Below are 57,671 nucleotides of genomic sequence, written 5' to 3'. Positions count from 1 at the left end.
TCGGGCCGTCGTCGCAGGTCATGCACCGGCTGGGCGACAAGATCGAGTCGAAGCTGCTGGCCGCGCAGGTGGGCGTCCCGATGGCCGCGTGGAGCGGCGGCCCGGTGGCCGACGTCGCCGAGGCGCGCCGCCACGCCGAGACGATCGGCTACCCCCTGATGGTCAAGGCCACCGCGGGCGGCGGCGGGCGCGGCATCCGGCTCGTCACGTCACCCGACGAGCTCGACGAGGCCTTCACCCGCGCGTCGTCGGAGGCGTCGAAGACCGCCGGTGACGCGACGGTCTTCCTCGAGCGCGCGATCCGCGGCGGCCGCCACGTCGAGGTGCAGGTCGTCGCCGACGCCACCGGCGACGTGTGGACGCTCGGCGTGCGCGACTGCTCGGTGCAGCGGCGCAACCAGAAGGTCATCGAGGAGTCGGCGTCGACGGCGCTGGACGCCGAGCAGGAACAGCTGCTGCGCACCTCGGCGGCCGAACTGGTGCGCGCGGCCGGCTACGTCAACGCGGGCACCGTCGAGTTCCTCTACGAGCCCAAGGAGCGGCTGCTGTCGTTCCTCGAGGTCAACACCCGGCTGCAGGTCGAGCACTGCGTCACCGAGGCGACGACGGGCGTCGACATCGTCAAGCTGCAGCTGCACGTCGCGGGCGGCGGGACGCTGGCCGAGATCGCCCCGTCGGCCCCGCCCCCGCGGGGGCACGCCATCGAGGCCCGGCTCACCGCCGAGGACCCCGAGCGCGGCTTCGCCCCCGCCCCCGGCCGCATCGAGCACCTCGCCCTGCCCAGCGGGCCGGGCGTGCGCGTCGACACCGGCGTCGCGGCGGGCGACGTCATCCCGTCGCAGTTCGACTCCATGATCGCCAAGGTGATCGCGTGGGGCCGCGACCGCGACGAGGCCCGTGCCCGGCTCTCGCGGGCGGTCCGGCAGACCGCCGCGGTGATCGACGGCGGGACCACGAACAAGGCGTTCCTGCTCGACCTGCTCGACCGGCCCGAGGTCGCCTCCGGCGACCTGGACACGACGTGGCTCGACACGATGATGGCGGGCGGCTACACCCCGCCCCGGCGCCTCGACGTCGCACTGCTGGCGACGGCGGTCGAGGCGCACGACGCGCACGTCGAGCGGCAGCAGCAGCGGCTGTTCCTGTCGGCCGAGCGCGGCCGTCCCGAGGTCGGGCACGAGACCTGGTACCAGGTCGACGTCCGTGCGGGCGGCCAGTCCTACCGGCTGCGGGTGGCCCGGTCGCGACCGCGGCGCTACCGCGTCGAGCTCGACCTGCCCGCCGCGCCGGGGCTGCGCGACACCCAGGCCGTCGACGTCGACGTCGAGCGCTCCGGGCGGTTCGAGCGGCGGCTCACCGTCGCCGGGCACACGTACTCGGTGCTCTCGGTCGCGCAGGGGCCCGACTACCTCGTCGAGGTCGACGGGGCCGTGCACCGCATCTCCGGCGGCGAGGCGGGCCTGGTCCGCGCGCCGGCGCCGGCGATGGTCGTCGCGATCCCGGTGTCGGTGGGCGACGTCGTCGCCGAGGGCGACGTGCTCGCGGTCGTCGAGTCGATGAAGCTGGAGACCGCGCTGCGCGCGCCGGTGTCCGGAACGGTCGCGGAGATCCTGGTCGCCGCGAACACCCAGGTCGAGGGCGGCACGAAGCTCGTGCGGCTGGAGCCCGACGAGTCCGGCGACACCGCGGGCGACGCGGTCGACCGCGTCGACCTCGCCGCGTTCGACGACCGCACGGCGACCGCCGACCCGGCCACCCGCGCCGCCGACGCCCTCGCCGCGCTGCGCGCGCTGGTCCTGGGGTTCGACGTCGACGAGCGGGAGGCCCGGCCGCTGCTGGCCCGGCTGGCCGCCGCCCGCGAGGAGCTGCCGGCGGGCGACCCGCGCACCGTCGCGGGCGAGATCGACGTCCTGCAGATCTTCGCCGACCTCGGGGCGCTGTCGCGCAACCGTCGCGCGGCCGACGGCGAGGCCCCCGACGGCTCGACGATCGACGCCGAGGCGGCCCGCAACCCCCAGGAGTTCCTCTACGCCTACCTGCGTTCGCGCGACGCCGACGCCGAAGGGCTGCCCGAGTCGTTCCGGACCCGCCTGCGCCGCGCGCTGGCGCACTACGGCGTGACCGACCTGGAGCCCTCGCCCGATCTCGGCCCGGCGCTCTACCGGATCTTCCTGGCCCACCGCCGCGCCCGCGCGCAGGCCGCCGTGCTCTCCGAACTGCTGCAGTGGCGGCTGCACCATCCCGACGCGCTGCCCGCCGACGCCCGCGACCGCTACCGGCAGATGCTCGACAACCTCGTCACGGCCACGCAGCTGCGCTTCCCGGTCGTCGGCGACGTCGCGAGGCAGGTGCGCTACCGCTGCTTCGACGCGCCGCGGATCACCGAGGCCCGCCGCGCGGTGCAGGAGGAGGTCGCGCGGCGGCTCGTCACGCTGCCCGCCGAGGGGCCCGAGCGGGCGGCCGCGATCGAGGAGATCGTCGCCGCCGGCGAGCCGATCCTCGAGGTGTTCACCGAGCAGCAGCACGCGGCGATGCTCGAGGTGATGACGCGCCGCTACTACCGGATCCGGCCCGTCGCCCCGGTCGAGGTCGCCCACCACGACGGCCGGCCGCTGCTCACGACGTCCTACACCGCCGGCGGGCACGCGTACACCGTCCTCGCGACGGTCGCCAGCGGCCGCGCCGGCGTCGACGACCCGGGCGCCGACGCACCCGCCGCCGTCTCCACCGACCTGCACCGGATGATCGGCACGCTGCCGCCCGGCAACATCGCGCTCATCGACCTCTACGTCACCTCCGACGACTCCGCGGGCGCCGAACCCGACGCCCGCGCCGAGCGGATCGCGGCGAAGGTCGGGCAGATCCCGGCGGCGGTCGGCCGCGTCGCCGTCGCGGTGCGCCGGGCCGACGGCGACGGCAACGGGACGACGATGTGGTTCACCTTCCGGGCCGGGCCCGACGGCGCCCCCGTCGAGGACCGCACCCTGCGCGGGCTGCACCCGATGGTCGCCGAGCGGCTCGGCGTGTGGCGGCTGTCCGGGTTCGAGCTGACCCGGCTGCCGTCCGCCGTCGACGTGCACCTGTTCCGCGCCCAGGGCCGCACGCTGCCCGAGGACCAGCGGCTCATCGCGTTGGCCGACGTCCGGGCGCTGACCCTCGACCGCGACGAGTCCGGCACGATCAGCGGACTGCCCGAGCTGGAGCGCACCCTCGACGCGTGCCTGGACAGCATGCGGGCGGCACGGGCGGCGGACCCGCGGTCGGCCAAGCTCGACTGGAACCGGGTGCTGCTCTACGTGTGGCCCGTCGTCGACGTGCCGCTGCAGGACCTCGACGCCGTCGTCCGCACGCTCGCGCCGCGTACCGACGGGCTGGGCCTGGAGCAGGTGCTCGTCCAGTTCCGCACGAGCATCCCCGGTGAGGAGGGCACCCGCGAGCTCATGCTGCGCATGTCCCGCCCGCCCGGCGCGGGGCTGACGCTGCGCGTCACCGAGCCGCCGACGCTGCCACTGCGCGAGCTCGACGCCTACACCCAGAAGGTCATCCGGGCGCGCCGGCGCGGCGCCGTCTACCCCTACGAGCTGGTGCCCCTGGTCTCGCGCAACCCGGACCCGGTCGGCTCGCCCGGGCGTTTCGTCGAGTACGATCTCGACGAGTCGGGCACGGCCGTGCCCGTCGACCGCGCCCCGGGCGGCAACACCGCCAACCTGGTCCTCGGCGTCGTCACGACGGCGACCGAGCGCTACCCCGAGGGCATGACGCGCGTCGTCGTCATCGGCGACCCGACGAAGGCCCTCGGCGCGCTGGCCGAGCCCGAGTGCGCCAGGGTCGTCGCCGCGATCGACCTGGCACGCCGGCTCGACGCGCCGGTCGAGTGGTTCGCCGTCTCGGCGGGCGCGAAGATCGCGATGGACTCCGGCGTCGAGAACATGGACTGGATCTCCCGGGCGCTGCGGGCGATCGTCGAGTTCACCCAGGACGGCGGGGAGATCAACGTCGTCGTCACCGGCATCAACGTCGGCGCCCAGCCGTACTGGAACGCCGAGGCCACGATGCTCATGCACACCAAGGGCATCCTCGTCATGACGCCCGACTCCGCCATGGTGCTCACCGGCAAGCAGTCGCTCGACTACTCCGGCGGGGTCTCGGCCGAGGACAACTTCGGCATCGGCGGCTACGACCGGATCATGGGCCCCAACGGGCAGGCGCAGTACTGGGCGCCCGACCTCTCCGGGGCGGTCGACGTGCTGCTCGCCCACTACGCGCACACCTACACCGCGCCGGGCGAGCGGTTCCCGCGCCCGGCGCCCACCTCCGACCCGGTGGACCGCGACATCAGCGACTCCCCGCACGTCGGCGCGGGCTGCGAGTTCACCCGCCTCGGCGAGGTGTTCGCCCCGGCCACCAACCGCGAACGCAAGAAGCCCTTCGACATCCGCTCGCTGCTGCGCGGCGTCGCGGACGCCGACCACCCGACGCTCGAACGCTGGGCCGACATGCACGACGCCGAGTCCGTCGTCGTGCTCGACGCCCACCTCGGCGGGCAGCCCGTCGCGCTGCTGGGGATCGAGTCACGGCCGCTGGCGCGGCGCGGGCTCTCACCCGTCGACGGCCCGTCGCAGTGGACGGCCGGGACGCTGTTCCCGCGGTCGTCGAAGAAGATGGCCCGCGCGATCAACGCCGCCAGCGGCAACCGACCCGTCGTGGTGCTGGCCAACCTGTCGGGCTTCGACGGCTCCCCCGAGTCGCTGCGTGGCCTGCAGCTGGAGTACGGCGCGGAGATCGGGCGGGCCGTCGTCAACTTCGACGGGCCGATCGTGTTCTGCGTCGTGTCGCGCTACCACGGCGGCGCGTTCGTCGTCTTCTCGAAGACGTTGAACGACAACATGGAGGTCGCCGCGATCGAGGGCTCCTACGCCTCGGTGCTCGGCGGCGCCCCCGCGGCCGCCGTGGTCTTCTCCGGCGAGGTCAACCGGCGCACCGCGGCCGACCCGGCCGTCGCCGCACTCGAGGCGGCGCTGGCGGAGGCCGTCGAGACGGGGGTGCAGACGGAGGTGGCGCGGCTGCGCTCGGAGCTGGCGCAGACGCGGGCCCAGGTCCGGTCGGTGCAGCTGGGGCAGGTGGCCGAGGAGTTCGACGCGAAGCACAGCATCGAGCGCGCCCAGCAGGTCGGGTCGGTCGACCGGATCGTCCCGCCCGCGCAGCTGCGCCCCTACCTCGCCGACGCCGTCCAGCGCGGAATGGCGAAGGCCCTGCGCTCGTGACCCGGTGAGTGGCGAGGTCCGGCGGGGTGGGCCTGCCCGCACTGCAGGAACGGCACTTTCCCGCAGTCCAGTTGCGGGAAAGTGCCGTTCCTGCAACGCCGGGGGGCGGGCCGGGCCTCAGCTCAGCCGCAGAGGCCCTTGTTCGCCAGGATGCGGGCGACGGCGCGGTCGTTGGCCTGCGCGGTCAACGTCCCGTCGGCCAGCGCCCGCTGCAGCGCGTCGAGGGTCGGCGTCACCGGCCCGACGTCGGACGACAGCGCCATGTCCGCCCCCGCCGCGAGCGCCTTGACCGTCGCCTGCGGCAGCGCGAACTCCCCGGAGATCGCCTTCATGGCACCGAGGTCGTCGGTGACGACCATCCCGTCGAAGCCGTAGTCGGTGCGCAGCAGGTCGTAGACGGCGGGGGTGAGCGAAGACGGCAGGTCGGTCGTCAGGCCGGGGACGTCGAGGTGCCCGACCATGACCGCGGCCCCCGTGGCGTGCAACGGCTTCCCGGGCCCGACGAGGTTCGCGTAGGGCAGCAGGTCGTCGGTGCGCAGCTGCGCGAGCGGCGGGACGCTCACCCGGCCGAGGTGCGAGTCGCCGGTGGAGTGGCCGTGCCCGGGGAAGTGCTTGAGCACCGCGGTGATCCCGCCGTCGTGCAGCCCCTCGGCGAACGCCTGCGCGTACCGGGTGACGACGGCGGGATCGTTCGAGAACGAGCGGTCGCCGATGACGGCGTTCGCCGGCTGGTCGCTGACGTCGGCGTCCGGGGCGAAGTCCATCGTCACGCCGCGGGCCACGAGCGCCGCCGCCCGCGTCTTGGCGATGGCACGCACCTGGTCGGGCGTCTTCGTCTTCGCCATGACGCGGGCGCTGGGCATCGAGCCGTCGAGCGCGTCGATGCGCTGGACTCGACCGCCCTCGTCGTCGACCGCGACGGCGACCTTCGTCGGTGACGCCGCCTGCACCGCGGCGAGCTTCCCGTTCTGCAGCAGGGCGGTCGGGTTGCCGCCGACGAAGATCCCGCCGACGTGCGAGCTCTTCACGAGCGCGACGGCCGCGGCCGGGTCGGACGGATCGACGCCGACCATGAGCCGTTGTGCCAACCGGTCGCGGGTGGACATCGCGTCGACGAGCCCGGTGCAGCTCGGCGCGGCCGGTTCGGCGGCCGCCGTCGTGGGGGCCGCCGCGGCCGGTGTGCCACCGGGCTGGGCGGCGCCGGTCGCCGGCACGGCCTGCGACGTCAGCGCCGGGCCGCCCGCTCCCGCCGCGACCCCGATGCCACCGAGCAGGGCACCGCCGACGAGTCCGACGAGGATCGGGACGACGGCACGCGTACGGCGGGGGCGGAGCGTTCGGCGCGGGGACATCACCTCGATGGTCCCAGGCGCCGCGGCCGTGGGGCATCCGGCCCACTCCCGTGGGCGTGTCCGGTCACGACAGCGGCGGGACCCGCTCCCCCTCCCGGACGGGGCCCGGCGGGGTCCCGTCGCCGAAGGGGCGCCCGCCCAGCTGTTCCCGGTCGTGCGGGTCGAGCCAGTTGCGCAGGTCGGGCCCCAGCGGCACGACGCCCGACGGGTTCACCTGGTGGTGCACGCCGTAGTAGTGCTGCTTGATCTGGGCGAAGTCGATCGTGTCGCCGAAGCCGGGCGTCTGGAACAGGTCGCGGGCGTAGGCCCACAGCACCGGCATCTCGGAGAGTTTCGACCGGTTGCACTTGAAGTGGCCGTGGTAGACGGCGTCGAACCGCGCGAGCGTCACCCACAGTCGCACGTCGGCCTCGGTGATGGTGTCGCCCATCAGGTAGCGACGGGTCGCGAGCCGGTCGGCCAGCAGGTCCAGCCGTCGGAACAGCGCGGTGTAGGCCTTGTCGTAGGCCTCCTGGCTGGTGGCGAACCCGCACTTGTAGACGCCGTTGTTGACGTCGTGGAACACGCCCTCGTTGATCTCGTCGATCTCGGCGCGCAGGGCCTCGGGGTAGAGGTCGGGGGCGCCGTCACGGTGGAACGCCGTCCACTGGGTGGAGAAGTCGAGCGTCATGTTCGCGTAGTCGTTGCTGACGACCTTGCCGCTCGCGATCTCCACCATCGCCGGCACCGTGACGCCCGCGGAGTAGTCGGGGTCGGCGGCGCGGTAGGCCTCGCCGAGGTACTCGATGCCCAGCACCGGGTCCTTGTCGCCGGGGTCGTTGTGGAACCGCCAGCTGCGCTCGTCGTGCAGCGGCCCGGCGATCCCCAGCGAGAACGCGTCCTCCAGGCCGAGGAGCCTGCGCACGATCACCGTCCGGTTCGCCCACGGGCACGCCCGCGCGACGACGAGCCGGTAGCGGCCGGCCTCCACGGGCCACGGCGACGAACCGTCCGCGGTGATTCTCTCCTGCACGCCCAGCGGTGCCCGGACGAACGCGCCCTGCTCCGCCTGATCGGTGGTCATGCCCCGAATCTAGGCCGGTGATCCGGACCACGCCGGTCCGAGCGCGCGGCTGTGGTCGAATCGGCGACGTGCCCGTCACCCTCACCGAACTCGTCCGTCCCGGCATGCGCGTCGGGCTCGCCGACGGCTGCAGCTCACCGCGCCCGCTGCACGCCGAGCTGTCGCGGGCCGCCGCGGCGGTCGGCGACGTGTCGCTGCTGCTGGGCTGGCTGCCGGCGCCCGCGCCCGAGCTCGACCCGGCCGCCTTCGCCGACGCCGTGACCGTCGCGGGCGGGCCGACGCTGCGGCCGTGGATCGACTCCGGCGTCGTCCGGTTCGTGCCGAGCCGGCTCTCGGCGGTGCCGTCGCTCGTCTCGGGCGTGCTGCGTCCCGACCTGCTGGTCGCGACGCTGGTGCGCGACCCCGACGGCTACCGGATGGCCGGTGACGCGGGCTGGGCGCGGCGGCTGGTCGAGGCGGGGGTGCCCGTCGCGGCGCTGGTCTCGCACACGGCCCCGCACGCCGACAGCGGGCCCCCGCTGCCCGACGCCGCGATCACCGTCGTCGCGGAGTCCGACGACCCGGCCGCCGGTCCCGCCGAGGTCTCGACGCCCGACCCCACCCCCGACGACGTCGCCATCGCCGAGCACGTCGCGGCACTGGTGCCCGAGGGCGCCCGCGTCCAGGTCGGACCGGGCCGGCTGGCCGCGGCGATGGTGTCGGCGCTGCGCGCGCCCGTCCGGATCGACTCCGGCCTGCTGCCCGAACCCGTCGTCGACCTCGACGCCAAGGGGCTGCTGCTCGACGATCCGGTGTGCGCCTACCTGATCGGCTCGCGGCGGCTCTACGACTGGGCCGACGGCCGTCGGCTGCTGCACCCCGTGGAGGTCACCCACGACGTCGGGCGGCTGTCGGCGGCCGACCTCCCGCCGCTGGTGGCGCTCAACGCGGCGCTGGAGATCGACGTCGACGGCCAGGTCAACGTCGAGGGCATCGGCGCGCGCACGACCGGACTGATCGGCGGGCATCCCGACTTCGCCGCGGCCGGTGCGCGCTGCGTCGGCGGCCTCTCGGTCATCGCGCTGGCCAGCCGCCACCGCGACCGTCCGACGCTGGTCTCCCGGCTGTCCCGGCCCGTCACGACGGCCTCGCACGACGTCGAGGTCGTCGTCACCGAACGGGGTGTCGCCGACCTGCGCGGGCTGGACCGGCCCGCCCGTCGCGCCGCCCTCGTCGAGCTGTGGGGCTGCGACCCGCTGTGAGCGCGCCACGGGCCACGGCCGCCGACGCCACTCACGAGGGCGCGGCGACGGGCAGGGTCACGCCCGTGAGCCGCTCGGCCTCGGCCCACAGCCGGGACGCGACGGCGAGGTCGCGCCCGTGCCGCGGCAGCCGGGCCGGGGCGGTCTCCCCGACGAGTCCGAAGGCACCGTCGGGACCCCAGTAGCCGCCGTTTCGCGCACCCGGATCGGCGATCGCGTACAGCAGCGGCTCGGCCCCGACGACGACGTCCTGCGACGGCACGAACGGCGGCACGCCGGCCATCGGCGAGGTGCGGCCGCCCCCGAGCGTCGGACCGGCCGTCTGCAGGTTCGTGCGGGTGAAGCCCGGGTGCGCGCAGGTGCTGCGCAGGTCCCAGCCGCGGCGGCGGGCGATGTCGGCGAGCTGCTGGGCCATGAGCATGTCGGCGAGCTTGGACTGCGCGTAGGACCGCATCGGGCTCCACCTGCGCCGGGTCCACTGCAGGTCGTCGAACCGGATGCGGCCGAGCCAGGCGGCGCTGCTGCTCATCGTCGCGACGCGGGGCGCGTCGGCCCGCAGCAGCAGCGGGAGCAGCCGCACGGTCAGGGCGAAGGGGCCGAGGAAGTTGCTGCCGAACTGCAGCTCGAACCCGTCGGCGGTGGTGAACCGCCGCGGCGGGGCCATCACCCCGGCGTTGTTGACCAGGACGTGCAGCGGCTCGCCGTCGTCGACGAGCCCCTGGGCGAACTCCGCGACCGAGGCCAGGTCGGCGAGGTCGAGCCTGCGGACCTCGAGCTCGGCGCCGGGGCGTCCGCGCAGGATGTCGGCGCGCGCGGCCTCGCCCTTGTCGGTGTTGCGCACGGCCATGACGACGCGGGCGCCCGCGGCCGCGAGCCGGGCGGTGGCCTCGCGGCCGGTCCCGCTGTTGGCCCCGGTGACGACGATGCGCCTGCCGCGCTGGTCGGGGACGGCGTACATGGGCGACCTCTTTTCAGACCGTCGGTCTCTTAGTCCGTCCGACGTTAACGGACCGCCGGTCCGAAAACAAGGCACCGTCGGTCTGTAATCTGTGACGCATGACGTTCCAGCGGGCCCGCAGCCCGGAGCAGCGCGCGGAGCGCAGGCGGTCGATCCTCGACACCGCCTCGGTGATGCTCGCCGAGATGCCGGTCGCGGACGTGACGCTCAACGAGCTGGCCCGCCGCGTCGGGCTCGCGAAGTCGAACGTGTTGCGCTACTTCGACTCCCGCGAGGCCGTCCTGCTCGAGCTGCTGCACGCCGCCCTGCAGGAGTGGCTCGACGCGCTGCGCTCGGACCTGCCCGCCGCCGTCGACTCGACCGGCCCCGCCGAGCGCGCCGAGCAGCTCGCGACGGCGCTGGGCGCGTCGCTGCGGGGACGACCGGTCCTGTGCGACCTCCTCGCGGCCCAGGCGTCGGTGCTGGAGCACAACGTCTCCCCCGACGTCGCGGCCCGGTTCAAGCGCACGTCGCTCGGTGACCTCGGCACGCTGGCCGACGTCGTGGCGGGCGTGCTACCCGAGCTGGGCGAGGACGCGGTCGCGTTCGCCGCGGCCGCGCTGATGGCGGCGGGCGCCGTCTGGTCGCACAGCTGCCCGTCGCAGGCCATGCGTGCGGCGTACGAGGCCGACCCGTCGCTCGCGGTGCTGGCCCTGCCGCTCGACGAGACGCTGCGGACGCTCTTCGCGGTCCTGCTGGCGGGCCTGCTCGACCGGCGCGCGCGGGGCCTGCCTGCGGGCGTCCCCGAGCCGTGGCACGTCGTCCGGGCGCACGATTCCACCCACCGGCACGACTCCGCCCACCGGCACGACGGCACTCACCGGCGCAACGGCACGAAGACCCAGTAGCGCATCGCGAGGAAGCGCAGCAGCCCACCGAGCACGCTCGCGGCGGCCACCGCGGCCGCCTCCTCCCACGCGGCCGCGGCGGGATCGACCCAGTCGAGCAGGAGCAGCACGCCGGAGCTGTAGAACGCGTAGAAGACGACGGTGCACACGTCCTGCACCGACGCCCGCCACCGTGGCGCGACCACCCCGTCGAAGGTGAACCGCCGGTTCATCTCGGTGGTGAGCGCGGTGCTCACCAGCAGCGCGACGATGTTGGCGGGCACCGGCGGCAGCCAGGTCCGCATTGCGAGGTAGAACAGGGCGTTGAGCCCGGTCCCGGTGGCACCGACGACGGCGAAGCGCACCAGCCGGCGCAGCTCCGGGTGCCGCTCACGCAGCCCGTCGAGGCGCCGCAGCGCGGCCGGCGACGGCGTCGGCGGGTGCAGGCGCAGCCCGCGCCTGCCCTGCTCGACCGCACCGTTCGCCATGCCGCGCCCCCCACCACCGTCACACCGGGCTCCGTCCTTGATCCCAGTGTTCCCGCTCGGGATGGATCTGCGCTCGCGACGAGCTGTGGATCGCCTGTGAGAAGCGCCGCTCAGACCTGGAAGAACACGGTCTCGTCGTTGCCGCGCAACGTGATGTCGAAACGCAGCTCTGCCGGCGCCGTCGCCGTTGCGACGAGGGTCGCACGCCGGTCGGCCGGGACGGTGGCCAGCACCGGGTCGGCCGCGTTCGCGGCCTCCTCGTCCGGGAAGTAGATCCGGGTGACGACGCGGTCGAGCAGGCCGCGCGCGAACACGCTGACGTCGACGTGCGGGGCCTGCCCGTCGACCGCGCCGGGCTTGAGGGTCCGGATCTCCCAGTGCCCGTCGCCGTCGGTCGGGCAGCGGCCGAACCCGCGGAAGGTGCTGCGCTCCGCCGAGTCCGGGTGGTCGAAGTTGCCCTCGGGGTCGGCCTGCCAGGTCTCGACGAGCGCGTCCGGCACGACCTCGCCCGCCCCGTCGCGCACGACGCCCCCGATCCGGATCGCACCGTCGGTCCCCTCGGCCACGACGTCGCCGCCGTCGGGCCAGGGCAGGCCCAGGCTCAGGAACGGCCCGACGGTCTGCGACGGGGTCAGGCCGAGCGGACGGCGCCCGGACACGGACTGCTCGGACACGGGCTGCCCGGACACGGACTGCTCAGTCATCGTGCGGCTCCTCGAACGGGGTCTGCTCGCGGCCGCGCAGGACGATGTCCCACCGGAAGGCCAGCGCCCACTCGGCACGGGTCGCGTCGAGGTCGAAACGCGAGATCATCCGCTCGCGCGCCTTCGGGTCGGGCACCGAGTTGAAGATCGGGTCCTGGTCGAACAGCGGGTCGTCCGGGAAGTACATCTGCGTGACGAGGCGCTGCGTGAAGGCCGTCCCGAACAGCGAGAAGTGGATGTGCGCGGGACGCCAGGCGTTGTGGTGGTTGCCCCACGGGTAGGCGCCGGGTCGGATCGTCGTGAACGAGTAGTTGCCCGACGAGTCCGTCACGACCCGGCCGCCGCCGGTGAAGTTGGGGTCCAGCGGCGCGGGCCAGTTGTCCCGGGCGTGGGCGTAGCGGCCCGCCGCGTTGGCCTGCCACACCTCGACGAGGGTGTCGGGCACCGGGCGGCCGTCGGAGTCGAGGACCCGGCCGGAGACGATGATCCGCTGGCCGATGGGTTCGCCCGCGTGCTGGGCCGTCAGATCGTGGTCCGACGGCCCGATCCGCTCGGCCCCCAGCAGCGGCCCGGTGACCTCGGTGAGCCGGTGCGGCAGCACGATCGGCGGCTGCGACGGCGCGCGCAGCCCGGTGCTGCGGTACGCGGCGTAGTCCAGCGGCGGGTGGGTGCCGTCGGGCGGCGGGGTGAACGGCGCGGGGCGGGCTCGGGTCACGCGATACCTCCGTGCGGCAGTCCGGTGTAGTTCTCCGCCAGGCTCGTCGCCGCGGCGCGCGACGAGACGGTGTAGCGCAGCTGCGACAGCTGCAGGGCGCGGCCGAACGCGTCGCCGCGTTCGGTGCCGGGGTCGAAGCGGTGCAGCATCTCGGTCATGTACGACGAGAAGTGCTCCGCGCGCCACACCCGGCGCAGGCAGGTGGCCGAGTACTCGTCGAGGCCGCGGTCGGAACCGCGGTGGAAGAAGTGCTCGAGGGCGTCGGCGAGGACCGCCACGTCGGCGACGGCCAGGTTCATGCCCTTGGCGCCGGTCGGCGGGACGATGTGCGCGGCGTCGCCCGCGAGGAAGAGCCTGCCGTGCCGCATCGGCTCGGCCACCATGCTGCGCATCCCGGTGATCGACGGCTTCTCCAGGAACGGCCCCTCGTTGAGCGCCATCCCGCCGAGCCGGGTACCCAGCTCGTCCCAGATCCGTGCGTCCGACCACGCCGCGACGTCCTCGTCGGCCGGGACCTGCAGGTAGAGCCGCGTCACCTGCGGGCTGCGCATCGAGTAGAGCGCGAACCCGCGGTCGGCGGCGGCGTAGACGAGCTCCTCGTGCGTGGGCGCGGCCTCGGCGAGGACCCCGAGCCAGCCGAATGGGTAGGCCCGCTCGACGACGGTCGGCGCGAACGCCTGCCGGCTGGGGCCGTGGAAGCCGTCGCAGCCGGCGACGACGTCGCACTCGATCTCGCGGGTGATCCCGGCGACGTCGGTGAAGGAGACCGAGGGGCGGTCCGTCGTCAGCCCGTGCAGGGCGACGTCCGCGGCCTCGAACTCGATCGTCCCGCCGTCGCGCAGCCGCGCGGCGATGAGGTCCTTGACGACCTCCTGCTGCCCGTAGACGACGATGCCGCGCCCGACGAGGTCGGCGAAGTCGATGTGGTGCAGGGTGTCGTCGAACAGCAGCGAGATGCCCTCGTGCGGCATGCCGTGGGCGTCCATGCGAGCGCCCACGCCCTCGGCGCGCAGCAGCTCGACGGTCGGGTGCTCGAGGACACCTGCCCGGACCCGGTGCTCGACGTAGGAGCGGCTGCGCGCCTCGACGACGACCGAGTCGACGCCGCGCCGGGCCAGCAGGTGCGAGAGCAGCAATCCCGCAGGCCCGGCGCCGACGATCGCGACCTGGGTGCGCATGAGGGGCAGCGTCGCCGGTCGGCGCCCCCGGACTCGACCCGACTTCCGCCCACCGGAAGGATGGCCGGTATGTCGACGGTGACCGCGCGGGTGCTCGACCTCCTCGCCGCGTTCTCCGCCGACCGCCCGCGGCTCACGCTCACCGAGCTCGCGACGCGGGCGGGGCTCCCGCTGAGCACCGCGCACCGGCTCGTCGGCGAGCTGACCGCGTGGGGCGCGCTCGAACGCGGGGACGACGGCCGCTACCACGTGGGACTGCGGCTGTGGGAGGTCGGCGCCCTGGCGCCGCGCTCACTGGGCCTGCGCGAGACCGCCATGCCGTTCCTGGAGGACCTCTACGAGGTGACGCGACAGAACGTCCAGCTCGCGGTGCTCGACGGCACCGAGGTCGTCTACGTCGAACGCCTGGCGGGCCGTGCCTCGGTGCACGTCCTCACCCGTGTCGGGCTGCGGCTGCCGTTGCACGCCACCGGCGTCGGGCTGGTCCTGCTCGCACACGCCGACCCGGAGCTGCGTGAACGGGTGCTGGCCGGGCCGCTGCGCCGCTACACGGAGAAGACCGTCTGCGACCCCGAGGAGCTGCGCCACATGCTCGCCGACGTCCGCACCACCGGCGTCGCCATCAGCGACCGGCAGATCGAGCTGATCTCGCTGTCGGTCGCCGCGCCCGTGTCCGGTCCGGACGGGAAGGTCGTCGCCGCGCTGTCGGTCGTCGTCCCGGCAGAGGGCACGAACCCGCACTCGTACGTCCCGGTCGTGCGCGCGACCGCGCGGGCGATCTCTCGCGCCCTGGCGGAGAACGACGTGACCGTGGGTAAGTAAGCACACGATCGAGAGTCACACTGTGTGCCGACATTGGGCATTTATGTCCGATTCTCTCGTGAGATCAGTGACCTGGACCACATCTCAGAATCGTTCGTAACCCCATCGTGTGGGTCTCGTTGGAGTGATCGACACGGTGGTCGACTCGCCACCGTCCGTAACCCCCGCCGGAGGAACCCGACCCGACACCGGACTCCCCCGTTCGTCCACAGTGGACGACGGTCGGATGCCGGGCCGGCCCGGTGACGCACACGAGGAGAACGTCCGATGCAGCTCAGCACCACCGCCCGCCGCGCCGTCGCCGGGGCAGCCCTGGCCCTGCCGATCGTCGTCGCGGTCCCGGGTGTCGCGTTCGCGGGTGACGACGACAACTACGGGGGCCCGGGCGGTCACGGCCACCACCACGGCGGCAACGGCGGCGACTGCGGCGACCAGACCGCGGTCCAGGGCGGCAGCCTCGTCGACGTCGTCGCGGGCGTGAACCCGGCGGCCAACGTCGGCAACATCCTCAACCTGTTCGGGGCCCAGGCGCAGAACGCCCAGGCCGGCAGCAACACCAACGGCGGCATCCAGCAGGCCGGCTGCGGCACCGGCGGCCAGCACGCGTTCCAGGCGGGGGACCTCGTCGGGGCCGTGCTCGGCGTCGACCCGGCCGCGAACGTCGGCAACATCGGCAACGTCGGCGGCACGCAGCTGCAGAACGCGCAGGCCGGCAGCAACACCAACGGCGGCATCCAGCAGGCCGGTGGCGACGAGCGCGGGCGGCACGAGAGCGGCCGGCACCACCGTGGCGGCGGCGACCAGGTCGCGGCCCAGGGCCCGAGCCTCATCGGCATCACCGCGGGCGTCGCCCCTGCCCTCAACGTCGGCAACATCGGCAACATCGGCGGCACGCAGGTCCAGAACGCCCAGACCGCGAGCAACACCAACTCCGGCGTCCAGCAGTCCGGTGGCGACGAGCGCGGGCGCCACGAGAGCGGCCGCCACCACCGCGGCGGCGACGCCGACCAGGTCGCGGCCCAGGGCCCGAGCCTCATCGGCGTCACCGCGGGGGTCGCGCCGGCGCTCAACGTCGGCAACATCCTCAACCTGTTCGGCACGCAGGCCCAGAACGCCCAGACCGCGAGCGAGACCAACTCCGGGGTGCAGCAGGCGCACTGATCCCACCCCACCACGGCGCGTCGGCGGGGGCCGCCGCCCGTCCACCGGACCCGGTCCACCTTCGGGGTGGGCCGGGTCCGGCCGTGTCAGGCCCTGGTCAGGCGGTGCCGCCGCGCGGGGCCACCGCGCGCAGCAGCAGGTGCATCGCCGTGTCGACCGACCGCTCCCGGATGTCGGCCCGCGACCCCCGCAGACGTGGATCGCGGGCGATGACGACGCCGTCGGCCGTCGTCACGCAGAAGCAGACGTAGCCGACCGGCTTGGCCTCGGTGCCGCCGCCGGGGCCCGCGACACCGGTGATCCCCACCCCGACATCGGCGCCGAACCGCCGGCGGGCACCGTCGGCAAGCGCCCTGGCGACCTCGGGCGACACCGCCCCGTGCGTCTCGATCATGTCGGCGGGCACGTCGAGCAGCGCCGTCTTCGCCTCGTTCGAGTACGCGACGACGCCACCGGCCACGTAGGCCGACGACCCGGCCCGGTCGACGAGCCTGCCCGCGAGCAGGCCACCCGTGCAGGACTCCCCCGTCGCGACGGTCAGCCCACGCTCCAGCAGGGCCTGCGCGAGCAGCTCGTCGACCGTGGCGCCGACGTCGGAGACCAGGCGGCCGGCGTGCCGCGCGACGATCTCCCGGGCCACCTCCTCGGCGACCGCCTCCGCCCCGGGCCGCGGTCGCAGGTCGACCTCCAGCTCCGAGTGCCGCAGGCACGTCCCGATCTCGACGCCCGACACGTCGGTCGACGCCTCGATCTCGCGCAGCGTCGCCGCGATCTCCGACTCCGGCAGCCCGAAGAAGCGCAGCAGGCGAGGGTGGGCCGGTGGCACGGTCGCCAGCAGGGCCGCAAACGCCGGCGCCTCCAGCGCGCTGGGCCACATGCCCTGCAGCTCGCGCGGCGGCCCCGGCAGCACGACGACCAGTGGCCCACCCGGCCGGTCGACGACCAGCCCCGGCGCGGTCCCCACCGGCGGCAGCGGCGTCGAGCCCTGCGGGATCGTCGCCTGCTTGCGGGTGGCCTCGTCGAGGGCGGGGCCGGCGAACCCGGCGCGGGCGCCCCAGTCGGCGAGGATGACGTCGATCTGCGCACGCACGTCCTCGTCGACGACCATGTCCAGGCCCGCGAACCCGGCCACGACCTCGGCCGTCAGGTCGTCGGCCGTCGGGCCGAGCCCGCCGCTGGTGACGATCAGCGCCACGCCCGCGCCGGCGAGGAAGTCGAGCGCCCGGACCAGGTCCTCGGGGCGGTCGCCCGCCGACACGACGTGCGCGACCTCGAAGCCCAGGTCGGCGAGCCTGCGCGCGAGCCACGGACCGTTGGCGTCGCTGATCGCGCCCGTCAGCAGCTCGCTGCCCGTCACGACGATGCCGGCACGCGGCCGGTCGGGACCTTCACCCATGAGTTGCTCCTATGTCAAGCGGCGACCGGTTGGGGACCGGTCGTTGTGCTTGTGGTGGTGTGCAGGAGGTTGAACACGACGCGGGCGAGGCGTCGTTTGAGGGCGCGCAGGGCTTCCATCTTCGTGTTCCCCATCTCGAGCCGTCGCTGGTAGTAGGTGCGGCCGGGAGTGTCGGGCAGGCGGGCCTGGGTGACCGCGATCCGGTGTAGCGCAGCGTTGAGCTGCCGGTTCCCGCCGCGGGCGAGGCGGTGACGGTTCGTGCGCCCCGACGATGCCGGTATCGGCGCCACGCCGGCGTGCATGGCGAAACAGGCCTCGGACCGAAACCGGGACATGTTCGCCACCTCACCAATGATTTTTGCCGCGGTCAGTCCGGCCACCCCGGGCACGGCCTGCAGCTGCGGCGCGACCTGCTCGACCAGCCGTGACAGCTCCCGCTCCAGCGCGTTGACCCGCACCGTGACCGCGCGGATGTCGGCCAGCAGCTCGGCGGCGATCCGCGCCACCATCTGCGACTGCGGCGCCGGAGGGTGCTGGCCCAGCCAGGCCAGCAACCGGTCCAGCACGCGCAGCCGGTCCAGGCCGCGGGAGGGAATGTCGAGGTCGGGGTCGAGCTCGTGCAGGTGCCAGCGCACCCGGTTCTGCATCCGGGTCCGCTCGGCGACGAGGTCCTCACGATGGTCGACCAGCAGCTTCAACTCCCGCGAGGTCCGGTCGTGCTCGGCGGCGGGCAGGTCGGGCTCGCGCAGCGCGGCGCGGGCGATGGCCAGCGCGTCGATCGGGTCGGACTTGCCCCGGGTGCGGGCAGCGGCCCGGGCTCCGGCCATCAGCTTGGGCGGGACCCGCACCACCCGCTCACCCGCGGACAGCAGCGCCCGTTCCAGCCGGGTCGAGACGTGGCGGCAGTCCTCGATCGCCCACATCCGCCCGCCCGGGTGGTGTGCCCGGGCCCAGCGCACCAAGGCGGCATGGCCGCGATCGCGGGCGGGTACGGTCTTCTGCCCGATCTCGCGGCCGATCTCGTCGACCGCGACCGTCGTGTGGGTGTCCTTGTGGACGTCGACTCCCAGCACCACCATGGGTGGCGTCACCTCTTCTCATCTCGGAGGGACGGCTGGGCCGGCCGGCGGACACGTCTCAGTGGGGGCGCGGCCACGCTCCTATCAAGTCACGCCGGTCGGCCCTGACCAGCGGTGATCGGCACAACGCATGCACTCCAACCCCACACAGGGGCGGCACCGACCGTAGGAGCCAGATCACCACCGGCCAGGATCCCAACCACCGCAACAGCGGCAATCCCACCCTGACACTGACGTGACCGTAATCGGGGCGCGCCGCGCGGTGATCGTCCACGCGGGTGGTCCCCGCGTGTCGGTGCGCACGCCCGCACAGGGTGTGGCCACCACACCTGTGCGGGGGTGGGTGCGCCCCTAGAGTTGCGGGCGTGACGATCAGTGTTGCTCTTGCCGAGGACAACGCGCTGCTGCGCCACGGACTGGTCAGGCTCATCGACGTCGACGACGACCTGACGCTCGTGGGGTCCGCCGCCGACCTGCCCGCCCTGCGTGCGATCGTCGACGAGCACCGCCCGCAGGTGATCGTCACCGACATCCGGATGCCCCCGACGAACACCGACGAGGGCATCGCGTTCGCCGCCGAGCTGCGCAAGACCAGTCCCGACACCGCGGTGCTGCTGCTGAGCCAGTACGCCGAGGCGAGCTACGCGCTCAAGCTGCTCGCCGAGGGCACCGCCCGGCGCGGGTACCTGCTCAAGGAGCGGGTCGCCGACGGGGCCGAGCTCAACGAGGCGATCCACCGGGTCGCCGAGGGCGGGTCCGTCATCGACCCGACCGTCATCGAGGGCCTCGTCGCCGCGCAGCGCGCCAAGCCCTCCGAGCTCGACGCGCTGACCCCCCGCGAGCTCGAGGTGCTCGGGGAGATGGCGCAGGGCAAGTCCAACGCCTCCATCGCCGCCGCGCTGGTGCTCTCGGAGCGGGCCGTGGAGAAGCACACCAACTCGATCTTCTCCAAGCTCGGCCTCTCCGAGGAGCGCGACCTCAACCGCCGGGTCAGCGCCGTCCTGGTCTACCTGCAGAACTCCTAGGGGGTGCCTGACGGGTCGCCGCCGACGGGATCGGTGATCCGCGCGGTTCGTGGCACGGCGGAGCCGGGTCGGCGTTCGCCTCGTCTCCCCGGTCCCGCCTGTCAGACGCCCCCACGTCGGTCCGTTGGTTCACAGCCCGAACAGCGTGCCGCCCAGCAGGGTGAGCGACATCGTCGCGATCCCGATCGCCACCGTCCGCAGGATCGTGCGCCGTACGCTGGTCCCGCCGAGCGAGGCGACGACGGCCGAGGTCAGGCACAGTGCGAGCACGACCGCGACGAAGGTGATCGCACCGCGCAGCGCCGCGGGCGTCAACAGGATGACCAGCAGCGGCACCGCGGACCCGATCATGAACGCCACCCCGGCGAGCACCGCCGTCGACCAGGGCGTGGCGTCGCCGCCGCCGAGGGCGATCCCGTGCTCGGCGTCGGCGTGCGCGGCCAGCGCGTCGTGGTCGCTCAGCTCGCGTGCGACGGCGCGGGCCAGCTCGGGCGAGAGGCCCTTGGCCTCGTAGAGCCCCGCGAGCTCGGTGAGCTCCTCGTCGGGCAGCAGGTCCAGCTGCCGCCGCTCGGCCTCGAGGGTCGCAAGCCGGGCGTCGCGCTCGTCGGCGGCCTCGGAGAACTTCATCCCGCCGAGCGCGAGGCCCCCGCCGACCATCGCCGCCAGCGAGGCGACCAGGACGGTGCCTGCGCCGAACCCCGCACCGACGAGTCCCTCGACGACGCCGGCCGTCGCGATGATGCCGTCGTTCGCGTCGACGACGTGCGCCCGGACCCGCGCCCGGTCGAGGGGAAACGTGCGCCCGCCACCCACGATCATGCGTCACGCTAACCCGGCGACGGGCGACCACCAGCCGAATCGCTCCGCCACCAGCTGGTTGCGTCACGCAACTCGGAGCTAGGATGGCGGGCGCGACTCCACCGCTCGCGAACGACGGGACCCCCGCGGAACGCCGATGCTGAAGAACGACTACGAGAACCAGAACTGCTCGGTGGCACGGGCGCTGGAGTCGGTGGGCGAACGCTGGAGCCTGCTGATCGTCCGCCAGCTGTTGCGCAGGCCGTACCGGTTCGCCGAGCTGCAGAAGCTCCTCGGCGTCGCCAAGAACATCCTGGCGGCGCGGCTGGACAAGCTCGTCGCGCTCGGCATCGTCGAGAAGCGCCCGCTGGACGACGCCCGCGACTGGAACGAGTACTCCCTCACGCGCAAGGGTTACGACCTCACGCCGGTGATCACCGCGCTGATGGCCTGGGGCGACAAGTACGAGGCCCCCAACGGCCCACCGACGATCTTCATCCACGAGTGCGGCCACGACGCCGGACACAAGGTGGTGTGCCAGCACTGTGGCGAGCCGCCGCGGCGCGGACGTCTGGTCGCCGGTCCCGGAGCCGACGAGCGCACGCCCCTGTCCTGAGCGGTGCCGGTACCGCGGCGGGCCCGACCTTTGACTCTCATGGTTTCACTATGAAACTCTGGCCGCGACGTGCCGCCCACCGAGGAGAGGTGCCCGTGCCGGACGACGAGGCCTACCCGCATCTGTTCACGCCCCTCGACCTGGGGTTCACGACGCTGCCGAACCGCGTCGTGATGGGGTCGATGCACACCGGCCTGGAGGACGACCCGGCCGCCGCGCCCCGGCTCGCCGCGTACTTCGCCGAACGCGCCCGCGCGGGGGTGGCCCTGATGGTCACCGGCGGCTACGCGCCCCACGCCAACGGGGTGCTGACCGAGGGCGGGTCGCTCCTCGACGACGCCTCGCAACTGCCCGCGCACCGCATCGTCACCGACGCCGTCCACGAGGCCGGCGGCCGGATCGCCCTGCAGGTGCTGCACGCCGGCCGCTACTCCAAGCAGCCCGACCTCGTCGCGCCCTCGGCGATCCGCGCCCGGATCAACCGCTTCGTGCCCCGGCCGCTCGACGAGGAGGGCATCCGGGAGCTGATCGACTCCTACGCCCGCTGCGCCGCGCTGGCCCGCGAGGGCGGCTACGACGGCATCGAGATCATGGGCTCCGAGGGCTACCTGATCAACACGTTCCTCGCGCCCGCCACCAACACCCGCTCCGACGACTGGGGCGGCAGCCCGGAGAACCGCCGCCGGTTCGCGCTGGAGGTGATGCGGGCCTCGCGCGCCGCGGTGGGCGACGACTTCGTCATCATCTTCCGGCTCTCGATGGCCGACCTCGTGCCCGACGGCCAGACGTGGGACGAGATCGTCACCCTCGCCCGCGGCATCGAGGACGCGGGCGCAACGCTGCTCAACACCGGGATCGGCTGGCACGAGGCCCAGATCCCGACGATCGCGACGTCGGTACCGCGGGCGGCGTTCACGAACGTCACCGCGTCGCTGCGCCCGCACGTCGGCATCCCGGTGATCACCTCGAACCGCATCAGCATGCCCGACGTCGCCGAGCGGGTGCTGGCCGCCGGGCACGCCGACCTCGTCTCGATGGCCCGGCCGTTCCTGGCCGATCCCGAGTGGATCCGCAAGGCGAGGGCGGGCACCCCCGACGACATCAACACCTGCATCGGCTGCAACCAGGCCTGCCTCGACCACATCTTCGCCGACAAGCCCATGAGCTGCCTGGTCAACCCGCGCGCCGGGCACGAGACCGAGCTGGTCGTGCTGCCCGCCCCGACCGCCAAGCGCGTCGCCGTCGTCGGCGCGGGCCCGGCCGGCCTGTCCGCGGCGGTCACCGCGGCCGAGCGGGGCCACCACGTCGAGCTCTTCGAGTCGGCGGACGCGATCGGCGGCCAGTTCGCGATCGCGAGCCGCATCCCGGGCAAGGAGGAGTTCTCCGAGACGATCCGCTACTACCGCCGGCGGCTCGCGCAGCTGGGCGTGACGGTCCACCTCGGCACCCGCGCCGACGTGCGGCGGATCGTGCGGGGCGGGTTCCACGAGGTCGTGCTGGCCACCGGCGTCGAACCCCGGACCCCCGACATCCCCGGCATCGACCACCCGATGGTCGTCAGCTACGCCGAGGCGGTGCTGGGCTCTCCCGTCGGCAAGCGGGTCGCGGTGATCGGCGCGGGCGGCATCGGCGTCGACGTCAGCGAGTTCCTCACCCACGTCGGTTCCCCGAGCCTGGACGTCGAGACCTGGCGACGCGAGTGGGGCGTCGCCGAGCCGGGCGAGGTCCGCGGGTCGCTGCGCCCGCCGGCACCGGAGCCCTCGCCGCGGCGGGTCTACCTGCTGCAGCGCTCGCCGGGACGGATCGGCACCCGCCTCGGCCTGACGACGGGCTGGGTGCACCGGGCGGCCCTCGCGGCCAAGGGCGTCGAGCAGCTGTCCGGGGTGACCTACCGGCGAATCGACGACGACGGTGTCCACATCACCGACGCCGACGGGGCCGAACGGGTCCTCGAGGTCGACTCCGTCGTGGTGTGCGCGGGCCAGGAACCGGTGCGCGAGCTGCTCGACCAGCTGCGCGACACGGGCCTCGCGGTCCACGTGATCGGCGGCGCGGACGTCGCCGCCGAGCTCGACGCGAAGCGCGCCATCGACCAGGGCACCCGGCTGGCCGCCGCGCTCTGACGACCACCCGCCCCGCTCGGACGTCACGGCGACGGAGACCCCGAGGGCCGGCCGGAAGTCCGGCCGACCCTCGGGGTCGGGTCGAGCGGGGCCTGCGGGTCAGCCGCGGGGCCTGCCGCAGGTGGTGCAGGCCGCGGCGTCGGGCGCCAGCGTCGTGCCGCAGGTGACACAGGAGACCGGGGCCGGGACGTCGACCACCGCGGTGGCCGCCGAGGACGCGTCGACGGGCGCCGGGACGACGGGCGCCGGGGCGGCCGCGACCGCGGACGCCGGGCGGTAGACCGTGCCGTCCTGCTGCCAACCCTGCGCCTGCGGGACCACCGGGATGCCCGCGGCCGGGCTGACCGGGGTCGCGACGGGCGCCGCGGGCGGCGGGCCGTCGGGACGGGCCGCCGGGCCGTGCTGCGGGAACCCGTTGCCGCCGGTACCGATCCGGCCGGAGTCCGCGCCGTTCGGCCCGACCTGCTGCTGCCCGAACTGCGGCTGCCCGAACTGCGGCTCACCGAACTGCTGGAAGGGCTGGGCGGGCTGCTGCCCGTACTGCTGGGCGAACTGCTGGCCGTAGTGCTGCGCGGGCTGCTGCCGGCCGTACTGCTGCGCGGGGGACTGCTGGGCGGGGGACTGCTGGGCGAACGGCTGGGCGAACTGCTGCGCGCCGTAGCCGGCGGGCGGGACCGGCCCACCCGCGCCGACCGGGGTCGCCGAACCACCGTTGCGGCGCTTGCGCGACACCAGGACCACCGCGAGCACGCCGCCGATCACGACGACGGCCCCGCCGCCGATGAGCGACCACATCAGGACCGGGGACATGCCCTCGGGCGCGGGTGGCGCGACGGGCGTGTCACCGAAGCGGTCCCGGGCCTTGGCCGCCAGCGTCTTGAACTGGGTGGCCTGCGCGTACTGCGGGTGGACCTGCAGGAGCTTGTCGAAACCGGCGATGGCGTCGGTGTAGTGGCCCGCGTAGTAGGCGTCGAGGGCGGTCCGGAAGGCCTTGTCGTCGGCCCCCAGCTCGTTACGGACACCGTTGCGCGACAACAGCTCCGACAGCCCCTGCGAGGGCGCGATGAAGTTGAACGCCTGCGACTCGGCGGCCGGCTTGAAGCTGTTCACGCCGACGACCCGGCCGTCGAGCGCGATCGTCGGGCCGCCGCTCATCCCCGGCGAGAGGGCGGCGCTGGTCTCGTAGACCGGGACCGTGCCGAGGGTCTTCTTCGAGCTGACCTGACCGTCCTTGTTCGACGGCTCCAGGCTGGGGTCGGTGACGGCGTCGGCGCTGGCCGGGTAGCCGATCGAGAGGACCGGGGTGCCGATCTGGACGTCGGCGTCGGTGGCGAGCTCGACCGTCGGCAGGTCGGTGGTCTCGATCTTCAGCAGGGCGACGTCGCCCTGGTCGATCGGCCGGAAGTCGACGACGCGGGCGGGCAGGGCGTTGACCGCGGCGCCGGCACCGCTGGTGGCCCCGGAGATCACGGCGACCTGGGCGTCGATCGGCGACCCCTTGGCGGTGCCCTCGACGGTCCAGTTGGCCATGCCGAACTCGTAGACGGTCGCGAGGTCCAGGCTCGGGATCGCCGCGACGACCTGCTGGGAGGCGGCCATGACGAAGTCGGACTTCACGCCGTTCGGGCTGGTGGTGTCGACGCAGTGCCCCGCCGTCGCGACGTAGCCGTTCGGGTTGACGCCGAAGCCGGTGCAGGTCGCGGTGAGCTGGAAGGGCTGGCCGTTGTTGAAGAAGGTGCCGGTCTCGTCGGCGACGTAGCCGGTGAACGTGCTGCTCAGGTACGTGATGGCCGGACGGACCTGGGAGGCGGCCTTCTCGGTGGGGGTGGCCTGCTGGGGTGAGCCGGCCGCGGGTGGGGGTGGCGCCGGGGTCTCGGCCAGCGCAGGACCGGCGCCGAGCAGCGCCGCCGCGAGCACGGCGGCGCCGACCGCCGCGACACGGGAGAGGGTGCGAGAAGCCATGATCGGGGTCCTTCCTCGGCCGAGTGACGCCTCGCGCGGCGCTCGGGGACTGTCGTCCTGACACCGGGAACGATGCCGTCCGGCGGGGCTCCGACCGAGGTGGTCTCCAGGCCAACCGCGGGTGTGCCGAACCGCACGCCCTGGTGTGGCTGGCTACACCACGGGACGTCCGCCCGGCCTGTGGTCCGCCGCGACGTCGACGAGCGCGAGGGCGACCCGACGGAGGTTCCTCATGGAACCGGGTCGGCGTGGCTCATCGCGGTTGCTGCTCGACGAGGCGCCGGCGGAGCAGCGCGATCGACTCCTCCGGGATCTCCTTTGCACGGGCCCAGCCGGCGGCGGTTCCGTAGCGCCGTTGCAGTTCGTCGAGGAGCCCGACGATCGTGTGCTCCTCGCAGTCGTAGATCTCGGCACTCAGCCGGGCCATGTTGGCGGCGTAGCGTGGCCATCCGCGCAGGCGGGTCCTGATCGCCTCCATGTTCCTACGCGTGACGAGGAAGTCGGCGGTGGTGTCCTCGACGGTGACGCCGCACAAGAGCTCGACGAGCAGGATCGTCATCCCAGTGCGGTCCTTGCCTGCGGCGCAGTGCACCAGTGTCGGGTGACGCACCGTGTGGGCGACGGCCTCGACGGCGACCGGCAGGTTCTGGTCGTGCTCGAGGTGGTCGATGTACGAGTCGAGCAGCACCCGCCCGGGTGGGCCCTTGGGCCCGTCGACGTCGACGAGGGGGATGTTGAGGTAGCCCACCGGCAGGTTCGCGAGCGGTCCGCGGCCCTGCTGGACGGCCTCCGGGCCGGTGCGCAGGTCGATCAGATAGCGCAGACCCAGCTTGTCGACCAGCACCTCGGCCTCGGCCTCGGTGATGTCCTGCACGCTGTCCGAGCGGAACAACACCCCTGAGCGCAGCGTCCGGCCGTCGACGGTCCGCAGCCCGCCGACGTCGCGGAAGTTCGTGAACGTCGGCAGATCGGTTCGGAACGGGTCGGCGTTCGTCACGGTGCCTCCAGGAGGGTCGCGTTGGCCATGCCACCGCTCTCGCACATGGTCATCACCGCCCGGCGCACCCCGGGACGCGCAAGGTTGTCGACGACGGCGGCCAGCAACCGGCCGCCGGACGCGCCGACGGGATGGCCGTAGGCGATCGCACCGCCGTCGACGTTGACCCGGTCGAGCTCGACACCCAGCTCCTGGGCCCAGGCCAACACGACGCTCGCGAAGGCCTCGTTGACCTCGTAGAGGTCGATGTCGCCGGTATCGAGGTGGTGGCGGTCGAGGAGCTTGCGTGTCGCCGGAACGACCCCCGTGAGCATGATCAGCGGATCGTCCCCGACCACGGCGTAGCCGGTGACGACCGCCAGCGGGGTGAGCCCCAGCCCGGCAGCCGTCTCCTCGGCCATCACCAGCGTCGCGGCGGCGCCATCGGTGAGTGGGGAGGCGTTGCCCGCCGTGATGCGCCAGCCGATCTCGGGAAACCGCGCGGCCATGGTGTCGTCGCGGAACGACGGGCGTAGCGACGCGAGGGCCTCGGCTGTGGTGGTCGGCCGAATCCCCTCGTCGCGGCTCACCTCACGCCCGTCCGAACGCTGCACGGAGACGATGCGGGCCGCCGTCCGGCCCTCCTGGGCGGCCCGGGTGGCGAGCCGGTGTGACCGCAGTGCAAACGCGTCGAGCTCGTCGCGCTCGATCTTCCAGCGCGCCGCGATCAACTCGGCGGAGATGCCTTGGCCGACGAGTGTGTCACCGAAACGGGCCCGGAACCGGGGCCCCTGGTCGTCGCGTCCCATCCGGTTGGTGCGCATCGGGACGGTGCTCATCATCTCGACGCCGCAGGCGACCGCGATGTCGTAGGCGCCTGCGGCCACGCCCTGCGCGGCGAAGTGGAGGGCCTGCTGGAACGACCCGCACTTGCGGTCGATCGACACCCCGGGCACCTCGACGGGCAGGCCGGCCGCGAGCAGCGCGTGGCGGGCGATGTTGCCCGACTGCTCGGCGACGGGGAGTGTGCAGCCGGCGATGACGTCGTCGATCCTGGCGGGGTCCACGCCGGTCCGCTGCAGCAGTGCCTGCAGGACATGGGCCAGCAGGTCGACAGGATGCTCGCCGGCGAGCGCCCCGCCGCTGCGTCCCTTCCCGAACGGGCTGCGGACGACCTCGACCACGACCGGTCGGCGCCCACTCATGCGCTCCTCCGCAGTCGCGCAGCGGTCTGCGAGCCCTGCTCGGCGCGCCGGTGCGCGGCAGCGGCGAGCAGGACGGGCAGCGGCTCTGCGGCGACGATCCGCCGCACGCCGGCGCGGATCGCCGCGCCGACCCCGTCCGCGGTCTCGACCACGCTGCCGCGCACCGCCACCGCGCCCGTCCCGGCGTCGGCGACCGCGGCCGCCACCTCTCCCGCCTCGACAACCCCGAGCTCGTCGAGGTCGAGGACCTCGGCGCTCGTGTCGGTGACGACCTCGATCCCGGCCTGTTCGGCAACCCACGACTGGAGCCTGCGAAGGCGGTCGTCACCGTCGGCGTCGATCCGGCGCAGCGGCAGGAGCCCGTCGAAGACCGTGCCGGTCCCGCCGTCGATCGTGACGTCGCGGCCGGTGAGCCGTTCGACCGTCCCGGCGCCGCAGCCGACCACGGCGGGGCGGCCCAGACCCCGGCAGACCACCGCGGCGTGGCTCGTCGAGCCGCCGGTCTCCGTGCACACCGCCGTCGCAGCGATCATCGCGTGCACGTCCTCGGGGCTGGTGGTGCGCGCGACGAACACCACCGGTTCGCCGTCGGCGGCCCGGCGGACCACCTCGTCGGCGTCGGCGAGCGCGGTCCCGACCCCGACGCCGGGGGACGCGGGCTCCCCCGTGGCGAGGACGGCGGCGCCCGCCCGGTCGGTCGGGTCGAGGCGGGGCTCCAGCAGTCGGCGCACCTGTTCCGCGCTGACCCGGGCGACCGCGTCGGCCGGGGTGATCAACCCCTCGTCGGCCAGGTCGACGGCCAGCCGCACCGCGGCCTGCGGGCTGCGCTTGGCGTCGCGGGTCTGCAGCAGGTAGAGCCGTCCGCGTTCGACGGTGAACTCGATGTCCTGCACGTCTGCGTGGGCGGTCTCGAGCAGGCGGGCGGCCGCGAGAAGCTCGTCGTGCACCGCTGGGTGCCGCTCGGCGAGCTGGGCGAGGGGGAGCGGGTCGTGCGCCCCGGACACCACGTCCTCGCCCTGGCCGCCCGGCAGGTACTCGCCGTACGGCTGCGGATCCCCGGTCAGCGGGTTGCGGCTGAACAGCACGCCGGTGCCGGAGCCGTGGCCCATGTTCCCGAACACCATGGCCTGCACGGTCACGGCGGTGCCGAGGTCGTCGGGGATCCCGCTGTGACGTCGGTAGGCCGTGGCGCGCCGTGAGTGCCACGAGCCCAGGACCGCGCACACCGCCTCGCGCAGCTGCTCCCACGGGTCCTCGGGTACTGATCGGCCGAGCTGGGCCGCCACCTGCCGGCGGAGCTCCTGCGCGGGCAGCGACTCGTCGTCGAGGTCGGCCTTCAGCACGACGGCGGCGAACCCGGCGACGAACCGGCGGTGGGTGTCGGCGGCGTACTCGGCGCTGCCCGCCTCTGCGGCGAGCGCCTGCTCGACGCGCTCGTCGAAGCCCAGGTTGAGGACGGTGTCCATCATCCCTGGCATGCTGATCGGGGCACCGGAGCGCACGGAGACGAGCAGCGGCCGCTCGGCGCCCCCGAACCGACGCCCGGTCTCGGCCTCGAGGTGGGCTATCCCGGTGCGCAGCGCCTCCTCGACCGGCTCGGACAGCTCACCACCGGCCGCGTGGTACTCCCGGCACACCCGGGTGGGCAGGACGAACGCCGGTGGACCGGGCAGGCCCAGCCGGCGCATCTGCGCGAGGCTCCAGGCCTTTCCGCCGATCTCGTCGCGGCCGGGTACCTCGCTGCCGTCCAGCAGCACACACCACGAACTCATCTCACTCCTGCCCGATCTCATTCCTGCCGGGTGCGGCCGAGGATCCGCAGCAGGTCCTCGTGCAGCTCGTGCCACACCGTGTGGTAGCTGTCGACGCGCACGCCGCTGACGTAGTCGTGCTCGCCGCCGAGTGCCCGGTCGTAGGCAGCGGCGAGGCGGTCGGCATAGACCTTGAGCCGAGGTACCGCGCCCGCAAGCACGGCCAGGATCGGCTCGGTGCGCTCGTGCAGGTCCCCGAGCTCGTCGAGGACGGCGTTGTCGTAGGCGGGGTCGCTGTGGTCGTTGGGCACGGTCGACCCTGCCTGGGGCACCGACTGCCAGCGCGTGAGCAGCGCGAGCAGCTTGCGGTTGATCACCTCGAAGCGATCGGCAGCGGAGGTGACGGTGGTGTCCTCGCGGACCTGCGCGTAGGCCTGCGGGTAGGCGGCGTCGAGACGCGCCCGCCCCGCCGGGGTCGGCATGAAGGTCCCACGGGCACCGGCCACGTCACCGGTGGCGAGCGCGTCGTCGAGCGCGGCTCGGACCTCTGGTTCGTCGAGTCCCAGCACGGCGGCGATCTGCTCGGCGGTGCCCGCCTTCTTCACCACGAGGCCGTGCAGGACCAGCTCGGTCGTCTGCATGAGATCAGTCCTTCCCGTCGGATCCGGCGGGCGAGAGTTGGTCACGGACCGCCCGACGCAGGATCTTGCCTGCCGAGCTCTTCGGCAGGTCGTCGCTGAAGATCACCGAACGGGGTCGCTTGTAGCCGGCGAGGCGCTCCCGGGCCCAGCCGAGCAGGGTGTCGGCGGTGATCGGCTCGCGGGTGGCGACCACGGCGTGCACCACCTCGCCCCACCTCTCGTCGGGGAGGCCGATCACGGCGGCCTCGCGGACCGCGGGGTGGCCCAACAGGCAGTCCTCGACCTCACGGGGGTAGACGTTGAACCCGCCGCTGATGATCACGTCGTTCTTGCGGTCGAGCAGGTAGAGGAAGCCGTCGTCGTCGAACGTCCCGACGTCGCCGGTGTGCAGCCAGCCGTGGCGCAGCGTGTGCGCCGTCTCCTCCGGACGGTTCCAGTACCCGCTCATCAGGATCTGGCCGCGGACGACGACCTCCCCGCTGGTGCCGACCGGGACCTCACGGTCGTCCTCGTCGACGACGCGCACCTCGATCATGCTGTACGGCCGCCCCGCCGAGCCGACGCGGTCGTGCTCGTCGGGCCGCAGCAAGGTGATCGTCATCGGGGCCTCTGACTGGCCGTAGGTCTGCGCGAGCACCTTTCCGAACACCTGCTCGGCACGCTCGACCGTCGTCGGGGCGATCGGTGAGGCGCCGTAGCAGAGGTGGCGAAGTCGTGGGGTCCGCACCTCGGTGACCCCTGGGTGGTCGAGCACCATCGCGAGCATCGTCGGGACCAGGAAGGTCGCCGTCGGCCGGCTGCGCTGCAACTCCTCGAGGTACTCCCCCGGCGTGAACGAGGGGAGGACGACGTTGTGCGCTCCGCGGATCAGGTGCGGCAGGAAGAAGGAGCCGCTGGCGTGGGTGACCGGCGCCGCGTGCAGCATCACGTCGCCGGGGCCGATGTCAGGTACGAGGTCGAGCAGGTAGTTCGTGACCTCGGCGTGCTCGGAGCGCATGGACAGCGTGACGGCCTTGGGGCGGCCGGTGGTGCCGCCGGTGTAGCCGAGCCGGTAGGGCGACTCCGCGGCGCGGGGCACGTCGCATGGGCCGTCGGGACCGTCCGCGATCATCGCCGCGAGGTCGTCGAGACCGATGTTCAGCTCGGCCGCGGCGGAGGTCGACCGGTCGCTGATCAGCGCGCGGCTGCCGGAGTCGGCGATGCGGTACTCGTGGTCCTCCATGGTGTCGCGCACGTTCATCGACACTCGTACCAGTCCCGACTTGGCCAGCGCGTAGTAGGCGACGAGCCCGTCGATGCCGTTGGGCAGGAGCACCGCGACCCGGTCGCCTTCTCGCAGGCCCCGGGCCATCAGCGCGTTGCCCAGCCGGTCGGTGGCCTCGTCGAACTCCGTGAAGCTCATCGACCGGTCCCCGCAGGTGATTGCGGGCGCGTCCCCGAACCGGGCCGCCGCACGCCTGATCAGATCACCGATCTCCACTGCAGAACTCCTCGATCACGTGTGAGGCCCGCGGCGGCGTTGCCGCCGCCGCCGGCGGTCCTGCGTCCTGGCGTCCTGATGGCCGGTCAGGCCCGCAGGACTTCGATGTCGGCGCCGCTGAGCCCGGCGCCCTTGCCGGCGAGCAGCCGGGAACGCCGCTGGGTGTGCCGGTAGAGCTCCTCGGCGCGTTCGTCGCCGGGGTGGTCCTTGATCCAGCGGTCGTCGAGGAACCGGTAGGGCTCCTGCGCCGGGAGCGGCCTGAGCGCCGCGGCGCGCCGGTTGGCGTCGTCGAGCGTGAGCCGGCCCTCCGTGGTCGTCCAGGTGGAGCTCTTCGCCGGCAGCGAGGTGCTGCCGCTTCGGATCGGGCCGACACCGCGGGTGAACTCGTCGTCGGCGAGCACCGAGTACGGAATCGTCGACCACATGTCCCCGGGGGCACCGGAGTGCTTGCTCATCGTGTAGTCGTTGCCCTGCTGGGAGGTCAGCGAGATGTAGCCGACGAGCTCGGCGATCAGGTCACGGCCGTACTCGTCGTTCATCAGCGGCTTGAACCGCTGCGCCCGGTCCTCGACCAGCATCCAGTCGGACTGGTCGTAGATCCCGGCGATGTGGAACAGGTCCTTCGGAACGGCGTAGTAGACCAGCAGCCCCGAGTCGACCAGCTGCTCGCGTGTCCATCCCGCCATGACGTTCCACAGGTCCGACGTCGCCTTGGCCAGGACCTCTCGCTCGTGCTCGAGGAAGTCCGCGAGGGTGGCGGGGTTGTCCATCGCCACCGGCACGTAGCCGTCGGAGAGGTAGTCGGAGGTGTAGAGCCCGATCGCGGTGACGTTGTCGTGGCTGTAGGACGGCGTCGCCTCGAAGCTCGCCCAGTCGTCGACGATGGAGAAGTGGGTGTCCTTGAGGATCACCGGCATCGTGTAGTTGTTGAACGCGACCTCGGCGGCCACCCCGTCCAGCCACGGGTAGTCGCCCTCGGCCAGGTCCACGACGTCGCGCACCAGCATCTCGCCGGACTCGCCGATCTTGTACGGGCCGCTGTTGTTGATCCCCAACCGGCACTCGCAGTGCGACAGGAAGGCGTACTGCGACAGCTGGGCGAGGAACCGCCCGGCCGCGGTGTGCAGCCGGTCGCCCGGCTTCACCCCGAACGCGTCGGCGTGGAACACCTGGACCACCCGCTCCGGCAGGACCTGGGCGCGGTGCCCGGCGTCGCTGGGCAGGATGTGGGCGTGGTGGCGGTGGTAGGAGAGGTTGAGCCGCTTGGTGAAGTCCAGGACGTAGGCGACGTCGTCGAGGGCGTCCGTGGGCCTGAGCATGCCCATGTCGATGAGGATCTGCCGCCCGCCGAGGTAGAACTGCGGGATGATCCCGTTCTGGATGATCCCGGAGGCGGAGGACACCTCGCGCGCACGGTCGCCGAGTTCCTCGGCGGTCATGGTCTGCTCCAGCGTGCGGAACAGTGACGGGTACCGGTACCACGCGTTGAGGTAGGACATCGCGATGTACGGGTTGACCGGGAAGAGCTTCGACTCCTGCACCGTGCGGGCCGTGCACTGCCAGTGGAAGGCGTCGCTGTTCTTGCGGATCCAGGCGTTGAGGTCGAGCAGTTCCGCATAGGTGTGGTCACTCGGCATCGGAGGTTCCCTCCAGCTTGACGATGCGGGCCCGCGCGCTCGGGTCGTTCTCGGTCGCGTAGACGTCGACGGGCGGCTTGGTGTACTCGACCTTGATCCGGTCGCCGTCGTGCAGCCCGTCGAGCCGGGCGTCCATCAGGCACGGCACGCCGTACTCGCGGGTGAGGATCCCCAGGTGCGAGCGGACGGTGCCGCCCATGCACACCACGCCGGTGAAGCTCTGCAGGATCGGCGCGGTCAACGTCCCGCCGGAGTCGTCGATGATCGCGATGGTGTCGTCGGGGACCCCGTTGGTGAGCATGTCCAGCACGACGTCCACCGTGCTGACCAGACGGGCCGTGCCGACCACGTCCGCGGGGACACGGAACACGTTGGCGCCCGTGCCGACGATGCGGTTGCCGTCCTCGTCGGTCTGCGCGGTGCCGGTGTCCTGGATTCCGGAAGGGGCCCGGTACTTCTCCGGTGCCTCCTCCAGCGAGATCTGCGCCGACATCTCGAACCGGTAGCCGGTGTCGAGGAACTCCTGCTCCACCGCGGTGAAGTCGTCGACGGTGAGCTCCAGGTCGGGGTCGGCCACCGCCTCCTCCCAGCTCTTGCCCGAGGCGGCGAGCCGCTCGGCGACCCGGGCCCGGATCCGGGAGTGGAACGCCTCCACGGTCGGCGTCATGGCCTTCTTCGCCCATTTCTCGGTCAGGGCGTGCGCGTCACTGCTCATGGCCCTCCTCTTCAGGCATCGTTGACATGTGGGAGACGGGTGCGGGTGCCGCGGGCCGGCGCGCGCTCAGTCGGTGCGGCTGCGCCGCAGGGTGAGGTCGAGGTCGCCGCGACGGACCCTGACGTACGTGGGCCGGCGCATGGTCAGCGCCGTCTCGATCAGCTGCCGGGACGCGACCGCGTCGCGGAAGACGTAGGTCGGCGAGACCTTTCCCGCCGCCCGCGTCGCCTCGAAGTCCTCCCGCGGCACGAGGTAGCGGCACAGCAGCTCCTCGTCGCTCATGCGGGCGTCGCCGAACTGGATCCGCAGCTCCTTCAGCGACGGCTGCGGGGGCTCCCAGGCCAGGTACTCCTTCGCCCGCGGGGACGACAGGACCCGGTCCCGCACGTCGGGGTCGATCGGTGCGGGTGGGGTACCGAGGTGCCCCAGCGTGTAGATGATCACTTCGTCCGGCACCATCGAGTACCGGTCGCCGGTGACGATGTTCAGTACCGCCTGGATGCCCATGAGCTGCGAGAACGGAGTGGCGGAGATCGGGTGTCCCAGCTCCTCCCGGACCCGGACGACCTCCTCGAGCACCTCGGTCAGCCGGTCCTCCATCCCGTACTGGGCGAGCTGGGCCTTCAGGGTGCCGGTCATGCCGCCCGGGAGCTGATGGTGGTAGGCGAACGTGGAGAACTCGTTCGGGGTGCCCGTCGCCCAACCCTCCTGCGCCGCCACCCGGGCGAAGTGCAGGGCCACCGGGTCCAGCCGGGCGGTGTCGAGGCCGTGGTCGTGGCCGAGCCAGCGGAGGTTCTCGACCATGGCCTCGGTCGACGGCAACGACGGGCCGTTCGCGAGGGGTCGGGAGGCCGTGTGCAGGATGCGGACGCCGCTGCGCAGCCCCGTCAGATAGTTCAGCGGGGCGACCCCGACGGTGTTGTGGCAATGCAGCTCGACGGGTACGTCACCGGCGGCGTCGACGAGCGCCGGAATCAGCGTCGCGCCCCGTTCCGGCGCGAGGATGCCCGGAGCGTCCTCGACGTAGATCGCCGAGACGATGCCCCATGACACCATCTCCCGGACGCGGGCCGCGAACCACTCGTCGGTGTGCACCGGGCTGATCCCGAACATAATCGCCGGGACGACCTCGGCGCCCGCGTCGTGGACCGTCTGGCACAACCGCCGCATCTGGTCCATGTTGTACAGACAGTCGTAAATCCAGAACGACTGGATGCCGTGGCGCGTCAGTGTCCGGATCCACAGGTCCATCAGCGAGTCCGGCGTCAGCCCGAACTTCGCGATGCAGTTGCTGCGGCTTCCGGCGCGCAGCTGCGCGTTCGGCAGCCATGTGCGCCAGAGGTCGAGACCCTCCCACGGGTCCTCGCGCGAGTAGCGCATCATGCACTCGAACATCGAGCTTCCGGTCACGTCGACGGTCCGGAACCCCGTGCGGTCGATGTCCTCGGCGACGGCGGCGGCCATACCGGCACGGATCCGCATGCCCCACAGGCTCTGCTGCCCGTCGCGCAGCGTCTGGTCGACGAACTCGACGTGCGTCATGGGGTGGCGGCCCTTTCCGCTCGCGCGGTGCGAGCTCGGTCGGCGGTCCAGAGGGGGAGGAACGACTCCTCGACCCAGCGGGTGGTGATGCGGTGGCCCCGGACGTCGGGATGGCGAACCAACTCCCGATGCAGGGGCAGCGTGGTGTCCACCCCGGCGACGTCGAACGCGTCGAGCGCGCGCGCCGCGAGGTCCAGGGCCTCGTCGCGGGTGTCGCCCCGGCAGATGAGCTTGCCGAGCAACGAGTCGTAGTGCGGCGGGACGCGGTAGCCGGCGAAGCAGTGGCTGTCCACGCGGACGTCCGTCCCGACGGGGGGCCGCCACACGCGCAGCTCGCCCGGCGACGGGACGAAGCCGCGGTCCGGGGACTCGGCGTTGATCCGGAACTCGATCGCGTGCCCCGAGACCCGGACGTCGCCCTGGGCGAAGGACAGTGGCTTCCCGGCAGCGATGCGCAGCTGCTCGCGGACGATGTCGACGCCGGTCACCATCTCGGTCACCGGGTGCTCGACCTGGACACGAGTGTTGACCTCCAGGAAGGAGAAGGTGTCTCGGTCGACGTCGACGAGGAACTCGACGGTGCCGGCGCCGACGTAGTCAAGCGCCGAGATCAGCGCGACCGCCGCCTCCCCGATCCGGCGACGCAGCTCCTCGGGTACCGCACTCGCCGGGGCCTCCTCCACCAGCTTCTGATACCGCCGTTGGTAGGAGCAGTCCCGGTCGCCGAGGTGCACCGTGGTGCCGAGCGCGTCGGCGAGCACCTGCACCTCGACGTGGCGGGCGTGCTCGACGTAGTGCTCGATGTAGAGCCGCCCGTCGCCGAACGCGCTCTGCGCCTCGGCCCGGGCCCGTACGACGGCGTCGGCGAGCTGGGCGGGGGCGTCGACCCGACGCATGCCGCGGCCGCCGCCACCTGCCGCTGCCTTGAGCAGGACGGGGTAGCCGACCCGGGCGGCGAGGTCCGCGGCCTCCTCGACGGTGTCGATCGCGTCCGAGCCCGCTCCCAGCGGGATGTCGAGGCCACGGGCCAACTCGCGGGCGGCGATCTTGTCCCCGCCACGGCGGATGGACTCCGCGCTCGGGCCCACGAAGGTGATGCCGTGCCGGGCGCACTGCTCGACGAGCTCGGGTTGCTCGGACAGGAATCCGTAGCCGGGATGGACGGCGTCGCAGCCGGTGAGCAGGGCCGCCGAGATCACCGCGCCGACGTCGAGGTAGCTCGCGGTCGCACTCGCCGGTCCGATCTGCACGACCTCGTCGGCCACACGGGCGGGCAGGCTGTCGAGGTCGGCCTCGGAGGCGGCCAGCACGCTGGTCACGCCCTCGTCGAAGCACGCCCGCACGACCCGCATGGCGATCTCGCCCCGGTTGGCGACGAGCACTCGCTGCACCACGTCAGCTCCCGTCCGCCCGGATGCGGAACAGCGGAGTTCCCGTGTCGACCTGCTCGCCGTTCTCCGCACAGATCTCGACGACGGTCCCGGCGACCGGAGCCGGGAGCGTGTTCATCAGCTTCATGACCTCGACGATGCACAGCGCGGTGCCCTCTTCCACGTGCCCGCCGATGTCGGTGAACGGCGGCGCCCCGGGGCTCGGGGCCCGCCAGAAGAGCCCCGGCGAGGGGGCGACGACGGTGGTGGCGTCCTCGGCGGTGGCTGTCATCGGAGCAGACGGGGCGACGTCGGTAGTCCTCGCGGGGGTCTCTTCGGGCGCAGTGACATGGGATGTCGCCTGAACCTTTGAATCCGCCCCTCGCGCGACGAGGTGGACCTCGACGTCGTCGGCGACCAGGTGAATCTCGTCCCAATCTCCCTGTTCAAAGGCATCTAGGACGCGCTTTAGGCCATCCTGACCGACCGGCATCCGGCAACCCTCCATACGACGTGAGGAACAACGGCCGTGACTGTAGACACAGCAGACATCCCATGTCTAGGTTTGTCTCTCGTCACAGGCTGGCCCACCGGACATGTCCGAGGACCCGCCACCGTCCAGACCACACCTCAGGAGTCAAGGTGAGCAGACTGCAAGGCAAAGTCGCCGTGGTCACCGGCGCCAGCTCGGGCATCGGCCGGGCCGTCACCGAACGGTTCCTCACCGAGGGAGCACAGGTCGTCGCGGTCGGCCGCAGCGTCGACAAGCTCGAGAACCTGGCCAAGGAGCTCGATGCGGGGGCGGCCCTCGCCACGCACTCGTCCGACCTCTCCGACGACGGCCAGGCCGGCGCGGCGATCCGGGCCGCCACCGAGAAGTTCGGCGGGCTCGACATCCTGGTCAACAACGCCGGCGTCGGATACTCCTACCGCGACGTACGCCCGGGCAGCATGGACACCCTCGGCGACGCCACCGTCGAGGACTGGGACCACGTCATGAACATCAACCTGGGCTCGGTGGTCAACTGCTCGCGGCACGCCATCCCCGCGATGCTGCAACGCGGCGGCGGGTCGATCGTGAACGTGGCGAGCATCCTCGGGTTCGTCGGCAACCGCGACGCCCACGCCTACACCACCGCCAAGGGCGCGATCGTCAACCTCACCCGGTCGCTCTCGACCGCATACGCTCGCCACAACATCCGGGCCAACACGGTCGCCCCCGGCTACATCGAGACGCCGATGGTCGCCGAGTTCGTCGACTACCTCAACAGCGAGGAGTACCGCTACCAGTGGAACCCCAGCGGCCGGATGGGGAATCCCGAGGAGATCGCCAACGGCGTGCTCTTCCTCGCCTCCGATGAGGCGTCCTACTGCAACGGATCCGTGCTCACAATCGACGGCGGCGTCCTCGCCGCTGCACCCTGACCGGCCGGCCCGCCGGGGCACACCGCCCTGGCGGGTCCGCTCGAAAAGTGGGGACAGGCCACCCGACCTGGTAATACTGGATCCTCCACGCCGAGTGAAGGGCTGTCGTGTCTGCCGCCGACCGTGCCATCCAGAAGATCCGCGACCTGATCGTCGAGGGCCAGCTCGGCCCCGGCTACCGGCTGCCTGCGGAGTCCGAACTGGCTGCGAAGCTGCAGGTCTCCCGCAACGCCCTGCGGGAGGCGGTCCGTGCCCTGTGCGAGGCACGTGTGCTGGAGATCCGCCGCGGCGACGGGACCTTCGTCTCCAACCTCCAGCCCGAGACCCTGCTCGGTGGTCTGGGCTTCGCGCTCGACCTCATGCACGACGGCACCCTCCTCGAGATCTTCGAGGTCCGCAGGCTCCTGGAACCGGCGGCGACGGGCCTCGCCGCGCAACGGGCCACCGACGAGGACATCACGATCCTCACCAAGAGCCTCCACCGCCTCAACGACGCCCGTGACGACGAAGAGCTCATCGCCTTCGACCTGGAGTTCCACCGCCAGGTCGTATCCATCACCGGGAACGCCACCCTCTGCACGCTGATGGATGCAATAGGAAAGCGGGCGATCAACGCGCGAGTCGCCCGCGGCGTCATCCAGCAGGGCACCAAGAACTTCACCTTCGAACAGCACAGCCGCATCGTCGAAGCGATCATCGCCCGGGACCCGTTCCTGGCCAGCGCAGCGTCCACGGTCCACGTGAGCGCGTCCGAGTCCTGGCTGCGGCATGCGCTCGACCCGGCGCGGACGAAGGACGGGCCGGCCGACGTCTTCACGCAGCAGCGCCTCCACGCCATGCAGCAGTCCGCCGACCGCCCCGACGGACCGGACGACGGCCGCAGCTGACTCTCGAGCCCGCACCCCCGCGGGCGCGAGCGGAGCGGCTCGCGCGCCGGGTTTCCCCGGGCTGCGGCTCAGCCGCCCGCGAGCGCGACGGCGGGCGGGGTCCGCGCGGCGCGCTTCGCCGGGGCGAGCGAGAGCAGCAGGGCCCCCGCCAGCACCGCGGGGACCACGACGAGCAGCAGCCGCCACGGCACCGCGAGGTCGCCCGCGACGCCCGTCGCGGTGGCCAGCTGCCACCACAGCACGCGCGCGGCGCCGAGCCCGAGCGGGACGCCGACGACGAGCGCCGGCACGACGGTCGCCGCGGCCATCACCGCCAGCGTCGAGCGCACCTGGCCGGGGGTCGCCCCGAGGACCGACAGCACCGCGACCTCGCGGGCGTGCCGGCGGCCCGCGGTGAGCAGCGCGTGCACCATCCCCGCGCCGGCGACGACGGCCAGCACGAGCGCGAGGATCTCCGGCAGCGTGACGAGGTCGCCGAGGTTGCGTACCGCGTCGGGCACCTGGCGCGGGAAGACCTCCAGGTTCTGCGCCAGCTCCGCGTAGAGCGCGTCGGCGGCGCCGGGCGCGGCGACGACCGCCGCGTCGAACAGCGGCTGGCCGGGCACGAGCTCGCGCATCACGGTCGGCGCGACGAGCAGGCCGTCGCCGACGGCCCCGTTGTTCTGCGAGGTGAGGACGGCGACCCCGACGATCCGCAGCGTCGAGGTGCCGCCGTGGACCCGGCGGATGTCGAGCGTGTCCCCGACGTTGACGCCCAGGGTCGACGCGGCGCGCGGACCGACGGCGACCTCGTCGTGCCCGACGGGTAGCCGTCCTCCCGCGAGAGCGACCGGCAGGCTGCCCTTGCGCACCTCGCGACTCGTCGTCTCGATCGGCGTCCCGTCGGCGAGGGTGGCCGTACCGCTGGCGCCGACGTCGAGCGCGGCGACCCGCGGATCGGCCACCAGCCGGCCGACGTCGGCCTCGCGGGCGTCGACGATCGTCATGTCCGCGCCCTGCCCGTACCGCGCCGGGGTGTCGACGAGCCGCTCCAGGCTGGCGCCCAGCGCGACGGCCGCGACGACCCCCGCGATGGCGAGCGAGGCGGCGACGGCCGTCGTGCCCGCGGGCAGCCCCCGCCTGCCCACGCGACCGTGCAGCGCGAGCCGGGTGCCCAGGAGCGCGGCGGGCCAGCGGCGCAGCAGCCGCGTGCCGCCCGGGCGGGGCCGGGTGACGGTCGGCTGCTGGGCCCGGCCGGCGACCGCGGCCGTGACGGCCACCGTCATCAGGAACACGACGCCGATGCCCAGCCCGCCGATGATCACCAGCTCCCACTGGGGGCGGAACCCCGGCGCGGGCTCGAACCTGGCCTGGCTGCCGAGCGGCTCCAGCCAGCCCGCGGCGAGGATGACGGCCCCACCGACGATCCCGGCGACCACGCCCGCCCCCGCCGCGGCGAGCACCCGGGCGGCCGTGCGTTCCACGACGTCCATGCCCAACGCCGACTCGACGCGCTGCGTGGCGCGCCGCGCGGAGTGGTGGCGCAACAGGCTCTGCCCGAGTACCTGCAGCCCGCCGAGGCCGAGCACGATCACGAACACCACCAGCCCACCGACGAGCACCTGCTCGGCCGCCCGCACCGCCGGGTCGACGGCCGCCCCCGGCAGCTCGACGCTGTGCGGGACGTACTGGGCCACCACCGACGGCGAGATCTGGTCGACGACGGCGGCGGTCCGCGCGAACGCGGCCCCGAAGCGTTGCGCCGCATCGGGTTCGGGCGCGAACCGGGCGTAGATGGCGTACCCGACGATGTCGGGCAGGAACTTCGCCGCGAACGCGGGGCCCGCCTGCACGGCCGCGAGCGCCCCGCCCCACGTCGGCATCCGACCGATGCCGACGACCGTCACCTGCGTGGTCGGGCCCGCGGGCGGGCCGAAGCCGACGTCGAACATCGAGACCTGCTGCAGGGTCAGCATCCGCAGGGTGATCCGCGAGCCCACACCGAGCCCGCTGTCGGCGGCGATGGACTCGCTGAGCAGGACCTCGTCGGGCGCCTCACGGGCGGGCATCCGCCCGGCGACGACGACGGGCCGCACCAGGTCGTCGTGCTGGGTCGTCGGCGCCCCGATCGAGACGAAGCGCAGCGCCGGACCGTCGATCTGGGCGATCCACGCCTGGTCGGTACGGACCTCGGCGACGCCGGGCAGCGACGGCACGGCCGCGGCCAGCTGTGGCTGGTCGGCGGCGACGAGCACCCGGGCGTCGTCGAGCGCGACGGCCTCGACCAGCCGCGGGTAGGCCGTCGCGGTCCGCTCGGCCAGCGCGATCGCCCCGGTGGCGATGCCGCCGACCAACCCGAACACCAGTGCCATGAGCAGCAGCGCCCGCCAGCCGGTGCGCAGCTCGGCGCGTGCGACGGCGCGGACGGCGCCGAACCCACCGCCGCCCACGTCAGCCTCCGGGGGGCGGCACGGACCCGACGGCGGCCCGACGCTGCTCGCGCACGTCGGTCGGCAGCGTGACGGGGCCGGTCACCGTCGTGACGGGCAGCGGCGCGCCGCTCAGCGGGACCCGGCCGCTGACGGTCGTCCCCCGGCCAGGGGCGGAGCTCAGCTCCAGCGTCCCGCCGATCGCACCGAGCCGGTCGGCCATGTTCTGCATGCCCGCGCCCGCGGCCATGTTGTCGACGTCGCAGCCCGGACCGGTGTCGGTCACGGCGAACCGCAGCTCGGCGTCGGGCCCGTCCGCGTCCTCCTCCAGCGTGACGACGACCGACGACTCCGGCGCGTGCTTCGCCGCGTTCTGCAGAGCCTCCAGGCAGCAGAAGTAGACGGCGGCCTCGAGCTGCTCGGAGTGCCGGGACAGCCCGGCGGCCTGCACGGACACGTCGAGCGGGTTGCGCTTGGCCGCGGCGCGCAGCGCCTCGCCCAGCCCGGAGTCGCGCAGCAGCGGCGGGTAGATGCCGTGCGCGAGGTCGCGCAGCGCCTGGATCGACTCCCGGACACCGCGGTCGAGCTCGTCGAGCATCTCGAGGTTCGGGTCGACGGTCCCCTCGGGCCGGGCCGCGGACTGCGACAGCCCGTCGCGCACCAGCCGCAGCCCGACGGCGAGCGCGACGAGGTGCTGCTGGGCGCCGTCGTGCAGGTCGCGTTCGATGCGCCGGCGCTCGGCGTCGGCGGTGCGGACGAGCCGGCCGCGGGAGGCCTGCAGGTCGGCGTTGCTGCGCCGCAGGTCGGCCAGCGTGGCCTGCAACGCCTCGTCGAGGTCGCGGTTGCGCAGCACGATCGCGAGCCTGCGGGCCACCTCGGCCAGTGCCCGCTCGTCGACGGTGGTGAAGCGGTCGGCGTCGGCGGGCCGTTCGACGACGACGAGCGCCAGCACCCGGCCGCCGTGCACGGCGGGCGCGAGCCGCAGCTGGGGCTGCCCGCCGGCCTCGTCCTGTTCGGCAACCAGCCGCGGCAGCCACAGCCGCAGCCACCCCGGCCCGGCGACGCCCGCGCGTTCGAGCGTGGCCAGCTCGGCGGCGTCGAGCGGCGCGGGCGGCGGGGACTCCTCGTACGGCTCGGGGACGACGAGCGTGCGGTGCAGCCCGGGTTCGTCGGGCACCAACGTCCAGATCTGTACCGACGACAACCGCCAGTCACGGCGCATGGTCTCGGCGAGCCGGCGCAGCAGGTCGTCGACCGGGGTGCCGCGGCCCGCGCGCTCGGCGAACTCGGCGAGCAGCTCGTCGGGCGACCGCCGGGTGCCCAGCAACGACATCCGCGCCGAGCGGCCGGCCCGCCTGCCGAGCGGCCCCGCGAGCGTCGCGACGAGCAGCATGCCGAGCATCGCGGCGTCGACCAGGTCGTGCTGGGCCGGCGAGGGGAAGCGGCCGAGCACGAGCAGGGTGAGGATCAGCCCGGCGTCGACGGCGACGGCGAGCCCCGCGAAGTCCGACGCGGCGACCAGCACGGTGGTGCTCGCCCGGCGCACCCGGCCGCTGAACCCCGCCACGACGGCCACGACGAGCGGGGCGACGGCGATCAGCGCCGACACCCACAGTGGCGGACCGCCGCCGAGCAGTCCGACGCAGACTGCCACCGACGCGACACCGACCGCGACGATCAGACCCGACAGCAGCAGCGACCGGCGGGCCCGCCGCCCCGGCGCCGCCGACGCCGCCCGGATCACCGCTGCTCCCCGGTGGTCGCGATCTCCCCGAGCAGCACGCCGTCGCGCATCCGCACGATGCGCTGCGCGCCCGCGGCCACGTCGGCGCTGTGGGTGACCATGAGGATCGTCTGGCCGACGCGGTGCATGCGGGTGAACAGGTCGTGCACCTCGGCCGCGCCGTCGGAGTCCAGCGCACCGGTCGGCTCGTCGGCCAGCAGCAGTGTCGGCCGGTTGGCCAGGGCCCGCGCGATCGCGACCCGCTGCCGCTGCCCGCCGGACAGGTTCGCCGGGCTCTCCCCCGCCTTCTCCAGCAGGCCCAGCGTGTCGAGCAGGTCGCGGGCCCGTTCGGTCGCCTCGGCGGGTTTCGCGCCCGCGACGAGCGCGGCCAGCGCGACGTTCTCCAGCGCGGACATGTGGTCGATCAGGTGGAAGAACTGGAACACCAGCCCGACGTGGCGGCGGCGCAGCCGGGCGAGCCGCGTCGCGGACAGCTCCTCGGTGCGGATGCCGGCGATGCTCACCGAGCCCTCGTCGGCGCGGTCGAGGCCGGCGAGCAGGTGCAGCAACGTCGACTTCCCGCTGCCGGACGGGCCCATCAGTGCGACGAACTCGCCGCGCCCGACGGTCAGGTCCACCCCGCGCAGCGCGCGCACCGGGGCCGTCTCGGCCTCGTAGGTCTTGCGCAGCCCGCGGACCACCAGCTCCGGCGGCGCCGGGTCGGGGGTCGCCGCGGCGGCGACGGACTCGTCGGGCACGGGCGCTACGACCTCGCGCGTCGTCGCGTCGTACATCGCGTTCACCGGTCCCACCGACAGTCCCCGACGTGCCCCCGGCGGGCACACCGGGATCGTCGCACCGTTCCACGGCCCGACGACGACAACGTCGGATCGGACACCGAAAGCGTTACCGGACGCCCGATCCGACGGCCCGCGCCGGCAGGGGTCACGCCGGCTTCCCCTCCCGCAGGTAGCGCTCCGACTCCTGCTTGTGCATCCGTTCGTCGTGCCCGATCTGGCGCAACAGGTCGGCGACCGAGGGGTGTGCGCCGTACTGCTCGGCGAAGACCGAGCCGTGGGCGCACGTCTCGAACTCGGGGTGCTCGGCGACGAACAGCGCGTACTCGTGCTCGGCGTGGTCCTCGAAGTCGGCGTTGAGCCGGTAGCTCCAGCGCGGCGCGACGACGAACAGCAGCCACGCGGTGTGGTAGTACCCGACCGCCATCAGCCACGGCAGGAAGCGGTACCGGAAGGCGCCGAGCCGGCGGCCGCCCCGGGCGACCAGCTCCGCGGTGATCAACAGGTGCCACTGCTCGTTGTCCTGCTGCTCGCGGTTCTCCTCGATCCGTTCGCGGATGCGGTGCGCCACACCGGCGTCGCGGTGCCGACGGGTGAGCGCGCGGTAGGCGGCGTTCTCCCAGATCTGGTACGGGATGCGCGCGACGATCTCGAGCACCTGGAACTTCTCGAACGTCCGGCGCCTGCCGTACAGCAGGTCCATCGTGACGAACAGCAGTCTCGCGACGAGCCCGTAGCGGCGCCGCGGGGCCGCCAGCGTGACCTCCTGCTCACGGCGCAACGCCCTGCGGCCCAACCGCGGTGTGGCCGCCGCGGTGTACCCGGCGGGGTGGGCGCCCGGTCCCGCGCCGGGCGGCGGTGCCGCGGCCGGCGGACCCTGCACGGTGCGGGCCACGTGGCGCGGCGACGGGAACTGCGGCCGGAACTCGACGGTCGGCAGGTCGTCGGCCGGGGTGCGGGGGGCCGGGACGGCGCCGGGCCGCAGGCCGGGGTGGGTGGCCTCGGGAAGGGTCGGGACGCTCATGGCGGCCTCCTCGTCGACTCGTCCGGTCGGCGCTGCTGCCGTCCGGTGACGGGGACGAACCTGCCGGTCGCGGGGAGTCGCTCGCGATCATGCTGCCCGGCGGGGCCGGGCGGGGGGCTCCTCGCCAGCGGGGGTGCGGCCACCCACACCACGACCCGGTGCGCGTCGGGTCGGCGTCGCGCGGAAAGGGCCTCCGACCTCCGTGTCCGTGCGGCGTCGACCGTCGCGGCGGGGGCCGTGTTGTGTGCCTTCCGGCGGGCGCCGTAGGGTTGGCGGGCGGTTGAGACCACAGTCGCGCCCTGTCCGCAGACGCCATCGAGGGAGCGCCGTGCGCATGAGCGGTGAGTCGGGCGACTCCGCCGAAGAAGTCGGCGAGTCCTCCGCCGAGGTGATCCGTTTCGACGCCGTCGACCACGGCGACGGAGCGGTGGTTCTCCAGGTCAGTGGAGAGGTCGACACGCTGACCGCTCCGATGCTGTCCGAACGCATCGCCGCGACGCTCCCGTCCGCGAACCTGCTGGTCCTCGACCTGTCGTCGGTCACGTTCCTCGGGTCGGCCGGGCTGGCGGCGCTCGTGGCCGCGAAGGACGACGTGCAGCAGCAGGGCCGCCGCCTGACGCTGGTGTGCGGGTCGCGGATCGTCACGCGCGCGCTGGAGGCGACCGGCCTGCTCGGTCTCTTCGACACCGCCGACGGTGTGCCGGAAGCGCTGAGCCCCACCGCCTGAGCCCGTCCACGCCGTACCCGAGGGCCGCGACCGCCCCGCCATCCGGGTGAACACGCCCATTCGGGGCGATCGACATCGGCCCGCCCCCGGCGGGTCGGAACGGCGTCGACCGGCGCGGATGCCAGAGTAGGTCGATGGCCAGCGCGCTCTCCGACCGAGCGGGCCCGGACATGTCCGGGCTCGCGGGCGCCCCGGCTGCGACGATCGCCGCCCGCGTGCGCGACGGCGACGCGACCGCTGCCGACGTCGCCGACGCCCACCTGACCCGCGCCGCCGACGTCGACCGCCGGGTCGGGGCGTTCCACGCCACCGGGTTCGCCGGCATCGACCCCGATCGGGTGCGCGCCGAGGCCACCGGCATCGACGCCCGGCCCGACCGCTTCGCGCTGCCGCTGGCAGGCGTGCCCGTCGCGGTCGAGGACGACGTCGCGCTCGCCGGGCTGGTCACCGGGCACGGCTGCGGCGCGTCCGGCGAGCCGGCCCGCCGCGACGACACCCTGGTCCGCCGGCTGCGTGCCGCCGGCGCCATCGTCCTGGGCCGGACCCGGACGGCCGAGCTCGGAGTGTGCGGGTTCACCCGGAAGGCCCCCGGCGCGGGTGGGCCCGTCGACATCGCGCTGCCGCCGTCGAACCCCTGCGGGGCGGGCGCCGCGGCCGTCGCCGCCGGCATGGCTGCGCTGGCGCTGGGCCGCGACGGCGGCGGATCGGTGCGGCTCGCCGCGGCCTACTGCGGGCTCGTCGGGCTCAAGCCGGGCCCCGGCGTGCTCCCCCTCCCCGGCGCCGCGTCGCAGCGGTGGTTCGGGCTGGCCGAGACCGGACTGCTCGCGCGCACCCCGGCCGACGCCGCCCTGATGTTCGAGGCGTTGTCCGGCACCACGATCGGCGACCTGGACGCCGTCGGCATCCCGCGCCGGGTCGCGGTCTCGGTGCGCAGCCCCGCAGGCCGTGGACGGCTCGACCCGGACCACCACGACGCCGTCCGCAAGGCCGCCCGACGGTTCGCGGAGCTGGGCGTCGCGACGGTCGACACCGACCCGCCCTACCCGTCGGGCCTGGCGCGCGAATGGTCACGGCGCTGGCGCGCAGGGGTCGCGCAGGAGGCAGCGGACGTGGGCCTGGACGCCGACGTTCTCGGCAGGCGCACGTCGGGTGTCGTGCGGCGGGGCCGGCGCGAGCTGCGCCGCGACCGGATCGGCTCCGGCGTGGCCACGGCATGGCGCGACCGGATGGCCGGCTGGCTCGACGGCGGTCGCTACGACGTCCTCGTCCTTCCCGCCGTCGGCTCCACGACCGCGACGATGCGCGGCACGCGGCCCGTCCCGGTCCCGTACACACAGGCCTGGAACCTCGCCGGGCTGCCCGCACTGGTCGTCCCGGTCCGTTGGGGCGCAACGCGGGTGCCGGTGCAGCTGGTCGGGCGCCCCGGCAGCGAACCGCTCCTGCTCGCGACGGCTGCCTGCCTCCTGTGAGCGCCGATGGTCGCTGTAGCGACCATCGCCACTCGCGACCGGCAGCGACCCGCCGCCGCGAAATCGGCTGTGACGCGCTTCACGTCGCTCCTCCGTCCGGATGCGAACGGTACGACCATCAGGAGGCATGAGCACCGAGTACTCGCTGCAGAACTCCTGGCACCGGGCGCGGCGGCGGATGGACTGCATGGAGGCGACCTACGACCCCGGGACGATCCGGCACCTGACGGCCCTGGGCGTCGGGCCCGGCATGCGCTGCCTGGAGGTCGGCGCGGGCGGTGGGTCGATCGCCCGCTGGCTGGCCGACCGGGTCGGTCCCGGAGGGGAGGTCGCAGCCGTCGACATCGACGTCCGGTTCCTCTCCGACCTGCCACCGCCGGTGTCGGTGCACGAGTGCGACGTGCGGGTCGACCCGCTGCCGGGCGACGGGTTCGACCTCGTGCACGTCCGGTTCCTGCTGGCCCACCTCGCCGAACGCGACGAGGTGCTCGACCGGTTCGTCGCGGCACTGCGACCGGGCGGATGGTTGCTCGTCGAGGAGTGCGACTCGGTGAGCACCGCCGCGATGGTCCCGGGCACTCCGCACGAGACGATGATGCGCCATGCCGAACGGGTTCTCCGGCAGCTGATCGACGTCGACATGGGACGCGCGCTGCCCGGGATGCTGACGTCCCGCGGGCTCGACGGGATCGGCGTCGACTGCCACGTGCCGTTCGCGGAGGGGGGCGGTCCGGAGGCGGAGTGGATGCTGCTGACCGTCGGGCAGTTGCACGAGGCCACCGGCGGCCTCGCCGACGAGGAGACGTTCGCCCGCTGGGAGGCGGCGCTGCGCGAGCCGCGGACGTGGGTGCCCGGCGGCGCGATCGTCTCGGCGTGGGGCCGCCGCGCCGGATGACGCCCGTGGGGGGTGTCACCGGCGTGGAGGGTGATCCCCACTCCCGCTAGACGAGTAAGTCCGAACCCGGTCAGTGGTCGTAGGCGATCAAGGATCGGGTGATGGGCTGTCCGGTGGCGCGGTTGTGCCAGATCGCGGCGGTCAGGGCGAGCAGGCGCTGCCCGATCCGGGCGCTGACGCCGTCGATGCTGCGTCCGCCGTGCAGCTCGAGATCGAGTTGGCCCTTGAGGGTGTCGTTGACCGACTCGATGAGCTGGCGGATCGGTTTGAGCAGGTGTTCGCCCGGGCGTGGGGTGCGGTTGCGGTAGGAGGGCCGCAGCAGCACCACGCCACGCTCGGCCAGGTAGGTGTCGAGTTCGCGGGAGACGTAGCCCTTGTCGGCGATGATGGTCAGGCCGGGCCGGTCGGTGGTGAGGGTGGGGTCGTGGTCGAGCACGGCCATCAGGACCTGGCGTTCGTCGAGCTTCGGGTCGGCCAATGCCCAGGTGATCGGCAGTCCGGCCGGGGTGCAGACCAGGTGCAGGCGCAGCCCCCAGAACCACCGCGAGTGCGACGGGCAGTAGCTGTAGCCGGCCCACCCGGCCAGGTTCGAGCGTTTCGCGGTGGGCCGGGAACGGGCGCACTCGACCGGGGTGGAGTCCACGACCCAGACGGGGTCGGCCCACAGGTCGGTGTCGCCGGCCAGCTCGCGGATGACCCGCTTGATCAGTGACACCGCCGAGCGCAGCCGCTTGTTGTAGCCGGACTGGCCCGGCAGGTACGGGAACGCGGCTGGTAGCGCCCGGGGCACGAACCGTAGCCAACGGGCCTCGGAGCGGACTCCCAGCAGCACCTGCGCCACGGCCAGGGTGAGCAGCTCGGCGTCGGAGAGCTTCGGTGGCCTGCCCGGGCGGGTGCGTTTGCCCAGCCAGTCGTCGATCTTGACGTAGAGTGCGGTCAGGAGGGTGTTGAGGTCGGTCGTCACAAACTGATCTTCAACACCCTCCTGTCACGTCCCGGGCCCGGCACGCCGTTAGGACTTACTCGTCTAGATGAGCGCGATCCGGCCGGTGCCGGCGGACACGCGGCCGACGACCGCCGCGGTCAGCCCCTTCTCCCGCAGCGCCGCGACGGCGTCGGCGGCCGCGGCGGGCTCCGCGCCGAACAGCAGGCCGCCGGAGGTCTGGGCGTCGGCGAGCAGCAGCCGGTCGTGTTCGGAGCGCTCCCCCACGTCGACCACGTCGACGGTCCATTCGCGGTTGCGCCGCGTCCCACCGGGCACGACGCCGGACTCCAGCAGCGTCCGGGCGCCGTCGACGACGGGTACGGAGTCGACCTCGACGACCGCGTCCACACCGGACGCCGCCACCATCTTCTTGAGGTGCCCCAGCAGCCCGAACCCGGTGACGTCGGTGCAGCCCGTCGCCCCGGCGGCGAGTGCCGCGGCCGAGGCCTCGGCGTTGGGCGAGGTCATCGACGCGACGGCGGCCGCGACCACCTCGGCGGGCGCGGTCCCGCCCTTCACCGCCGACGACACGATCCCGACCCCGAGCGGTTTGGTGAGCACGAGCGCGTCGCCGTCGCGCAGGCCGGTGTTGGTGAGCACCCGGTCGGGATGCACCTCCCCGACCACGGCGAGGCCGTACTTCGGCTCGGGATCGTCGATCGAGTGCCCGCCGACGACGGCGAAGCCGCACTCCGCGCCCGCGTCGGCCCCGCCGGCGAGCACCTCGGCCAGCAGCTCCTCGGGCAGGTCGTCCGACGGCCACGCCACGAGGTTGAGCGCGAAGAGCGGGCGGCCGCCCATCGCGTAGACGTCGGAGACCGCGTTGACCGCGGCGATCCGGCCCCACGTGCGCGCGTCGTCGACGATCGGGGTGAAGAAGTCGGTGGTGGCGACGAGCGCGCGGTCGGCGTCGAGGCGCCAGACGGCCGCATCGTCGCCGGTCTCGGTGCCCACCAGCAGGTCGGGGTGCGCGGGCGGGGTGATGCGGGCGAGGACGTCGGCCAGTCGGCCGGGGGCCAGCTTGCAGGCGCACCCCCCGCCGTGACTGAACTCGGTGAGGCGGCGCGCGACGGGCATGCTGTCAGACTAGGTCGTGAATAGGGTGACCGAGTGAGTGCCGATCATCGACGGCTCGTGCCGCGCACGGACGCCGTCCTCGCCGAGCCCCGCGTCGCCGCGGCGGTCGCGCGGCTGGGCCGCGACCTGGTGAAGCGCTCGGTCACCGCGGCCCAGCAGCGGGCACGGCTCGGCGAGATCGCCCCCGACGCCGTCGCCGACGCCGCGCTGGCCGCGCTCCCGCCCTCGGCGACGTCGCTGCGCCGCGTCCTCAACGCCACCGGCGTCCTGCTGCACACCAACATGGGCCGGGCCCCGCTCTCGGCCGCCGTCGTCGACGCGCTCGCCGTCGCCGCCGGGACCTGTGACGTCGAACTCGACCTGGCGTCGGGCGGACGCGGCCGCCGCGGAGCCGCCACGGTCGACGCCCTGCTCGCCGCGGTCCCCGGCGCGGGCGCCGCCCACCTGGTCAACAACGGCGCCGCCGCCCTCGCCCTGGTGGCGACGGGCCTCGCGGCCGGCCGCGAGATCGTCGTCGCGCGCGGTGAGCTCGTCGAGATCGGCGACGGCTTCCGCATCCCGGATCTGCTGGTGTCGACGGGCGCGCGGCTGCGCGAGGTCGGCACGACCAACCGCGTGCATCCCCGCGACTACGCCGAGGCGATCGGCCCGGACACCGGCCTCGTGCTGAAGGTGCACCCGTCGAACTTCACGATCACCGGGTTCACCTCGTCCGTCGGGGTGGCCGAGCTGGCACGGATCGCCGGTGCGCACGGCGTGCCCGTCGTCGCCGACATCGGGTCGGGGCTGCTCGTCCCGCACCCGCTGCTGCCCGACGAGCCCGACGCCGCGACCACGCTCGCCCAGGGCGCGCACCTGGTCACGGCCTCGGGCGACAAGCTGCTCGGCGGGCCGCAGGCCGGACTGCTGCTGGGCGGGCCCGGGCCGGGCGCCGAGCTCGTCGCGGCCCTGCGCCGGCACCCGCTGGCGCGCGCGCTGCGCGTCGACAAGCTGACGCTCGCCGCCGTCGAGGCCACCCTCACCGGCCCGCCCACCCCCACCCGCGCCGCGCTCGACGCCGACCCGGAGTCGTTGCGCCGCAGGGCCCGCGACCTCGCGACGCGGCTCGCTGCGGCCGGTGTCGACGCGCACGCCGTGGACTCGGTCGCGACGGTCGGCGGGGGCGGCGCGCCGGGTGTGACGCTGCAGAGCGCCGCGGTGTCGCTGCCGGAGCGCTTCGCGGCGGCGCTGCGGGCCGGGGAGCCCGCCGTCGTCGGACGGCTCGAGCACGGCCGCTGCCTGCTCGACCTGCGTGCGCTGCCCCCGGGGTCGGACGCGGCCCTGGCCGCCGCCGTGCTGGCCGTCGGCCCGGCCCCGCGCAAGGGGTGATCGGGTGCAGGTGATCGCCACCGCAGGCCACGTCGACCACGGCAAGTCGACGCTGGTCCGCGCGCTGACCGGGATGGAACCCGACCGCTTCGCCGAGGAACGCCGCCGCGGGATGACCATCGACCTCGGCTTCGCGTGGACGAGGCTGCCGGGCGGGCACACCGTCGCGTTCGTCGACGTCCCCGGGCACGAGCGTTTCGTCACGACGATGCTCGCCGGCGTCGGCCCCGTGCCCGCGGCGCTGTTCGTCGTCGCCGCCGACGAGGGCTGGATGCCGCAGTCCGCCGAGCACCTCGACGCACTCGCCGCGCTGGGCGTCCGGCAGGGCCTGCTGGTGATCACCCGTGCCGATCTGCTCGATCCGTCCCTCGCGCTGGAGGAGGCCCGCGACCGCCTCGCCGGCACCGGTCTCGCCGACACGCCCGCGGTCTGCGTCTCGGCCGTCACCGGCGACGGGATGGACGCGCTGCGTGCCGCGCTCGACGACCTCGCCACCGCGCTGCCCGAGCCCGACCCCGGGGCCGACGTGCGGCTGTGGATCGACCGGGCGTTCACCATCCGCGGCGCGGGCACCGTCGTCACCGGGACGCTGCCGGCGGGCACCGTCCGGGTCGACGACGAGCTCGAGCTGGTCGGGGCGCACGGCCCGCGCGGGGTCGCCGTACGCGGGCTGCAGGCGCTCGGTGAGGCGCGACCCGAGGTGACGGGCGTGGCGCGGGTGGCGGTGAACCTGCGCGGGACGCCGCGGGAGGCGGTCGGCCGCGGCGACCTGCTCGTCACGCCGGGCGCGTTCGCCGGGACCGACGTGGTCGACGTGCGGCTGCGCGATCCTCGCGGTGCCCCCGCCGACGCCGGGACGCTGCCCGCCGGGCTGAGCCTCCACATCGGATCCGCCGCGGTCCCGGTGCGGGTACGGCCGCTCGGTGCGGACACCGCCCGGCTGCGGCTCGCCCGGGTGCTGCCGCTGCGCATCGGCGACGTCGTCGTGCTGCGTGACCCGGGCAGGCGGCGGGTGGCCGCGGGCGGGCTCGTGCTCGACGTCGCGCCGCCCCTGCTGCGCCGACGGGGTGCCGCGGTCGCGCGGGCCGCGCAGCTCGCGACGATGCCGGGCGTCGCCGACGGCGCGGGCGAGTTGGCACGGCGCACGCTGGTGCGGGCGGCCGACCTCGTCGCGATGGGCGTCCCCCGCACCGAGGTCGCCGATCTCGCGGCGCGCGTCCCCGCGGCCGGCGGATGGCTCCTCGACCCCGGTGCCGTCGACGGGATCGTCGAGAGGCTGCGGGCCGCCGTCGACCACCACGACGCGGCCGACCCCGTCGACCCCGGCCTGTCCACGGAGGCGGCCCGCCGTGCCGCGGACCTGCCCGACGCCCGGCTGCTCGACGCGCTGCTCGGTGCGTCGGCGGCTCCCGGGCTGGTGCACCGGGAGGGCCGCGTCGCCCGCTCCGCCACGGCGGAGCTGCCGGCGGCGGTCCGACGCGGTCTCGACGGGCTGCGTGCCGACCTCGCCGACGACCCCTTCGCCGCCCCGAGCGCCGAGCGCCTCGCCGAGCTGGGGCTCGGTCCACGGGAGATCGCGTCGCTGGTGCGAGCCCGGGCGGTCCTCAGGCTCGCCGACGGCGTGGTGCTGCTCGCCGACGCGGACGACCGCGCGATCGAGATACTCGCCGGGCTCGGGGAGGAGTTCACCGTCAGCGAGGCCCGGCAGGCGCTGCGGACGTCGCGCCGGGTGGCCGTGCCGCTCATGGAACACCTGGGGCGCACGGGACGCACGATCCGGACAGCCGACGGGGCGCACCGCCTGCGATGAGGCGCCAGGACTGGCACGACGGCGGTCCCGGCCCTACCGTGACCGCAATGCAGGCCTCCTCCGCCTCCGACCCCGCCGCGGCGTCGTCCCGGACCGACGGACCCGACCAGATCGCGGTCGGCGTCACGCACCCGGAGGCGGGCGCGGTGGTGGTGACCGTCGGCGGCGAGGTGGACATGCTCACGTCGCCGCAGCTGCGGGCGGCGCTGCTCGAGCAGGTGCACGACGAGGCGGTCGAACTGGTGGTCGTCGCCCTCGACGGCGTGACGTTCCTCGGCACCAGCGGGCTGGCCGCGCTCATCGAGGTTCGAGAGGCCGCGCACGCCGACGGCGTCGGCCTCCGGCTGGCGTGCACGGGCCGCCGGGTGCTGCGGCCGCTGTCGATCGCGGGGCTGTTGCCGATGTTCGACATCCACGACACCGTCGAGGCGGCGCTCGCCCCCACCTGATCGGGCACCATCTCAGAGTGACGTACGTCACTTTTTCTGCGTTCCAACGCGCGAGTAGCGACCACAGAGCGCACACTCCGCCAGCTTTTCGATCTCGCCCGCACGCGGCCTGAGCTGGGAGAACATCCTCAGCAGCGTCACCCGGCCCGGCGCCGTCGCCACCTCGCTCGGGTCGCGACGCTGCGCCGTCGCGTCAGCGTGTCCGCGTCGTCGCCGTCCGTCGCGTTTGGAGCCCGGATCCCCCGGGAAGAACGTCGTCGGCCACCCGGTATGCGGCCGGGTCAGAACGAAGAGCGAGGTGGGTCCGCCATGAGTGAGCGACAGCGAGCGAACGGTGGAGACAGCGCGGACTCGCAGCGCCGCCCGATCCTCAGCGAGGACGTGCGATGAGCGACGTGTCACGACTCCCCGGCCCCATGGACCATGCGTGGCAGTGGCAGCGACTCGGCTCCTGCCGGGGCATGGACAGCGCGGTCTTCTTCCATCCCGACGGGGAGCGCAACCCCTCGCGCGCCCGCCGCACCGCGCAGGCCAAAGAGGTCTGCCACCGCTGCCCCGTGCTTGAGCAGTGCCGTGAGTTCGCCATCGCGACCCGCGAACCCTTCGGCGTCTGGGGTGGGCTCGCCGAGGCCGAGCGCCGGGCGATCATCGAGCGGCGCGAGCTCGCGGCCGCCAGCTGACGGTCCCTGTCCGTCCCGACCGTCGGGGGCAGGACGGACGACGGGATACCGGCGTCACGACCGGGTCGGCCGCGCCGCGGCCGGCCCGGTCGAGTCGTCTTCCGGGCGGGTCGCCGGGTCCCGGGCGCGGGCAGGCTTACGGGTCGGGTGCCGGCCAGGCTGCCGAACGGGCCGGGGCGACGTGCGCGAGCGTCCGGAAGCTCAGCCCTCGCCGGGGACGACGGCGAGCTCGAGGCAGCGGTACCTGAGCAGCGGCAGACCGTAGACCTGCGCGATCCGCTCGGCGGCGCGCACGAGGACCGATCGGGCCGCGTCGTCGGGCGCGGTGATCGGCGCCAGGCAGTACACCCCGGGTTCGGGATCGAACCCGACGAGCTCGCTCATCGCGGCGACGAGATCGTCCTCGGACGAGGCCGACAGCTGCGGCAGGCCGAGCCGGTGCAGCCGCACACCGGGGAGCTCGTCCCCGTCGCGGGCGGCCATCGGCTCGACGGGCTCGCGCGGCTCCGGGGCGGTCCACCCGGTACCGCCCTGGTCGTCCTCGTCCTCGTCGTAGTCCAGATCGACAGGATCCACATCGACAGGATCCACATCGACGGGGTCCGGGTCGTCGTCGTAGTCCGGGTAGTCGAGGTAGCTGAACAGCGGCGTCGGCGCGCACAGCGGGCCGGGGCCGTCCTCACACGCGACCAGCAGGTCCGCGACGCCGACACTGTCGAGGATGCGCGCCAGATCCGACTCCGGGCGCGTCAGCTCGGTGATCGACCCCGCCACGGCGACGATGCGGGCCGGGCCCGTGCGCAGGCCCGTCCGGGCCGGCAACGCGACCACCGGACCGGACACACGCATCTCCGGAACCGCTGTCATTACCGTGAATTCCCCCTGCTGACGTCGACCCGGCGGCGGCGCTGCCGCAGGTCTCTACCTCCGAAGTCAACACGGCCGTACGGGCGTCCCCGGCGTCCGGGCGGGGCCGAACGGCGAACGGTCCGACGTGATCCGTGAGCGGAACCGCCCCGTCGACCACCGGTCGGGACGGCCCGCACCGGCGTGCCCACGAGGACGAACGGCACGGCCGCACGCCGCGCGGCGCGTGCCCCCGACGCGGACGTCGCACCGTCCCGCGGGACGACCGCTGACGGCGTCCGGACGGCGTCCCGGCGCCGGCCGAGCCCTCCCGCCCGCCGGGACGGCGACCTCCCGGCCCCGCACCGGCGGCCCCTCGGGCGCCCACGTGTGGCGTGTCGGCGGCTGATGATTGATCCGTCCCCGTCACGGGTAGCAAGATGCCCGAGAGCACCCACGACCGTGACCGGGCCACGCCCGGGCCGCACCCGCACAGCCCGCGAAGGGAGAAGCGCCCGCGTGTCCGACAGGGACGACTGGGACCCCGCCGAACTCACCGACCCCGCCGCCGGGGACGGCAGCCCCACGGTCGAGGTCCGGACCACTGCGTCGGCCGCGCTGATCCCGACGATCCGGGCCGTGGCCTCGGATCTCGCCGCCCGCGCCGACTTCGACCTCGACGCCATCTCCGACCTGCGGATGGCCGTCGACGAGGCCTGCGCGACGCTGGTCGACGTCGCCGCGCCGGGCTCGGCCCTGCGCTGCCGCTTCCAGGTCCGCCAGGACCGCATCGACGTCAGCGCCGAGGTGGAGGGCGCGGGCGTCGACACGACCGTCGCGACCGACACGTTCGGCTGGCGTGTCCTCGAGACGCTCACCGACGAGGTCTCGGTCAGCCGCACGGACGGGCCCGACGGCCGCCCCGTCGTCGGCATCGTCCTGGGCAAGAGCGCCGGCGCGACCGAGAGGTGAGTCGAACCGACCCGGAGTACGGCCATCTCGTCCCGCTCCTCGAGGAGTACGCGGGGCTCGCCCCCGACGACCCGCGGCGCGAGGCGCTGCGCGACGAGCTCGTCCGCGGGTACCTGCCCGTCGCCCAGCACATCGCCCGGCGCTTCGCGCACCGTGGCGAGCCGCTCGACGACCTCACGCAGGTCGCGACGGTCGGGCTGATCAACGCCATCGACCGGTTCGCCCCGGACAAGGGCTCCGACTTCTTCTCCTTCGCCGTCCCGACGATCAGCGGCGAGGTACGCCGGCACTTCCGCGATCTGGGCTGGTCGATGCGGGTGCCCCGGCGGCTCAAGGACCTGCACGTCTCGCTCAACGGCGCGGTCTCCGACCTCTCGCAGCGCCTCGGCCGCGCCCCCAAGCCGACCGAGATCGCCGAGTACCTGGGCATGCCCGTCGCCGACGTCCTCGAGGGCCTCGAGGCCGCCGACGCCTACCGCAGCTCCTCGCTCGACGAGATGCTCTCCTCCGAGCAGGGCAGCGCCACGGTCGGCGAGCTCGTCGGGGAGGCCGACGCGGAGCTCGACCGCGTCGACACCCGGCAGGCGCTGCGCCCCGTCCTCGCCGAGCTGGGCGAGCGCGAGCGCACGATCGTCATGCTGCGGTTCTTCGGCAACATGACGCAGACCCAGATCGCGGAGAAGGTCGGCATCTCGCAGATGCACGTGTCGCGGCTGCTCGCGCAGACCCTCGACCGGCTGCGGTCGCGGCTGGACCAGGACTCCGCGCCGGGCTGAGCGCGCGTCCCCCGACCGTGGCTCGGCGTCGCGGACCGCATCGGCGAAGATGGTCGCGGCCGGGCGCCGACCCGGCGGATTGGAGCCCACGAGGTGCGAGCCGCCCCCGTCCAGCACGTGCTCGTCGTCGGCGCCGGTCTCGGCGGTCTGAGGACCGTCGAAGCGCTGCGCGCCAACGGATACGACGGGCGGATCAGCCTCGTCGGCGACGAGCCGCACCTGCCGTACGACCGACCGCCGCTGTCGAAGCAGCTCCTCGCCGGCTCGTGGGAGCCCGACCGGGTCCGGCTGCGCGCCGAGGACACCTACGACGACCTCGGCGTGCGCACCTATCTCGGCACGCGGGCCGTCGACTGGCGGCCTGGTCAGGTCGTGCTCGACGACGGCGCGACGATGTACGCCGACGCGATCGTCGTCGCGACCGGGCTGTCGGCACGCAGGCTGCCCGGCCAACCCGACTCGGTGTTCACGCTGCGCACCCTGGACGACTCGCTGGCCCTGCGCGCGGCCCTGGACAAGGCGTCGTCGCTGGCGATCGTGGGTGCCGGGTTCGTGGGCGCGGAGGTGGCCAGCACCGCGCGCGACCGGGGCATCGAGGTGACCGTGCTCGAGGCCCTGTCCGTGCCGTTCGCGCGGGCGCTGGGCGAGGAGCTCGGGGGCCTGTGCGCGCGGTTGCTCACCGAGTCGGGCGCGACGCTGCGCACCGGCGTCGGGATCGACGGCTTCGACGGCGACACCCTGCTGCTGGCCGACGGTGACCGCGTCGACGCCGACGTCACGCTCGTCGGCATCGGTGGCGTCCCGCGCCTGGAGTGGCTGTCCGACAGCGGGATCGACGTCACGGGCGGGCTCGTGTGCGACGCCGCCGGTCGCGTCGAGGGCGCCGAGGCGCTGTGGGCCGTCGGCGATGTCGCGGCGTGGCACGACGACGTCGCCGGGCGTCCCGTCCGACGCGAGCACTGGACCAACACCGTCGAACAGGCCGCCGCCGTCGGGGCCGCCATCGCCGGCGGCGAGGCCCCGCCCCCCGCGGTGCCGTACTTCTGGTCCGACCAGTTCGGCATGAAGGTTCAGCTGTTCGGGCGACCGACCGAGGCGACGCGACGCATCCCGCTGCACGGCGACGGGCTCGACGGGGGCCCGGTCAAGGGCACCGTCGTCGGGCTGCTGCGCGACGACACCCTCGTGGCCGTCGCCGGTTTCGGCGCCGCGCGCCGCGTCGCGC

General features: G+C 73.7%; 48 protein-coding genes (2 of these 48 cut by a window edge). 20 read left to right on the top strand and 28 right to left on the bottom strand.

Annotation, left to right across the window (positions count from 1 at the left end):
• On the top strand, positions 1-5,264 hold the 3' portion of the coding sequence (locus tag PSED_RS08000) for an ATP-binding protein (RefSeq protein ID WP_013673743.1). Its footprint begins 358 nt before the window's first position; 5,264 of the gene's 5,622 nt are visible here — the last part of the coding sequence; the start codon falls outside the window, past its left edge; it ends in the stop codon at positions 5,262-5,264.
• Between the two features lie 122 nt (positions 5,265-5,386).
• Here PSED_RS08000 and PSED_RS07995 read toward each other — a convergent pair whose 3' ends face one another.
• Together PSED_RS07995 and PSED_RS07990 are read right to left on the bottom strand one after the other, a co-directional pair.
• Complete coding sequence (locus PSED_RS07995) at positions 5,387-6,616, bottom strand: glycoside hydrolase family 3 N-terminal domain-containing protein (protein ID WP_013673742.1); 1,230 nt, start codon at positions 6,614-6,616, stop codon at positions 5,387-5,389.
• 64 nt (positions 6,617-6,680) lie between these two features.
• Positions 6,681-7,679, bottom strand: coding sequence for a glutathione S-transferase family protein (locus tag PSED_RS07990; protein WP_013673741.1), 999 nt, complete (start codon positions 7,677-7,679; stop codon positions 6,681-6,683).
• A gap of 68 nt (positions 7,680-7,747) precedes the next feature.
• On the opposite strand from PSED_RS07990, the gene PSED_RS07985 reads away from it, so the two are divergent.
• Positions 7,748-8,920, top strand: a complete 1,173-nt coding sequence (locus tag PSED_RS07985; protein ID WP_013673740.1) for an acetyl-CoA hydrolase/transferase C-terminal domain-containing protein — start codon at positions 7,748-7,750, stop codon at positions 8,918-8,920.
• A 31-nt stretch (positions 8,921-8,951) separates the two neighbouring features.
• Here PSED_RS07985 and PSED_RS07980 read toward each other — a convergent pair whose 3' ends face one another.
• Positions 8,952-9,878 (bottom strand): SDR family oxidoreductase, encoded by a 927-nt coding sequence (locus PSED_RS07980; RefSeq protein WP_013673739.1) that lies wholly within the window; start codon positions 9,876-9,878, stop codon positions 8,952-8,954.
• 98 nt (positions 9,879-9,976) lie between these two features.
• Between PSED_RS07980 and PSED_RS07975 the strand changes: the two genes are divergently transcribed.
• Positions 9,977-10,765 (top strand): TetR/AcrR family transcriptional regulator, encoded by a 789-nt coding sequence (locus tag PSED_RS07975; protein WP_013673738.1) that lies wholly within the window; start codon positions 9,977-9,979, stop codon positions 10,763-10,765.
• Here the strand turns inward: PSED_RS07975 and PSED_RS07970 are convergent.
• From PSED_RS07970 to PSED_RS07955, 4 genes are all read right to left on the bottom strand, one after another.
• Complete coding sequence (locus tag PSED_RS07970) at positions 10,735-11,232, bottom strand: GtrA family protein (RefSeq protein WP_013673737.1); 498 nt, start codon at positions 11,230-11,232, stop codon at positions 10,735-10,737. The two genes, PSED_RS07975 and PSED_RS07970, sit on opposite strands and share 31 nt — an antisense overlap.
• A 110-nt stretch (positions 11,233-11,342) precedes the next feature.
• Positions 11,343-11,936: a protocatechuate 3,4-dioxygenase subunit alpha gene (gene pcaG / locus PSED_RS07965; protein ID WP_013673736.1), complete on the bottom strand. Its 594-nt coding sequence runs from the start codon at positions 11,934-11,936 to the stop codon at positions 11,343-11,345.
• Positions 11,929-12,651 (bottom strand): protocatechuate 3,4-dioxygenase subunit beta, encoded by a 723-nt coding sequence (gene pcaH / locus PSED_RS07960; RefSeq protein ID WP_013673735.1) that lies wholly within the window; start codon positions 12,649-12,651, stop codon positions 11,929-11,931. The genes pcaG and pcaH overlap by 8 nt, the downstream gene beginning before the upstream one ends.
• Positions 12,648-13,829, bottom strand: coding sequence for a 4-hydroxybenzoate 3-monooxygenase (locus PSED_RS07955; protein ID WP_013673734.1), 1,182 nt, complete (start codon positions 13,827-13,829; stop codon positions 12,648-12,650). Before PSED_RS07955 ends, pcaH begins: the two co-directional genes overlap by 4 nt.
• Before the next feature lie 69 nt (positions 13,830-13,898).
• On the opposite strand from PSED_RS07955, the gene PSED_RS07950 reads away from it, so the two are divergent.
• Together PSED_RS07950 and PSED_RS07945 are read left to right on the top strand one after the other, a co-directional pair.
• Complete coding sequence (locus tag PSED_RS07950) at positions 13,899-14,651, top strand: IclR family transcriptional regulator (RefSeq protein ID WP_013673733.1); 753 nt, start codon at positions 13,899-13,901, stop codon at positions 14,649-14,651.
• Between the two features lie 267 nt (positions 14,652-14,918).
• Positions 14,919-15,812 carry a hypothetical protein gene (locus PSED_RS07945; RefSeq protein WP_013673732.1) on the top strand — a complete coding sequence of 298 codons (894 nt, stop codon included), beginning with the start codon at positions 14,919-14,921 and terminating at the stop codon, positions 15,810-15,812.
• Positions 15,813-15,909: 97 nt separating this feature from the next.
• On the opposite strand, the gene PSED_RS07940 is transcribed toward PSED_RS07945, so the two are convergent.
• Positions 15,910-17,208 carry a competence/damage-inducible protein A gene (locus tag PSED_RS07940; RefSeq protein ID WP_013673731.1) on the bottom strand — a complete coding sequence of 433 codons (1,299 nt, stop codon included), beginning with the start codon at positions 17,206-17,208 and terminating at the stop codon, positions 15,910-15,912.
• 14 nt (positions 17,209-17,222) lie between these two features.
• Entirely contained in the window at positions 17,223-18,287 is a 1,065-nt protein-coding gene (locus tag PSED_RS07935) for an IS110 family RNA-guided transposase (RefSeq protein WP_013673384.1), read from the bottom strand.
• A gap of 365 nt (positions 18,288-18,652) precedes the next feature.
• Between PSED_RS07935 and PSED_RS07930 the strand changes: the two genes are divergently transcribed.
• On the top strand, positions 18,653-19,312 hold the full coding sequence (locus PSED_RS07930; protein WP_013673730.1) for a response regulator transcription factor: 660 nt from the start codon (positions 18,653-18,655) through the stop codon (positions 19,310-19,312).
• A 129-nt stretch (positions 19,313-19,441) separates the two neighbouring features.
• Here PSED_RS07930 and PSED_RS07925 read toward each other — a convergent pair whose 3' ends face one another.
• A complete protein-coding gene (locus PSED_RS07925) occupies positions 19,442-20,131 on the bottom strand; it encodes a VIT1/CCC1 transporter family protein (RefSeq protein ID WP_013673729.1) in 690 nt (229 codons plus the stop codon).
• A gap of 136 nt (positions 20,132-20,267) precedes the next feature.
• On the opposite strand from PSED_RS07925, the gene PSED_RS07920 reads away from it, so the two are divergent.
• Together PSED_RS07920 and PSED_RS07915 are read left to right on the top strand one after the other, a co-directional pair.
• Positions 20,268-20,726, top strand: coding sequence for a winged helix-turn-helix transcriptional regulator (locus PSED_RS07920; protein ID WP_013673728.1), 459 nt, complete (start codon positions 20,268-20,270; stop codon positions 20,724-20,726).
• A 95-nt stretch (positions 20,727-20,821) separates the two neighbouring features.
• Positions 20,822-22,849 carry an NADPH-dependent 2,4-dienoyl-CoA reductase gene (locus PSED_RS07915; RefSeq protein ID WP_013673727.1) on the top strand — a complete coding sequence of 676 codons (2,028 nt, stop codon included), beginning with the start codon at positions 20,822-20,824 and terminating at the stop codon, positions 22,847-22,849.
• A gap of 99 nt (positions 22,850-22,948) precedes the next feature.
• On the opposite strand, the gene PSED_RS07910 is transcribed toward PSED_RS07915, so the two are convergent.
• From PSED_RS07910 to PSED_RS07860, 11 genes are all read right to left on the bottom strand, one after another.
• Complete coding sequence (locus PSED_RS07910; RefSeq protein WP_013673726.1) at positions 22,949-24,811, bottom strand: S1 family peptidase; 1,863 nt, start codon at positions 24,809-24,811, stop codon at positions 22,949-22,951.
• 253 nt (positions 24,812-25,064) lie between these two features.
• Positions 25,065-25,808: a tyrosine-protein phosphatase gene (locus PSED_RS07905; protein WP_013673725.1), complete on the bottom strand. Its 744-nt coding sequence runs from the start codon at positions 25,806-25,808 to the stop codon at positions 25,065-25,067.
• On the bottom strand, positions 25,805-26,992 hold the full coding sequence (locus PSED_RS07900; RefSeq protein WP_013673724.1) for a thiolase family protein: 1,188 nt from the start codon (positions 26,990-26,992) through the stop codon (positions 25,805-25,807). The genes PSED_RS07905 and PSED_RS07900 overlap by 4 nt, the downstream gene beginning before the upstream one ends.
• Positions 26,989-28,764 carry a pyruvate, phosphate dikinase gene (locus tag PSED_RS07895; RefSeq protein ID WP_013673723.1) on the bottom strand — a complete coding sequence of 592 codons (1,776 nt, stop codon included), beginning with the start codon at positions 28,762-28,764 and terminating at the stop codon, positions 26,989-26,991. Before PSED_RS07895 ends, PSED_RS07900 begins: the two co-directional genes overlap by 4 nt.
• A 17-nt stretch (positions 28,765-28,781) precedes the next feature.
• On the bottom strand, positions 28,782-29,384 hold the full coding sequence (locus tag PSED_RS07890) for a hypothetical protein (RefSeq protein WP_013673722.1): 603 nt from the start codon (positions 29,382-29,384) through the stop codon (positions 28,782-28,784).
• 4 nt (positions 29,385-29,388) lie between these two features.
• The gene (locus PSED_RS07885; protein WP_013673721.1) at positions 29,389-30,864 is read right to left on the bottom strand and encodes a class I adenylate-forming enzyme family protein; all 1,476 of its coding nucleotides are present in this window, start codon (positions 30,862-30,864) and stop codon (positions 29,389-29,391) included.
• A gap of 86 nt (positions 30,865-30,950) precedes the next feature.
• Entirely contained in the window at positions 30,951-32,501 is a 1,551-nt protein-coding gene (locus tag PSED_RS07880) for a hypothetical protein (RefSeq protein WP_013673720.1), read from the bottom strand.
• Complete coding sequence (locus PSED_RS07875) at positions 32,491-33,216, bottom strand: PEP-utilizing enzyme (protein WP_013673719.1); 726 nt, start codon at positions 33,214-33,216, stop codon at positions 32,491-32,493. Before PSED_RS07875 ends, PSED_RS07880 begins: the two co-directional genes overlap by 11 nt.
• Before the next feature lie 66 nt (positions 33,217-33,282).
• Positions 33,283-34,758 carry a carboxyl transferase gene (locus PSED_RS07870; protein WP_013673718.1) on the bottom strand — a complete coding sequence of 492 codons (1,476 nt, stop codon included), beginning with the start codon at positions 34,756-34,758 and terminating at the stop codon, positions 33,283-33,285.
• Positions 34,755-36,152 (bottom strand): acetyl-CoA carboxylase biotin carboxylase subunit, encoded by a 1,398-nt coding sequence (locus PSED_RS07865; protein ID WP_013673717.1) that lies wholly within the window; start codon positions 36,150-36,152, stop codon positions 34,755-34,757. Before PSED_RS07865 ends, PSED_RS07870 begins: the two co-directional genes overlap by 4 nt.
• 1 nt (position 36,153) lies before the next feature.
• Positions 36,154-36,420: an acetyl-CoA carboxylase biotin carboxyl carrier protein gene (locus PSED_RS07860; protein WP_049803333.1), complete on the bottom strand. Its 267-nt coding sequence runs from the start codon at positions 36,418-36,420 to the stop codon at positions 36,154-36,156.
• Positions 36,421-36,770: 350 nt separating this feature from the next.
• Here PSED_RS07860 and PSED_RS07855 point away from each other — a divergent pair, with 350 nt between their 5' ends.
• On the top strand, positions 36,771-37,553 hold the full coding sequence (locus tag PSED_RS07855; protein ID WP_013673715.1) for an SDR family NAD(P)-dependent oxidoreductase: 783 nt from the start codon (positions 36,771-36,773) through the stop codon (positions 37,551-37,553).
• A 107-nt stretch (positions 37,554-37,660) separates the two neighbouring features.
• Entirely contained in the window at positions 37,661-38,440 is a 780-nt protein-coding gene (locus tag PSED_RS07850) for a FadR/GntR family transcriptional regulator (RefSeq protein WP_013673714.1), read from the top strand.
• A gap of 68 nt (positions 38,441-38,508) precedes the next feature.
• Here the strand turns inward: PSED_RS07850 and PSED_RS07845 are convergent, their stop codons facing one another.
• The 4 genes from PSED_RS07845 to PSED_RS07830 form a co-directional block, all read right to left on the bottom strand.
• Complete coding sequence (locus PSED_RS07845) at positions 38,509-40,869, bottom strand: FtsX-like permease family protein (protein ID WP_013673713.1); 2,361 nt, start codon at positions 40,867-40,869, stop codon at positions 38,509-38,511.
• A 1-nt stretch (position 40,870) separates the two neighbouring features.
• Positions 40,871-42,592: a GAF domain-containing sensor histidine kinase gene (locus tag PSED_RS07840; RefSeq protein ID WP_013673712.1), complete on the bottom strand. Its 1,722-nt coding sequence runs from the start codon at positions 42,590-42,592 to the stop codon at positions 40,871-40,873.
• On the bottom strand, positions 42,589-43,383 hold the full coding sequence (locus PSED_RS07835) for an ABC transporter ATP-binding protein (protein ID WP_233899349.1): 795 nt from the start codon (positions 43,381-43,383) through the stop codon (positions 42,589-42,591). The genes PSED_RS07840 and PSED_RS07835 overlap by 4 nt, the downstream gene beginning before the upstream one ends.
• A gap of 133 nt (positions 43,384-43,516) precedes the next feature.
• Complete coding sequence (locus PSED_RS07830) at positions 43,517-44,392, bottom strand: alternative oxidase (protein WP_013673710.1); 876 nt, start codon at positions 44,390-44,392, stop codon at positions 43,517-43,519.
• A 334-nt stretch (positions 44,393-44,726) separates the two neighbouring features.
• Here PSED_RS07830 and PSED_RS07825 point away from each other — a divergent pair, with 334 nt between their 5' ends.
• From PSED_RS07825 to PSED_RS07815, 3 genes are all read left to right on the top strand, one after another.
• On the top strand, positions 44,727-45,119 hold the full coding sequence (locus PSED_RS07825; RefSeq protein WP_013673709.1) for an STAS domain-containing protein: 393 nt from the start codon (positions 44,727-44,729) through the stop codon (positions 45,117-45,119).
• A 134-nt stretch (positions 45,120-45,253) separates the two neighbouring features.
• Complete coding sequence (locus PSED_RS07820) at positions 45,254-46,588, top strand: amidase family protein (protein ID WP_013673708.1); 1,335 nt, start codon at positions 45,254-45,256, stop codon at positions 46,586-46,588.
• A 127-nt stretch (positions 46,589-46,715) separates the two neighbouring features.
• Positions 46,716-47,483, top strand: a complete 768-nt coding sequence (locus PSED_RS07815; RefSeq protein WP_013673707.1) for a class I SAM-dependent methyltransferase — start codon at positions 46,716-46,718, stop codon at positions 47,481-47,483.
• Positions 47,484-47,553: 70 nt separating this feature from the next.
• On the opposite strand, the gene PSED_RS07810 is transcribed toward PSED_RS07815, so the two are convergent.
• Positions 47,554-48,447 (bottom strand): IS982 family transposase, encoded by an 894-nt coding sequence (locus PSED_RS07810; RefSeq protein WP_013672241.1) that lies wholly within the window; start codon positions 48,445-48,447, stop codon positions 47,554-47,556.
• A gap of 63 nt (positions 48,448-48,510) precedes the next feature.
• The gene (selD, locus tag PSED_RS07805; RefSeq protein ID WP_013673706.1) at positions 48,511-49,545 is read right to left on the bottom strand and encodes a selenide, water dikinase SelD; all 1,035 of its coding nucleotides are present in this window, start codon (positions 49,543-49,545) and stop codon (positions 48,511-48,513) included.
• 33 nt (positions 49,546-49,578) lie between these two features.
• Here selD and selA point away from each other — a divergent pair, with 33 nt between their 5' ends.
• From selA to PSED_RS07785, 4 genes are all read left to right on the top strand, one after another.
• On the top strand, positions 49,579-50,913 hold the full coding sequence (gene selA, locus PSED_RS07800; protein WP_041759400.1) for an L-seryl-tRNA(Sec) selenium transferase: 1,335 nt from the start codon (positions 49,579-49,581) through the stop codon (positions 50,911-50,913).
• A gap of 4 nt (positions 50,914-50,917) precedes the next feature.
• A complete protein-coding gene (selB, locus tag PSED_RS07795) occupies positions 50,918-52,723 on the top strand; it encodes a selenocysteine-specific translation elongation factor (protein WP_013673704.1) in 1,806 nt (601 codons plus the stop codon).
• A 47-nt stretch (positions 52,724-52,770) separates the two neighbouring features.
• A complete protein-coding gene (locus tag PSED_RS07790; RefSeq protein ID WP_041759398.1) occupies positions 52,771-53,172 on the top strand; it encodes an STAS domain-containing protein in 402 nt (133 codons plus the stop codon).
• Between the two features lie 386 nt (positions 53,173-53,558).
• A complete protein-coding gene (locus PSED_RS07785) occupies positions 53,559-53,852 on the top strand; it encodes a WhiB family transcriptional regulator (RefSeq protein WP_013673702.1) in 294 nt (97 codons plus the stop codon).
• A gap of 201 nt (positions 53,853-54,053) precedes the next feature.
• Here the strand turns inward: PSED_RS07785 and PSED_RS07780 are convergent, their stop codons facing one another.
• Positions 54,054-54,695, bottom strand: a complete 642-nt coding sequence (locus PSED_RS07780; RefSeq protein WP_132975294.1) for a hypothetical protein — start codon at positions 54,693-54,695, stop codon at positions 54,054-54,056.
• Positions 54,696-55,217: 522 nt separating this feature from the next.
• Between PSED_RS07780 and PSED_RS07775 the strand changes: the two genes are divergently transcribed.
• The 3 genes from PSED_RS07775 to PSED_RS07765 all read left to right on the top strand — a co-directional run.
• Positions 55,218-55,670 (top strand): ATP-binding protein, encoded by a 453-nt coding sequence (locus tag PSED_RS07775; protein ID WP_013673700.1) that lies wholly within the window; start codon positions 55,218-55,220, stop codon positions 55,668-55,670.
• Positions 55,667-56,446, top strand: a complete 780-nt coding sequence (locus tag PSED_RS07770) for a SigB/SigF/SigG family RNA polymerase sigma factor (RefSeq protein WP_013673699.1) — start codon at positions 55,667-55,669, stop codon at positions 56,444-56,446. The genes PSED_RS07775 and PSED_RS07770 overlap by 4 nt, the downstream gene beginning before the upstream one ends.
• 93 nt (positions 56,447-56,539) lie before the next feature.
• On the top strand, positions 56,540-57,671 hold the 5' portion of the coding sequence (locus PSED_RS07765; RefSeq protein ID WP_013673698.1) for an NAD(P)/FAD-dependent oxidoreductase. 71 nt of this gene lie beyond the right edge of the window; the window shows 1,132 of its 1,203 coding nt (coding positions 1-1,132); it begins with the start codon at positions 56,540-56,542; the stop codon falls past the right edge of the window.

It is taken from the genome of Pseudonocardia benzenivorans CB1190 (assembly GCF_000196675.2).
Classification (GTDB): Bacteria; Actinomycetota; Actinomycetes; order Mycobacteriales; family Pseudonocardiaceae; genus Pseudonocardia; species Pseudonocardia benzenivorans.
Note: the sequence above shows the minus strand (reverse complement) of the source record. Positions and strands in the feature narration are given on the sequence as shown.

Bases quoted from the DNA above. Each gene is read 5' to 3' on its own strand.
- PSED_RS07925 (WP_013673729.1), bottom strand. From the start codon at position 20,131: ATGATCGTGGGTGGCGGGCGCACGTTTCCCCTCGACCGGGCGCGGGTC.
- PSED_RS07990 (WP_013673741.1), bottom strand. From the start codon at position 7,679: ATGACCACCGATCAGGCGGAGCAGGGCGCGTTCGTCCGGGCACCGCTG.
- PSED_RS07940 (WP_013673731.1), bottom strand. From the start codon at position 17,208: ATGGGTGAAGGTCCCGACCGGCCGCGTGCCGGCATCGTCGTGACGGGC.
- selD (WP_013673706.1), bottom strand. From the start codon at position 49,545: ATGCCCGTCGCGCGCCGCCTCACCGAGTTCAGTCACGGCGGGGGGTGC.
- PSED_RS07970 (WP_013673737.1), bottom strand. From the start codon at position 11,232: ATGGCGAACGGTGCGGTCGAGCAGGGCAGGCGCGGGCTGCGCCTGCAC.
- PSED_RS07875 (WP_013673719.1), bottom strand. From the start codon at position 33,216: ATGAGCAGTGACGCGCACGCCCTGACCGAGAAATGGGCGAAGAAGGCC.
- PSED_RS07935 (WP_013673384.1), bottom strand. From the start codon at position 18,287: ATGGTGGTGCTGGGAGTCGACGTCCACAAGGACACCCACACGACGGTC.
- PSED_RS07895 (WP_013673723.1), bottom strand. From the start codon at position 28,764: ATGAGTTCGTGGTGTGTGCTGCTGGACGGCAGCGAGGTACCCGGCCGC.
- PSED_RS07900 (WP_013673724.1), bottom strand. From the start codon at position 26,992: ATGAGTGGGCGCCGACCGGTCGTGGTCGAGGTCGTCCGCAGCCCGTTC.
- PSED_RS07785 (WP_013673702.1), top strand. From the start codon at position 53,559: ATGAGCGACGTGTCACGACTCCCCGGCCCCATGGACCATGCGTGGCAG.
- PSED_RS07910 (WP_013673726.1), bottom strand. From the start codon at position 24,811: ATGGCTTCTCGCACCCTCTCCCGTGTCGCGGCGGTCGGCGCCGCCGTG.
- PSED_RS07945 (WP_013673732.1), top strand. From the start codon at position 14,919: ATGCAGCTCAGCACCACCGCCCGCCGCGCCGTCGCCGGGGCAGCCCTG.
- PSED_RS07920 (WP_013673728.1), top strand. From the start codon at position 20,268: ATGCTGAAGAACGACTACGAGAACCAGAACTGCTCGGTGGCACGGGCG.
- PSED_RS07975 (WP_013673738.1), top strand. From the start codon at position 9,977: ATGACGTTCCAGCGGGCCCGCAGCCCGGAGCAGCGCGCGGAGCGCAGG.
- PSED_RS07815 (WP_013673707.1), top strand. From the start codon at position 46,716: ATGAGCACCGAGTACTCGCTGCAGAACTCCTGGCACCGGGCGCGGCGG.
- PSED_RS07860 (WP_049803333.1), bottom strand. From the start codon at position 36,420: ATGACAGCCACCGCCGAGGACGCCACCACCGTCGTCGCCCCCTCGCCG.
- PSED_RS07980 (WP_013673739.1), bottom strand. From the start codon at position 9,878: ATGTACGCCGTCCCCGACCAGCGCGGCAGGCGCATCGTCGTCACCGGG.
- PSED_RS07820 (WP_013673708.1), top strand. From the start codon at position 45,254: ATGGCCAGCGCGCTCTCCGACCGAGCGGGCCCGGACATGTCCGGGCTC.
- PSED_RS07880 (WP_013673720.1), bottom strand. From the start codon at position 32,501: ATGCCGAGTGACCACACCTATGCGGAACTGCTCGACCTCAACGCCTGG.
- pcaG (WP_013673736.1), bottom strand. From the start codon at position 11,936: ATGACTGAGCAGTCCGTGTCCGGGCAGCCCGTGTCCGAGCAGTCCGTG.
- PSED_RS07890 (WP_013673722.1), bottom strand. From the start codon at position 29,384: ATGCAGACGACCGAGCTGGTCCTGCACGGCCTCGTGGTGAAGAAGGCG.
- PSED_RS07825 (WP_013673709.1), top strand. From the start codon at position 44,727: ATGAGCGGTGAGTCGGGCGACTCCGCCGAAGAAGTCGGCGAGTCCTCC.
- PSED_RS07790 (WP_041759398.1), top strand. From the start codon at position 52,771: ATGCAGGCCTCCTCCGCCTCCGACCCCGCCGCGGCGTCGTCCCGGACC.
- PSED_RS07830 (WP_013673710.1), bottom strand. From the start codon at position 44,392: ATGAGCGTCCCGACCCTTCCCGAGGCCACCCACCCCGGCCTGCGGCCC.
- PSED_RS07955 (WP_013673734.1), bottom strand. From the start codon at position 13,829: ATGCGCACCCAGGTCGCGATCGTCGGCGCCGGGCCTGCGGGATTGCTG.
- PSED_RS07950 (WP_013673733.1), top strand. From the start codon at position 13,899: ATGTCGACGGTGACCGCGCGGGTGCTCGACCTCCTCGCCGCGTTCTCC.
- PSED_RS07995 (WP_013673742.1), bottom strand. From the start codon at position 6,616: ATGTCCCCGCGCCGAACGCTCCGCCCCCGCCGTACGCGTGCCGTCGTC.
- PSED_RS07870 (WP_013673718.1), bottom strand. From the start codon at position 34,758: ATGACGCACGTCGAGTTCGTCGACCAGACGCTGCGCGACGGGCAGCAG.